This window comes from Sinorhizobium sp. Y406, assembly GCF_058732025.1.
Window position 1 is genome coordinate 1,911,915 of sequence record NZ_CM178974.1, and the last position, 55,973, is coordinate 1,967,887.

Consider the following 55,973-nt stretch of genomic DNA (forward strand, 5'->3'; position numbering starts at 1 on the left):
CATCGCAAAGGATTCCTTGGCCACGAAGGGCACCATCGTGTAGCCTACCGCCGCGCGCGCATCGATCCCCTGGCTCACCCGGATCGGCTGGCCGAATTTCGGGTTGAGCACGGCTTCCGGATTGGCGATCGCGCCTTCCTGGACGATCGGCTGCTGGTTGTTCTGCCAGTAGAGATTGTCCAGCGTCTGGCGCATCAGCACGGTTTTCACCCGCTGGATTTCCGCGAGATCGTCGGTCACCGAGCCGCCCTCGCGCTGGTGCGGCCGCCGCTCGATGATGAGGTCGGCAAAGGGCACCTCGTCCCATTCCTCGTTCGAAAGCAGGTTCTCCTCGCCCGTGCCGCCGGCAAAAACCAGCCGGCGCAGCTCCGCAATCCCGTCGTCGTCGGCGTCGATCGTCACATAGAGCTCGTAATAGTCCACCTCCTCCAGCGCCTTCGGCATCTGGTCGCGCGCATCGAAGGCGTCGCGCCGGCGGGCAAGGCCCTCGTCGTCGCGGCCGCTGTCGCCGGTCGAGGCCGGCAACCGCTCGATCATGTCGCGGTCGTAGCCCATCGCGATCAGGTCGGAGCGGCGCATGCGCATGGCAATGCCGGTGATCGGGCTGTCCTCGATCGAGATCGCATCCGGGTGGATGAGAAATTCCTCGAGCGGCACCGCCGCCAGCCGCGCCGTGCCGCGTTCGGTGCGGCGCCGGATCTTGACGCTGTAGCTCGGCTGCGCCACCGGAGCGGGATGAGGAAAAGTGTCAAGCCCGCCCGCATTCGCCGCGAAAGCCCGTGGCGCTGCCGGCTCGATCCTTTCGATCGTCTGCGATTGTTCCAGCACCTCGACATCGTCGTCGCCGACGAGATGCACCAGCGCCGCCTCGTCGAGGCCCGTATGGGTCGAAACGCAAACCGTCTGCTTCTTCTCGTACCACCAGCGGATCACGCCGTTCCGGAGCTTCAGCGCGTCATGCGCCGCATCCTGCACGGCGTCGTAGCCGTTGCTCTCCGGAAACACGACGTAATTGATGTAATCGGTCGCCTGCTCCGCCGCCGCCTCGTCGCCCTCGCCGACCGGCTGATATTCCACCACCTTGTCATTGCCGAGAATGGTGCGGATCAGCGAAGGCAGCACCTTCTTGATCGCCGCGCGCACGTCGCGCGAAACCACCTTGGAGCGATTGGCGTCCGCCGGCACGTCCCGCATCGTGCCGTCGTAATATTCCATCGCCCTGATGCGCTCGGTCGCGAGCGCGTCGCGATAGCTCTCGCAGTCCTTCACCATCTGGCTGACAAGGGCGCAGAGGCGTTCATCGGTCATTGCGGCCATCAAAGAACCTTTCGGGCGGTGAAATTCCAGTTCGCGTTGCCGTTGTTCGCCCGCGCATAGCGCTTCATCATCAGCGCGTAGCGCGAGGCGGAGATCAGGTCGTCCCGTTCCTTGACGATGCGGCCGTCCTTGCGGTGATAGAGGCGGAATTCCTCGAACCATTCGGTCGAGGTGGAAAATACCTTCCAGCGTCCGGTCTGCATCCGGGTAAGCATGTCGGAGAGCCCCGCCTCCACGCCGTTGGTGCCGTCGTCGAAGGTGGCGCGCTCGGGCAGCAGGGCCAGGCCCTGCGCGCGATATTGCGCCGCAAGCTGGTTGCCGCTGCCCTTGTCGTGCTGCAGGCCGTCATGCGGCCAGGCGAAGGGAAGCCAGCCGCCCCAGGGTTTCAGGGCGGCTGCATGGATGATCGGCGTCGCCTCCCGCTCGCGATAGGTCTTGGTCACGTAGAAGACGTCCGCGTCCCGGTCCCAGGCGCAGCCCGCGGCGGCAAAGGGGTGGTCCCAGCCGAAGTCGAGCCCGCCGATCTGCACCCAGTGTTTCGGGATGTCGAACGGCTCGACGCGAATGCTCTCCTCGGTCACCGGGAAGATGCGGCCCGAGCCGAGCGACGGAATGCCCTTGGTGCGCGCCTCCCGCTCATGCGCGGGATAGCTGGCAATGATCCGCTTCCGCTCCTCGGCCGTGTAGTGGTCCGCGTCCTCGATCGTCATGGTGATGATCTCGCGGTCCGGCGATTTCTCCATGAGGTAGCGCGCCACCACGGCGCTCAAGCCCTTGAGCGGCGTGAAGGTCACGGCGATCGAGCCGCCCGTCGCATTGGTGCGGGTGATGCCCTCGAAATACACGTCCTCCGGCGGTTCCTCGTCGAACCAGACGTAGTCCACCGTGTTCGCCTGCCATTTGCCGCGGCCCTGCTCATAGGCCTTGAAGAGCAGCGTCGAGGTGCCGCCCGTTTCGTGCCGCACGGTCACGCTGTCGAGCGCGCCGGAAGCGCCGGAACGCCGCGTCGTCTGAACGATCGTCGCCTTGGGAATGAAACCGGTGCCCCACTCCTCCTCGCTGAGCGGCGGCCCGACCAGCAGCCGCTGCACGCCGTCGCGGGTCAGCTCGTGGGATTCCGAGCCCGCCAGCATCACGATCGGCTTGTCGAAGCGCCTGCCCTTCCACCAGTCCGGGTAGCGCCCGGTCAGGTGCATGGCCGCTTCGGCCGCCCCGGCCAGCGTCTTGCCGAGCTGGTTGCCGGCCATGAACAGCCGCTCGCGGTAGTCCGCGCCGGCCGCATGAAAGTCGTGCTGCTTGCTATAGGGCCTGTAGCCGGCAATGAGGTTGGTCCGCCGCCGCCGGTCGAGCTCCGCCATCAGCGCGGCCTGTTCTCTCAGCATGGCGGAAAGCTCCGGCGCCACCGCACCGTCGGCCGCCTCCATTCCCTTTGCCATCCGCCGTCCTCGTCTTCATCTGGCCGATGCCGGATGCCCATCCGCCGGCCGCAGGAACATCGCGGTCCCTGGGCCGTTAGTTCCCCGGGAGGATGCGCCATGCCGAAGCTGATAGGATTCATGATCACGCACATGACGGTCGGCTTCCTGATCGGAACCCTCGCCGCGATCGCGCTCGTCCTGCTGCATCCCGCTGAGCCGGAGGGTCTTCAACCGCTCGCGCTCTGGCTCAAGATCTTCGCCCTCGGGGGCCCCTTCGCCCTCGGCAGCCTCGCGACGGCATTGATGCTGGATGCGGAGTCCTGACGCCGCGGCAGCTGCACGTTCCCCATGCAAGCCTTGCACCATCTGTCAGGAAGACCGATTGTGATGAGATGTGTTTACCGGCGCATCGCGCCGAAAAGAGTGGCATGGCGATATAATTGCCCAAAAGTGTGCAGCGGTTTTGGGACAACGACATGCATAAAAATGAAGAACTGAAGCGCGTTGCACGATTACGATGAAGCGCGAAGCGCTTTAGAGCATGATCCGACCGGAGTGAAACGAGGATCGATAAGATCATGCCTCAGAAAGAAAGCGTTAGAGCCGATCTGATCCAGTCAGATCGAAACGCGCTCTAGGGAGCCGGATCATGATCGAAGGTCATTGCCATTGCAGGGCGGTCCACATCACCGTCCCCGTCCGGCCGGAAACGCTCGGCGATTGCAATTGCTCGCTCTGCAGCCGGCTTGGTTCGCTCTGGGGCTATTATGCCGCCGAGGAGGTCACGATCAGCGATCCGCAGAACAAGCTCGTCGGCTATGTTCAGGGCGACAGGACGCTCACCATGCATCACTGCAGCACATGCGGCTGCACGACCCACTGGTCGCCGATCGGGCGCTCGTCCCGCATGGGCGTGAACATGCGCATGTTCGATCGCTCCGTCTGGGAGGACATCCCCCATCGGCTGATCGATGGCGCCACCTGGTGAGCGATAGCGCTCGAAACCGCCGTCCCTCCCTGTACCGGCGGTAACTGCCGGCTCATCCGAAATATCCTTCTATCGGCACGTTCTCAAATACTTGGGAGCATGGTAGTTTTTCCGCGAATTGGTGGGAGGAATATACATGCCGCGTATTGCAAATCTCTATTTCAGGACAGCCATTGTCTTTCTCGTGCTCGGCATTGCGATCGGGCTGCACATGTCGATTTCGGGAGACCACGCCGTCACCGGAGCGCACGCCCACGCCAACCTGCTCGGCTGGGTCACGATGGCGATCTTCGGCGGCTACCACGCGCTCAATCCGCAGAAGGCGGCCCGCCGCCTGGCAGCCATCCAGTATGCCGTCTATACCTTCGGCGTCGCCGTTCTCGTTCCGTCGCTCTATCTCATGCTGTCGGGAAACGCGGCCATGGAGCCGGTCGTCGCCATAGCCTCGCTCATCGCCTTTACCGGCGTCCTCCTGTTCGCCGTCATCATCTTCTCGCGCGAAGAGCCTGCCAGGGCGGCGGTCTCGCCGGCGGGCTGATCGGCCTGCCGTCATCAGGGTCAGGACCTATTAAATTCGTCCATTCTGTTCCGGTCCATGGGATTGCATGGAAGAAAACAAGCGCAAGGCAAGACTTCAGGTCTTGTCGAGCATTGTTTTCGATCAGGCGGCCCATGGACCGGAACCCGTAGGGCGAGGCGGATTTCGCGCCTGACTGCGTCGGAAAGTTTTGAAAATGTAAGGCATTTCCTGCATCTTCCCTCTAGGCAGACACGAAATCCGCCACGCAGAATGGACGAATTTAATAGGTCCTGACCCTACTTGGCCGCTCCCGAGCGAGTGGAACGCGTCCGCCGCACCGAGCGGCGGGCGCCGATTTTCTTTACCTCGAGCAATGGCCGGACCGCCATGTCCAGCACGCGGATCCGCTCGATCAGCTGCTCATCCGAAAGATCCTCCATGCCGCTGGCGGCAGCTCCGAGGTCCTTCGGCAAGATGGAGGCGACGAGCTTCAGATAGCTCTCCGGCTTCTCCTCCCGAATGCGCGCCACCACGGCCGCGCCATACGCCTCGAAATCCGCCTGAACCGCATCCGCGAAGGCGCCGCCGAGCCGGCTACGCCCGCTTGCCCGCTTCGCCCCGGCCTTGGCCGGCGCCGTGTCCGGCAGATCCGCGGTGCAATCCGGGCTTTCCTGATCCGGCATCGGAATGCTCCTCTGTTTCACCTACAGCGCCGCGCGTCTTATTCGAGCATGATCCGACCGGAGTGAAACGGGGATCGATAAGATCATGCCTCAGAAAGAAAGCGTTAGACGCGCAAAGGTCGCTGTAGCACTTAGAATTACTCCGCTTCACCCGGGGGCGGCCGGCGATGCCGCCTGCTCGCGCGCCGCGCCTCTTGGCGCCGCTGCAAGGCGAAGGCGCATCGCCGGCCGCATACGGCGCAGCGGCATCTGACGTGAGACGCGCCGGTTCGCCGTGATGCCAAGTCTCGATTTCGTGAACTGTCGGGAAAGGCGGGAGTCTACAGCGCTGCGCGTCCTATTAGACGCGGAGAGGTCGCTGCGACTTGTTGAGCGATTGCCTTGTTCTTGCACCCCTTCACCTAGCGAGAGGCGCGACTGGCTGCCTATCGATGATTGCCGGGGCCGGGATGAGGATACAATTCCTATCGTTGATTTAAGGAATAACCGAGCCGCGCCAACTGTGCAAGCGCCGCAGGAAGTGCGAGCCGGCGATTTTCTGTTTAGCCACAGCTTTATGCAGGCTCTGCGCGCCTAACCCCAAGCAGGATCGGGTCTCGCGGCTTTGCGTCCGACCAGGCGCGCGGCGCCGCAAATACGGCTGCTGTACAAGTGTATATTATAAAACGCTTGCACGAGAGCCGCCGCCTTGGTTCAATCGGATGGCCGATGCGAAAATGCGCGGCATCGTCCGATGGAAGAGTGCCTCCGACAGTAAGCGCGGCGGAACCATCGGACGAATTGCTGATACTCGACTGCCGTTCGTGCGCGCGCGGCGGTGCTATAATTAAAGTGTTGGCGGCCAGCGAAAAAGCTGGCGGCCTATTTGAACAGATTGTCAAAAGCGCTGCAGATTGCAGCAAATTTCAGAACTGTACCATAAAGCCCGCTTCCGGCGGCGTGCCGGGAACCAGAAACTGCCCTCACGCATTGCCTTCGCGGGAAAAGGAGTTTCGCCATGACCAGCTCTTGGATCTTCATTGCCTTCGGGTTCCTTGCCGGCGCCGCCTTGTTTCTGACGGCAGCCTGGCAGCAAATGCCGCCCACCGAACAGGTAGCCGTGAAGCTCGAGAAGACCGATCGCCTGCAGGGGCCCGCCATTCATGCGTCGTTCCTCACGGAGCGCTTCGGACCCGACCGTTCGGTCGAATAGCAATCTCGAAAAAGGCACGCTCGATCGCTCTTGCCTTTCGGCGAGCGACTTGAGAAAAGCGGAAATGATCTGCGCCGGATCCTGCTGCATGTCTCCTCACCTCGCTTAAGGACCATGATGCAGCGGTCCGGCGCAATTTTTCGAAGGAGCCTGCTTTGAGTGCCGACAACAAGCCCGACGCCACCATCAAGGTCGAAAAGCGATTGAACGGGCGCTGGGCCTTCGTGCTCACCTATCGCGGCGTCACCTATCCGGCCCACGGGCAATTCGGCAGCCAGGTCGAGGCGCAGGCCGCCGCGCTCGCCGCCAGCAAGCTCCTCCGAAAAAACGGCTGATCCGCCCCTCCCCCGCTGCGTGGCTCCGAAGCCTTGCTGGCCGGCCGCTCGACGGGCTGGGAATCAGTTATAGGGTGAGTTGCAGGGACGGCGCGGCCCCTCGAAGGGTTGGAACGTATTGTCGTAAGCCCGGTAGGAAATGTAGCGCTCGCGGCACCAACGCAGATGGGCCTTGGCGAAATCCTCTATCCTGCGCCGTGGCCTTGGCAAGGGACCGCCAACCGTCGCCCCCGGACCTATGCTGATATCGGGAGCCATGCCGCGGTAGCGTGCGCCGTAATTCGGATATCGTTGCTGCAGGAAATCGCGGTACTCCCGTTCGATGAACAGCTCATGACGGTTGTCGATACAGGTGCCGGAGGGGCAGTCCTGTGCCGGCGCAGGACCGGTCCCCGTTCCTGCGATCGCCAATACCAGGCCGATGATTGCCGGCGTCCTCACGAGACCCGCCTTCCTTCCTGCGCATCGGCACCAGATCGGACCCGATTTTCGGATTGCACGCCGGGAATCATATCACAGGCCCAAAACCCAAAACACGGGGACTGCCGAAAGCTGGCCCCACATGGGCTGATGCATGTGGCCTTCCTCGCCGTGCCGCGCCGAAGCGCGGGCCGCTCTTCGAATAGCCACGATGGCGGGAGTTCAGCAGACGAAACCAGCGCGCGTGCCGGCCCCGCGTCGCAGGTGCTGTCGCCCGGCCTGGCCGTCCTCCGCAGCAACTGCGGAGAACCGGCCGAAGGGACTCGCGGCGCCGACTGCCTCCCCGCGTGCGGGGAGCACGCCGCACGCCTTGTCAGACGCGCGAGGTCAGACGCGCGAGGATCCGAAACGATTTCGCGCTGATGCACTCCCAAGCCCGCTCACAGATAGGGCGAGATGCACGCCCTCCGCGGCCCGTTATAGGGCTGGAACGTGTTGTCGTAGGCGCGATACGAGCGATAGCGCGCGTAGCACCAGCGCGTATGCGCACTGCCGCCTCCACCGTAATAGCGCGGCTGCGCCAGCACGCCACCTATGAGAGCGCCGGCCGCCAGGCCGCCGATGACCGCGCCGAAATTGCTGCCGCGGTGGTGATGACGGTGACGGTACCGATCACGGTAGCTGTAGCGGTGGCGGCGATCGCGGTCGTAGCGATGACCCCGGTCGCGATACCAGCGGCGGCAGGAGCCCGGATTGCGGCAACGGTCGTTCGCGTTGTTCTCGCCGCGCTCGTAAGAGAACTGCACGCGCTGAACGTCTGCGGCCTGCGTTTTGGCCGTCGGCACGATTGGAAATGCCATCGCTGGCGGAACGCCGCTCAAGGCGGTTGCCAGCGACAGGGCAAAAATTGCTAACCTCTTCATTGGCTTCACCATTTTCCTTTGCACAGAGTCCCTTCAGACAGGAAAATGGCCGAACGACGAAATTGTGCCCCATAGGGGGAGACGATCACGAGATGTTGATGGCACGTGATCGAAAATCGATTGCGGCCCGCGCCTCATTACAACGCCGCGCGTCTTTTCAGACGCGCTAACGTCGTTGTAACTCTTTGAAGCTGCGCATCGAGCTCGCCGAAAATCGGGCACGATTTTCGGGCCGATGCGCCGGAGGCGCAAAAGTTGCTGTTTTTACCAGGGCTGCGTTGTCCTCGCCCTGGTCCGGGAGAGATGTGTCAGGATAAAATTCCTATTCTTGAATAAACGAATAATCCCTCTCCCCATGTTCGCGCAAGCCCTTGTCGAAGAGAAGGGCGTTCAAACCACGCTTTAGCCACAACAATTGCGGCTCCGGCATCATCCGCAGCCCTTCATAATCCATGACGCAGACATTGAAGACCGTCGTCTTCACCTGCCGCCCCTCCTCGCATCTCAAGAGCACGCCTTCGAGCCGCATCATCGTGTCGGCAGCCTTCCTGGCCTGGCGGTGGCGCGCCTCGCTCGTCTCGCCGGCATGCCCCTTGACGCGGCCGATGACCTGTGCGCGCACGCTCGGAAAGGGTATGCCGGTCAGGTGATAGTAGCGCGTCATCACCGCGGCATAGTCGTCGCCGGCCTGCCGCTGCGTCTCGGTGATCCGCCCGTCGAGAAAGAGCCGGCCGAGCGTATAGCCGGCAAAGGCGCTACCGGTCTCGAGCCCGTGCATGCGCTTGCGCGCCGCAAGCGCCACGGCCATCGCCTCCTTTTCGTTTTCCCGCCGTGACCATTCCGGCTTGATCTTGCCGCAGGCGAAGCGTTCGGCATCGGCCTTGCGCGGACGGCCGAGTTGCGCCTTGCGTTTCGCGCGCAGCTTCTGGGCCTTGCTCATCATCGGACTATCCTTTCAAATTCGGGAGAAAGCTGGGGATGCGCTGCGGCACGGACATGATTCGATTTCTCCGCTGCCGTCCGCAAGCCGCTGAAAGTGGCGGATTAATCAGAGTGACCGGTCGTGGCTTTCACCACGGCAAGCACTGTCGTGTGATCCCGCCGGAAGATGCGGCCGATGCGGGGCAACGACAGGTCCGGGCGGCTTTCGTAGACCGCCCGCATGCAGGCATGCCGGGGCTTCACCAGCCGGCGTTCGCGGCGGACGCTGATGACGTCCTCCCAGCTCACGCCCGGAAAATCCGCGAGCACGTCGGCAACGATCGTGTCGATGGATGGTCTTTCCTCGGTCCGGTCCGAATCGACACCATCCGATTGCCGCCCCCCCAGCAGCGCTTTCGCCTGCGCCAACAGGCGCGCCTCCGCATCGGCAAGATCAGCCTCCAGCGTAGCGATCCGGCGCGCCTTGGTTGCGTTGTCGGCGGTGAGTTCCGAAAGCTCGAACCGAAGTTCCGCCATCGCGGCCGATCGGCCTCCGCCGTCCCCGGCGCGGACCAGCCGTTCGCGCACCGCCCGATAATGCCGCTGCTGCCTTGCACTTTGCGAATTCTCCATGCACTCACTCCTTGTATTTTTAAGCACTCGCCCGCGCCACGAGTCGCAAGACGAAGTCCCGCAAACCGGCAGGCGAACCGCCACGAGGCCTTCAGCGACCTCGCCGCCAGATGACATCGTTGGTGTTGTAATGTCAACATGATTTATGTTATACGTGTTGCTATGTTCCAAGTTATGAGCGAAAAAGCTGACAGGTTGCGCCAGGCGCGCATTAGAGCGGGCTTCCGTTTTGCCTCCGATGCGGCGAACGCCCTCGGCATCGTCGCCTCCACCTATCGGGCCCACGAGAATGGCCAGAACGACTTCGACCTCGATGAAGCCGACTTTTATGGGCGCAAGTTCAACGTCGACCCTTACTGGCTCATGCGCGGGGCTGGCCATACTCAGACGAATGGCGGTTCGGCGCCCTCTGCCCATCCGGTGGAAGTCGAAGAACCGAACGCGACGATTGGCGCCAGCGTGCTCGGCAAAAGCAAGAAAATTCCCGTCTTCGGCCAGGCCGTTGGCGGTGTTGACGGTGAATTCCTGATGAATGGCAGTGTATTGTTCGAAGTCCTGGCGCCGCCGGTTCTCTCCGATATATCCGAGGCTTATGCCGTCTGTGTCTCCGGCGAATCCATGTCTCCGCGCTATGAGGACGGGGAAATCTGCTTCGTCGATCCGGGCCGCCGCGTGAAAAAGGGCGATTACGTCATCGCACAAATTCGCCTCGAGGAAGACGGCGCCCTGCTCGCCTATGTCAAAAAGTTTGTGCGCCACAACAGCTCCGAACTCGTGCTCGAGCAGTTCAACCCCGCCAAGGAACTGCGCTTCGACGCCCGCACCGTCCATTCGGTCCACTACATCGCCCTTGCCGGCAACGCCTGAGGGGCGGTCTGCGCTCGCGAATCGCGAGACGCAACACACGCGATCGGGAACAACACGTTACGTGTTGACACTATACGGGTCGCAATGGCATGCTGTCGACCTAAGATGACAACACGAAGGATGTGGTCGAGCGCAAATGTCCATCCCGCGAATCAAGGCCGATCTCCACGGTCACATAGATGCGCTTTTCAGCGCCGATCTGCCGCAGTCGAGCGACCTGGAAAGTCAGGCGGCGCTCGAAATCTTTCTCGTCTCCACCTATTCGAGCCTCGCATCGCTTGCCTGGCATATGGGCGCCGACGGCAGCGTGCTGCAGCGCGAGGCTGTCCCCGCCGCGCAACTCATCGGCGACGTCTTTTTCGAAAGCAACCGCGAACGGGAATATTCACCGGGCAGCACGGATCCGACGCAGCGCCTCCTCGGCACGCACAACCACCGCCAGCAGTTCGGAGGCTCGTTTCGATGAACGCCGAGACCTACGCCATCGCCAATCTCGCCGCCCTCAATCTGATCGAGGCGGTCAGCGCCGCCTATTACGTCACCGACGCCGAGACTGCCGCGCGGCATGAAGGCCGCGCCCGTGAAATGCTGAAGAAGATCGCGGCCGCCATGGGATACGACATCGCCGTCGTCGATCGCGCGCCGCAGCAATACCCCTCGCCTTCCCCCGTGGCCGGCGCCCGCATCAGGCTCGTTTCCGAGCGTGCCGCGGAATAACAAGGATGCTAATACCAAGTCTCGGTTCCTATCATCGAGCCTTGGTATAACATGGCGGCACGATGAATTGCGCGTTCCCCCTCTCTTGAGGCTCGGTCCATGGGCGGCGAAGTGACAGAGCGGTCCTACGCGGTACTACAGCCCGCGGATCTCGAGAGGATCGCAGCGGTGGCGATGCGGGCATTCGCCGGCATCTTCGAGCGCGCGCCGGTCGCCGGCCTCTACAGGGATCGGCTGCTCCTCATGGCGCTCGCCCAGGGAAGTGCGCTCCACTATTTGAACGGAGCGAATGGCATCAAGGATTTCGACGTATGGGCCTTTTTCGCGGCCGGACCGCCAAAGCCGTTTCCCCATCGTAAACGATGGTGCACGGATTTCGGCGCGTCACGCTTCGGCCGGCATCCGGCCGATCGAAACTATTCCGGCCGCCGCGTCGATCTCATGGGGCGTTCGATCGCGATTGCCAAGGGCGAGTGTCCGCAGGACGCCGTGCGGCGCTGGCTCGCCTCGCCCGCCAAGTCGGCAGTCGCCCTACGACAGAAGCCAATCTACTGCCTGCTCCCTCCGAGCGCCTTCGGCGATCGGATCAACTGACCCGCCGTCCGCGCACCGTATCAGTCGTCGTCGGCAGGGCATGGCCACTGGGACGGCGCCGAGATGCCGGCAGGAAGCTTCGTTGCCGCGTCGCCGCAGGTAAGATCGATCTGGTCCTGCATCAGGCCCGAAGCCTGAGAGAGATCGACGCCCTCTATTCTCGTCTGGAACATGAAGGCGCGGCTGAAGTCGATCGGGCCCTCGAACTGCGAGCCGCTGAGGATCGCGCGCGACAGATTGGCCGTCGCGAATCGCGTCCCCGTCAGCACGGCCTTTTCGAAATTGGCGCGTCCGAGTTCGGCCTTTTCGAAATCGGCACCCGTCAGCCGCGCGCCGGTGAAATCGGCGCGTTGCAGCTCCGAGCTGGCAAAGGAAGCATGTTCAGCGGAGATGCCGGTGAAATTGCCGCGATAAGCCTCCACTCTCGAAAAATTCGCCTTGTCCGCTTTCGCACCGGCCAGCGATGCGCGCATCAGCGTCGCCTTCTCGAGATTGGCCGACGTAAGATCGGAGCCGCTGAGATCGGTGGAGGTGAAATCCGTATTGAAGAGAGTGCTGCCCGCCAGATTGCTCCTGCCCAGCATGATCTGCCGCTTGTTGCAGTCGCTCCAATCCGTTCGCGGCTTAGGCAAACTCTTGCAGTCCGCCGCCGCTGCTCCCGAGGCAAGGATCGAGGCGGCCATCGCAACAAGAAGGCCGACAGTTCCCGCGCCCGGCGAGAGCATGCGCCGGCGTCCCGCTCCGCGTCGAATTCCTCCGCACTCGACCCGTCTTGCCGCCCACGAAACCATGTTGTCCCGCCTCCTGCGTGGAAATCCATTTTATTGCGCACGGCCCCCCAATGAAAGCCATCGTTTCCGAAGCGATGCACACTCCATGCCCTGCCGCAAGTGAGCAGACATCATGAAACCGGTTGAAACCGAGAAACACCGCCGGTTGCGCGGCAGGTATTACGCCTCGACGGCCTGGATCGCGGAAACCTGCCAATCGGCACCGCGCCTGCGCAGGAAGGTCCAGAGTTCCACCGCGTCCGTCGGCCGTTCGGGATCGCCGCTGACGACGCGGCCCGTGGCGCGCTCGCGCATCACGTCGATGCTCTCGTAGCGCATCGCAACCGTCGCATAGTCGGTGCCATTCTCATGCCACGCCTCGGCCACGTCGCCCTCGACGAGATGCACGTCCCGCACGTCGTTCTTGAGGCCCTTCGTGGCGTTTTCGCTGAGTTCCTCGGCAAGGTAGGACATCGCCTCGGGCGTCGTCAGCCGCCGAAGCGCCGCATAGTCCTCGGCAGCATAGGCCGCCTGGAGCTGCTTGAGTATCGCCTCGAATTGATCGAGGTCGCCCTGACCGATACCGATCTCGTCATTGTCCCATGCGCTCTTGGCCGACGGAGAGGGTCGGTTTGCCGAGGCGGCGGCTGGGCCCCCGCCGAGCCCCTCGCCGATCCGCGGAATGCGGAAGGACGGGGCAGCGCTCGCAGCCGCGTAGTTTCGCGCGGCGGCAGAAGGCGCCGAATAGGCCGGCTGGCTGCTGCGGCCGAAGAAGCGCTTCGCAAGCGCAATGGCTGCGACGATCAAGCCGACCTGCAGCAGCAGGCCGAGAAAGCCGATGCCGCCGCCGAGCCCATGGCCAAGCAGCATGCCGATCAAGCCGCCCATCATCAGGCCGCCGAGCATCGATCCGCCGAACCCGCCGAAGAGGCCCGGTCGCGACGCCGTCGTCTGGCCCTGCGCCGCCGGCCGCGTCGCAGCCGAAGGTGCCGGCTGCGGCGTCATCGTCCGCTCGATCGGCGCCGCATTGGTCGGCGCCGTCCGGGTAGTCGGCGGCATGGAAAAGGTCCGGCTGCCGCGTGAGCCGAATCCGCCGCCCGCCCTGCGCGCCTCGGCCACGTCGGCCACCGTCACCATCACCGCAAGACCGATGGCGGCCATCGCCAGGACTCGTTGAACACGCTGCATCATTTCCGATCCCGTTTCTCGCTCACGCCGAAGCCGGCCATTTGCTGCCGATATAGACATCGAAGCCGGACAGTTAAAGTCGCTCGTAAGGATTTTGCCGTCCACAGCCGATCAGGGTGCGTCGACAGGAAAGGAAACGGGCGCGATGAACCCCAACTCGAGCAGCTGCGCCGATCCCGAAAAGCGGATCGAATGCTCGTTGGCGAAATCGAATTCGCCGGACTTCTGCAGGTCGTCCAGCATCGTGCGATAGGCGGCAGCTCCATCGAAATACTGCCCATCGGCGACCGCTTCCTCGATTTCTCCTTGTAGTCGGCGAAGAACTTGAAATGCAGCAGCACCCCGGAAATCGGCAGGAAGTTTCTTTGGAATGGCAACGGCTGATGGATGCTTACGCCCAGGCTGCACTCTCTGTCCCAGAAGATCAGCGGATATTTCATCAGCTCCAGCTCATAGGAGAATTTGCGTTTGCGCGGCCCGCCCGTGACGCTGATCGCCCTCTTCGTATGGGTCAGACCGTAACCGGCCCCATCGAAGTGGTCGGCGATTTCCCAGGGCATGCGATCGTCGCCGTCGAGCGTCGCCGATCCGAGCGAACCGACCGGGTACATGTCGAGCATCGGCGCCGCCAGGCGCTTCTCGCCCCGGCTTTCGAGCGCGCGAATGAGGCTCTCGAGCGGCTGCCGCTCGCAGTCCTGATAGAACAGGAACTCGTCGGAATCGACGTTGAGATACCACCGGTCCGTCCCGTAGCGCTCGAACAGCGTCTCGCGCCATTCGCGCCCGCGGCGGGCATCCCGGTAGCGCAACGGCGATCCCCAGACATCCACATCCGCCTGCGACAGCAGAAACTCGCGCGTGCCGTCGGTCGACACATCATCGACACAGATGAAGCGCGTCACGCCGAGCTTGCGATAATGCGCCAGGAAGGACGGCATCAGCTTGAGGTCGTTATGCGTGTTGAATACCACCGGAACGTCGTCCCGGCCGAGCGGCCGCGGCCCGCCTTTGCCAAGGCAGGTCATCTCGATTTCGCGCCTGCGCCGGCGAACCCGTGCGGTCAGCCGAAAGGTGTCGTAACGCGTGATCAAACGATCGAGAAACGCCCTCCGGGGCGGCCCGTTCCGATTGTCGGAAAGGCGAAATGGGTAGTGATGATCGTTCAATTATGTCGCTCCACTCGAGGCCGCGATAGGAGCGTTTATCGGCATGCCGCCGGGATTTCAACTCTGCGCAAGCCAGGCCCCGCGCATTGCCGGAGCGCAACGCGCGAACGCCGAAAAATTTCCCGACAATTGTGAAAAGGGTGCTGGACAAGCCGAACGAAGGCCATTATACGCCCCTCCATACCGCGGCGACGCGGTCCTGGACGGGTGATTAGCTCAGTTGGTAGAGCATCTGACTTTTAATCAGAGGGTCGACGGTTCGAGCCCGTGATCACCCACCATTCTTTTCAAAGCCTTGGCGAACTTCTTGAGCGAGCGCCTTGAAGCGCGATGCACCGGGCCAACGATTGGCTCATAACCTCGCCTCGCTTAACACCGACACGCGGCGGTGACGTCCCGCAAGCGACTATCGGTAGGGCGCTTTGGTGGGTACCAGTGCCTGCCTGTACTTCGGCGCGTCAAGCGCTGCCTGATCGACAACCAGTATGCTCCCCACGAGTGAGATGAGGACGAGTATCAGCGCCACGAATGCGATGCCTGCTTTATCCATTCCCCATCATGGTCGGGCGAATGCGAGCAAAGCGAGGCGCCTGCGGCGCAGATCTTCACCAAAGCCCGTGATGGTTAATTTTGCCTAAACGAATGTAAGCACGTCAGCCACATCCCGCGGCACGTCAGACCATCATCTCACCCCCGGCGATCTTCACCGCATGTCCGCCGATGCGGGCAGTGGAAATCCGGCCGGCGACGACATCGAGATGCAGGTGGATGAAGGAGGGGCGGCCCATTTCGACGCCCTGCTCGATCAACATCGGATGGTGGCCATCCACCAGTTCGTCGAAGACATTGATCGCACCGGCAAGGGCCGCCGCGGCAGCCCCGGTCGCCGGGTCCTCCGCGATGCCCATCTCGGGCGCGAACATGCGGGCGTGGAAGCGCGCCATGTGGTTGATGCCACCGCGACAATAAAGATAGGCGCCGGCGAGCCGGCCTTCGGCGAGCGGCGCGAGCTGCTCCCAGCGCTGAGGATCGAACTCCACGGCCGCCACCGCCGCGATGTCGTGCAGCGGCACCATGACGAAGGGAACGCCCGCGCTCCAGAACGAGATGACGTGATTTTCAAAACCGATCTGCGTCGCCTTGAGACTCACCGCATCGGCGATCGCCTGTCTTTCGAAACGGGCATCGAGCCGGACCGGCTTGCGCGGCAGATCGAATTCGGCAAAGGTCGCCTGCCCCGGTTTCAGCCGCACCGCCGCGCGCACCGGCCCGACCTTCTCCTCGAGCACCTGCATGAGATCGAGCCCTCTTTCGGGCTCTCCGTACAGGTCCTCCGCGATCGCAACCGCCGCGCCGACCGTCGGGTGCCCGGCAAAGGGCAGCTCCTGCGAGGGAGTGAAGATCCTGAGCCGCGCCGAATGGGCGGTGCTTGCCGGCCGGTGAATGAAAACGGTCTCCGAAAGGTTGAATTCCTGCGCGATCGCCTGCATGGCCGCATCGCTCAGGTCATCGGCATCGAACACCACGGCAAGCGGGTTGCCCTCCAGGCGCCTGCTGGTGAAGACGTCGTAGATCGCGTAGCGCCGTGCCATAGATATCCCCTTGCCTGGCAAGACCTGCGCCGGAACCTTGCAACGCCTTGGCCCGAGCGGCAAGACAAAAAGCATCCGATCCGATACGCCGGGTTGCAAAGGACCGAAGCTTCGAAAGGCCCATATATCGCGATCGCAGCGCTTGGCCTCCGCCTTGAAACCCTTCCCCGTTGGAAAGATAACCGTTATCACCGCGCCGCGTCGCTCCGGCGGAGGCGAGCTTTGCCGAAAGAACCTCGACGGGTGCAAGCATGACGAATCGGACGCAGAATGACGGATGAGACGATTTCGCGTCGGCGCCTGCCCGCCGGTGTCTGGGCACTCGGCTTCGTATCGATGTTCATGGACATCTCGTCCGAGATGATCCACGCGCTCCTGCCCGTCTACATGGTCGCTGTTCTCGGCACCTCCGCCTTCACCGTCGGCGTTATCGAGGGAATTGCCGAAGCGACGGCCTCGATCACCAAGATCTTTTCCGGCGCGATCAGCGACTGGCTGGGACGGCGGAAACTCCTGGCCGCCCTTGGCTACGGTCTGGCGGCGCTCACAAAGCCGATCTTTCCGCTTGCCCCTTCCGTCGAATGGCTCATGTTCGCCCGTTTCGTCGACCGGATCGGCAAGGGCATTCGCGGCGCGCCGCGCGACGCGCTCGTCGCCGATATCGCGCCGCCGGAACTGCGCGGCGCCAGCTTTGGCCTGCGCCAATCGCTCGATACGGTCGGCGCCTTCATCGGCCCGCTGCTTGCCATCGGACTCATGTGGCTGACGGCGGATCATTTCCAGGCGGTCTTCTGGTTCGCGGTGATCCCGGCATTCCTGTCCGTCGGCGTGATCCTCATCACCGTGCGCGAACCGGAACGGCCGAAGGAACTGCGCCGGGTACGGATGCCGTTGCGTCGCGACGAGTTGCGCCGGCTCGGACCATCCTATTGGTGGGTGGTCGCCATTGCCGCCGTCTTCACGCTTGCCCGCTTCAGCGAGGCCTTTCTCATCCTGCGCACCCAATCGATCGGTATTGCCCCGGCGCTCGTCCCGATCGTGCTCGTCGTCATGAGTCTCGCCTACGCGCTGTCGGCCTATCCGGTCGGCGTCCTTTCCGACCGCGTCGATCGCTTCACCCTGCTCTTCCTCGGTCTCGCCCTGCTCCTGGCTGCCGATCTCGTCCTCGCCGTGACCACCGGCATCGCGGCGCTCGGCGCCGGTGTCGTTCTCTGGGGCCTGCATATGGGATTCACCCAGGGCCTGCTCACGACACTCGTCGCCGAAACTGCACCACCGGAACTACGCGGAACCGCCTTCGGCATGTTCAATCTGGTTTCCGGCGTGGCTACTCTCCTTGCAAGCATCATTGCCGGCACGCTCTGGGATTTTGCCGGGCCCGAGGCGACCTTCCTCGCCGGTGCCGGTTTCACGGCGATCGCCATCGTGGGCCTCTTTTCCATTCGCTCCCGCTTGAAGCGCCGCAGTTCCAACGGCTGACCCGGTAGGCCATGGGAGCCACCGCGCGGGGTCGCATCTCACTCGGCTGCTTCGACGGGCAGCCCGGCCGCCTTCCATTCGGGATAGCCGTCCTCGAGCCGGCGGACGAGATAACCGCGGGCCCTCAGCTCCGCGACCGCTTCGAAGGAGAGGACGCAGTAGGGACCACGGCAGTAGGCGATGACCTCGCGGTCGGCGGGAAGTTCGTCGAGCCGGCGTTCCAGCTCGCCGAACGGGATGTTGAGCGCACCGGGAAGATGGCCGAGCGCGAACTCGTCCTCGGGACGGACATCGAGGACGGTAGCAAGACCATCGTGCAGCCTCGATACCAGGTCTTCTCGTGATACTGGCTCCAACGTGTCGCGCGCGCGGAAGTAGTCCGCCATAATGCGGTTGACCTCGGCCACGTTTCGTTCACCGAGGCGTCCGAGCGCATTCATCAACGCGACCACTTCGGTGTCGCCGTCAAGGCGATAGAGCACGTGCTTGCCGCGGCGTTCGGTCTCGACAAGGCGCGCGCGCCGCAGGATCTGAAGGTGACGCGACGTATTGGCGAATGTGAGGCTCGCTCTGGCGGAGAGCTCTTCGACGCTTCGCGCCCCTTGCGCGAGGTGCTCCAAGAGTTCGAGCCGGTGCGCGTGGCCGAGCGCCTGTGCCACCTCTGCGAGACTTTCATAGATCGCCTGTTTCGGTTTGGTACTTGACACGACACCTCCTCAATATATCATTCAGCGGATCAATTGAATGTAATCATACCCTTTCTCAGCGAGAGCGCAAGCTCATGATCCTCCGCCAGTTCCTGCACGCCGGCCCGGTCGCAATTTCCTACCCCTTCGGCTGCGGCGGCAAGGCCACCGTGGCCGTTGTCGATCCGGTCGGCGACATCAATGTCTATCTGCGCGCGGCCGAAGACGCCGGCATGCGCATTCACTTCGTCATCGACACGCATGTCCATGCCGACCATTTGTCGGCTGGCCGCACGCTCGCGGCGGCGGCCGGCGCCGAGTACGTGCTCTCGGCCAATGCGGATGTGTCGTTTCCGTTCAAGGCGGCGCGCGACGGCGACGTCCTGACGCTCGGCAACGTCACCGCCACGATGTTGCACACCCCCGGCCACACCCCCGAGCATCTCTCTCTGCTCGTCACCGACCACACACGCACCGAGGAACCCTGGTTCGTTTTCACCGGCCATACGCTGATGGTCGGCGATCTCGGCCGCACCGAGCTCGCCGTAAGCGCCGAAGAGGGCGCAAGAGGCCTGTTCCAGAGCGTAAGCCGGCTCAAAGCGCTTCCCGACTATGTCGAGATCCTCCCTGGCGCCCATGCCGGCTCGGTCTGCGGCCGGCGGTTGAGCGGTAAGCCATGGTCCACCATCGGCTTCGAGAAGCGTCACAACGAGGCATTCCGTATAGAAGAGGAAGCGGAATTCATTCGCTTCATGCTCGCCGAGATTCCTCCGCCCCCACCTGAGGCCGCAGCGATCAGAGCCGCCAATTCCGCCCTTGAGGCGGCCGCGATATCAGGAAGGCCGGCTCCTCATCAGTCCAGGCAATGACGACTCCAACCGTCAGTTTGGGGCTCAGGGAGAACTGGCGGCAATTCGCACTCCTCGTGCTGATCAACGCCTTTGTAGGCGGCATGGTCGGCATCGAGCGCACCGTCGTTCCGCTCATCGGTTCGGAAGAATTCCATCTCGCCTCCACGACACTCATCGTCTCGTTCATCGTCAGCTTCGGTATGGTGAAGGCCTTTGCCAATCTGGTCTCCGGCCAGTTCGCCGATAGCTGGGGGCGAAAGCGCGTCCTGGTTCTCGGCTGGCTCGTCGGCCTCCCGGTCCCCTTCATGATCATCTGGGCGCCGAGCTGGGAATGGATCATCGCCGCCAATGCCCTTCTCGGCATCAATCAGGGGCTTGCCTGGTCGATGACCGTGATCATGAAGGTCGATCTGGTCGGGCCGAAGTCACGCGGACTGGCGGTGGGGCTGAACGAGTTCGCGGGCTATCTCGCCGTCGGCGTGACGGCGTTCCTCACGGGCGACCTCGCATCGGAATATGGACTGCGTCCGGTGCCGATCTATCTCGGAATCGGGTATGCGGTTCTGGGCAGCGCGCTATCGGTCCTGCTCGTGCGTGACACACGCGACCATGTTCATTTGGAAGCCTCGTCACATGCTCGACAAGCTCTGCCGATCAGCTTCCGTGAAGTCTTCGCGCTCACCTCGTTCAAGGATCGCAACCTGTTCGCCGCCTCGCAGGCCGGTCTCGTCAACAATCTCAACGACGGCATGAGCTGGGGCATGTTTCCCCTGTTCTTCGCCTCCTTCGGTTTGGGCGTCGAGCGCATCGGTATCCTCAAGGCGATCTACCCCGCGACCTGGGGCATTCTGCAGATCGCCACCGGCCCCTTGAGCGACCGCTGGGGGCGCAAGGGCCTGATCGTCGCCGGCATGTGGGTGCAGGCAGCCGGTCTGTTCCTGACCGCGGCGACGGGCCGGTTCGAATGGTGGCTCGTCGGCAGCCTGCTTCTCGGCCTTGGCACGGCCATGGTCTATCCGAGCTTGATCGCCGCCGTGTCGGACGCCTCGCATCCGGCCTGGCGCGCCCGTTCGCTCAGCGTCTACCGCTTCTGGAGGGATCTCGGCTACGCAATCGGTGCGCTCTCCGCAGGTCTCATCGCCGATCGCTTCGGGCTTTCGGCAGCGATTGCATCAATCGCCGCCCTGACCTTCGTCTCTGGTGCCATTGTCGCGGTGCTCATGCGCGAGCATGCGGCGAGCGCTCTTGATCCTGCGCAACGGACCACGCCGGCCAGTGAAGCAGAATGAGATTTGCGAAGGAGGTGCCAATGCGGGAAGTTCGAGGGATACGTCAAAACAAAAAGCCAAGCGGTTGAAGCGTTGTACCAACGAAGTCTGCTTATGGAGTCAGACGGGGATTCCGGCGGAAAGGTTCGCCGTTTTCCACAATCCCGCTCTAACCCCCGTTTCGCGCAAAAATCCACTCAAGGATCGGCGGCATGAATCCCGGATAATCGTGCGCCCCGGGGTCCGACGAGCGGATCGCCACCGCCTCGTCGATCTCCGGATGCGGATCGGCCGCGACATGGGCCGCCACCCGCGCGACGATCTCGTCCGCCGCGGATCGCAGCCGAAACACGCGGAAGACGGTGACGGTGCCCTCCATATGGATGACCTGCCAGCCCGGTTCGGCATCTGCCTCGCGAAGCACGATCCCCGTCTCCTCCCTCACCTCGCGCGCGATGTTGGCGGCCACGTCGCAGCGCCCGCCGACAATATCCTCCGGTTCGAGCGAGCCGCCCGGGCTGTAGACCCGTCCGGCATTGGCCGTGTGCGCGCCCATGCGAATTGCGATGAAGGCCCCGTCGGAAGAGACGAGCACCGGCATGCCGAAGAGATGACAGGCTCCCGGAGCACGCGTCTTCCGCCACCAGAGAAAAGTCGAATAGGGAACGACATGCGCCTCGGCATCGATACGCCCGTCCGAAATACGGATCGACCGCTGCAGCACCATCTCGCCGTCGAAGAGATGCGGATTCGCCGCGATCTCCTGCCGCCAGTTCTCCCGCACCCTCTCAGCCTGCCCGAGGTGGAACGGATGCGGTCCGGCGCCGACCCTCACATCGACCTCGGAGACGGGAAAAACCGTGCCTTCCGCCGGCCAGTGCGGTTGGTTGCTTTCGATGAGAGCCATGTCAGATATCCAGGGTCATGACCACCGGGCAATGGTCGGAGGCCTTAGGCCGGTCCCAGCCGGTGCGCGGATAACGCTCCACCTCCTGGCCCGCAGGAAAGATCGTCCGGAAAGGCTGGCCGGCGCGGATGATTTCCGGGACGTGGGCCGCGTTGCGGCTGGCGAGCGCCGGCGAGAGCCAGATATAGTCGAGCTGGCAGAGATGCCGCTCCGCGGGTCCCCGGCTGTGGAACAGGGTCCAGCGGTCGAGCACCGGCCGCTTGAGCGTCGGATTTTCGACGAATCCGTCCTTGGTGAAGACATCGAGCGCGCTCATCGTCTCCCGCCGCGGCACGAATTCGTAGCCGTTGCGCCGATCGCCGCGGATCTCCACCTTCTCCTGATAATCATTCATGTCGCCGCAGATGGCGAACATCTCGTCCGCCGTCCGGCCGCGGCCGAAGCGACTCTCGACGATGTGGCGCACAGCCGCGGCCTCCGCGATGCGCTGCGCCATTGTCGCCTGCCGCCCGTCCATCCCGTCGCGCGCCGGTCCCATCGACTTGAAGTGCACGACGTAGAGCGTGAGCGGCCTCCCGCCGATGCTCAGCTCCACTTCGAGGCAGTCGCGCCGGAATATCCGGTCGCCCGGCTGGTTCGTCTGCGCCAGTCGATCATTGAAGAGATCGAGATCCTGATAGGTCAGCGCCGCATGGCTTTTCACATCCAGGCACTCGATCTTCTGCCCATCGCGCGTCTCGTCCCGCATCAGCACCGCCACGTCGATGCCGCGCGAATCGTTGCCCTCGATCAGGTATTTCTGGCGATAGCCGTTGTCGACCATTCGGAAGAGATAGCCATACTCGAAGGCCTGCAGCGCCGCCAAACTGTCGGCCTCCTGCAGGCAGAGAATATCGGCGTCGCAGTCGGCAATCGCCAAGGCCGACATCTGCCGCGTGTCGTCCGTATGCGCGATCGTGCGCGCCTCCTCGAGCCTCTGATACTCCGCCTCGCTGCGCACGTCGAAGAGCCTGAGCACCCGATCCTGCTTCAGCTGGTTGCGGAAGCCGGAAAAGTCGAAACGGCTCATGAGGTTTTCGACATTGAAGGTGGCAAGACGAAGCGACATCAGGCAATCCCGCGGTGAGTTGCGCGGGAGATTAATGCATGTCGCCCGGAAGTGGATAGTGATTTTGGGATAGTGACCTGACGCCGTCACGTCACTCACTCAGTCGTCATCCTCGGCCTCGAGCTGCTCAAGGCCGAGGATGACGGCGGGCGGGCAATGTCAGGCGTTTGCCAGGCCACGCACGTATCGAGGCGCGTTCGGCGTGAAACACGGAAGCTCTAAACGAACTCCAAACTCGCCCCTACCGTCTGACCGCGACCACCCGGCCGCGGCTGAAGTAGGAGAACTGGACCCGGCCGGACTGGTTGCCGCCGATGAGTTGCGCCCGTGTTTGCGACATTTTCGCAAGGATGCCGACGTGATAGCCCCGCCCTGCCCTGACGACGACAACGTCGCCCGGGCGGGCGTAGGCGAGCCGTACCGGGGCGCCGAAGCGCAGCCACGAGCGGGCGATGCCGTATCCTTCCGGCGGCGTGCGGCCGGTCAATCGGGCGATCAGCCCCATGAAATGGCCGCACCAGGGCGTGCGTGCGGGATTGACGCCGAGCACGGTGCGCAGTTTGCGGTTGTGCTTGACTTCGTGCAGACCGGCATATTTCTGGGCCTGGTTGAGCATGCCGGCATAGCTGATATCGGGGGACGCAAGCGCGACAAATGCCGCAGTCAGAAACACCATGACCTTCATGATCTGGTCTCCTAGGATGCGCAAACCGGGCGTCATGCCGGCATGCGCCGCTTCGTCTCCGTCCATTGCGACGAAACGCCCTCCGGAGCGCGGCATGTATTGGCACGCACCAAGCCGCCCGCCGTCAGGGGACCTAGTCCTGAAGGCGGATAGTTTGCTCTGGAAGCAAAGGGCTAGAGCGTCCTTGAAATTATCCGCGCGCTGCTCTCAGCGGGCACCGCGCATCCGTGAAAATGCACAACGAAAAACGCTCTAGCACTTTGTGGCTGCACCTGGCTCCCCGGAAAACCGCTTGCCGGTTTCCGGTTCCCTGTTGCAGCCGGCCGCGACCTGCAATGGCCGTGCCCCAACCTGATGGCGTTCGCTACGCGCGACCTGGAAATCCCCTGCCAGCCGTTGATGGCGGCGCGACTTTGCCGGTCGGGTGGAGCGAAATTATGGCAAGGACCGCAACCCGTGCGCCGAAAGCCGCATTTCTTCCCCGAAATGTCTATTCGGGCAGAGAAAAAGCGGACATTCGACGGCAAACGGCCTCGTTCGTCGGATCAACGGAGGGGCCACTACTCGTCGCCAAACTACACAGCTACTGCTGCCTCGCCGGTTGGCGGGATGGCAACGCCCACCCTGCGTCCCCATTCCTGTGCTCCGCACCGCAGACGCGGCGCTGCTCGACCCCCGTGACAAGCACAGGGGTGAGGGCAAAAGAGGATACGCCAAACCCAAACGACGTTGCTGTCATGTACCGTCACCCGCCGCAGGCGTTCCGATGCGCTGAACAGATATTCAATTGCTTGCCCACGATTACCCGCTGGGCTGCTTAGGTTTGCCCGAACCTGCTTAGCGCACGAGCCGGATCGTGCCCGGATAGTTCAGTTGCTTGTCGGCGAGTTCGGCGCTGCAGTCCATCTTGAACGTGGCATTGCCGATCATGGTGATCTCCTGGGCGATCAGCCGGATGCACTCGCCGCTGGTGAGCCCATTGCCGGAATATTGCAGTTCGGCCACATCCGGCAGGTAGACGATGCCGGTCAGCGATGAGTTGCTGTTGCCGTTGATCACCGCCGGCTCGGTATTCCCATGTTCGGCGACAATCGAGAAACCGGCCCAGTCACCGGTGAGCGACGGCGAGATGTTGAAGGTGGCGCCGCCGCGGATCAAGAGCTCGGCCCCGTTCATCAGGAAGAAGGTGACGCCCTTACCGGTCACCACGGACTGGGCGGCGAGTTCGAGGCGACCGCCGTCGATGATGTAGTTTCCGGGCTCCAGATTGACGCTTCTCTTGACGTCGAGCGTGCCGTAGGTGCCGGGCTTCAGCGTCACCACGTAGCCGTCGGTCTTCTTTGGGGTCTTGCCGGTGCCGTTGCAATCGCCGTTGCCGCCGCCGCCGCTGATATAATCCTGGCCGCAACCCGAGAGATCGACCCAGGCGGACGTCTTCGGCATCGCCTTGCTCGCGAAGGGATCGGGCACGCGCGGCGATCCCTCGACCGCATGGTCGCAGGCAAGCGTGATGTCCTGCGGCGAGCCGTAGATGGCCCCCGCCGCATAGAGACATTCCGCTTTCAGCGTGCTCGTACCACCGACATAAATGGACTCACTGTAGTTCGAATTGGAGACGACGGCGCATCCGGTCAAGTCCACGATCGCGCTGCCGCTGACATTGAAGCCCCGCTGGGCCGTATAGTGAAGGGCCAGGATACAGGCTTCTGCGCCCGCGGCTCTCGCCGCCACCGCCTGGCGCCGGATCTGGAACGGCGCCCGCTCGAGGAACAGCGGCGCATATGCCACGGCATATTCCGCCGTGGCCGTGTCTTCGTTGACGTCGCGGGTGAAGCTCACCTTCAACGCCTCCTGCGTCGGGGCGTCCATCGGCGAGGCCAAAGCTTCGGCCACGACATCCTGCGGCAGCGAATAATTGCTCCAGAAGAACTTCGCGCCTTCCTTTGAGGCGGCGTCTTCGGTCGCCCCCTCGCCATAGGCTCTCACGGATCCGAGCGCCGCGGCATCCAGTGCATTCTGGATCTTTTCCGCTTCGAGATAGGCGCCGACGAAATCGAGCGCCAACGCCGCTGCGCCTATGATCGGCACGAAGGCGATGGCGCCCAGTACCGCAAAATTCCCGTCCCTGCTGTCTGCCAGTTTCCCGAATTGCGCACGGAACCGCTTGGCCATCATAGCCTTCCCCCTCCGAAACAGGAAATGCCGGCCACTTAAGCATCATCGAATTCACGTTTCGTTAGGAAAATCGTCAGTATTTTAAGAAATTCTTATATACAAGGGAATAGGTTGCGCTACCGCTGCCACGCGGCTTCATTCTTCTTCTCGTAATCGCCGAACGCCTTTGCGAGCCCGCCCAGAACCTCGGCCGCCGTCTCGAACATCGCCTTGAACTGCGGCTCGTCGACCTTCGTGACGTCGTCGCGCAGATGCGCGATCAGTGCGTTCAGCTCCCGCGTCATCTTCCGCGTGTGGTATATCGGATCGGTCTCAGGCTGGGCCATTGTATCGTCCTTTCGCTCCTGCAAGCGTCTGATAAGACGCGCCGCGTGTCGGGGTGGAGTGTACCGAGGATAACGCCGGCTGCGGGGGGCGGTTCCTCATGCGGCCGGGTCCGGTGCGGCAGCGTATCGCCGCGCAACATTCGATCCGGCTCGGTAACAAAATGCCCTCAAATGTTACTGGACCAACCCTGTCGATCCTGCAAAATAGGCGGGCAAAAGCGTCGAAGGGGTTTTCAGTAGGAATTTAGATCAGAGCTCGCCCGAGCGGTGAGCTCTGATTGTAGAGGGACCCGATCGAGTTTGCGGCGGCTCTCGGGAGTGGATACTGATCGACGACCAAATTAGCGGATGAGCTTGACGCTCTGCGCAAAAGAATTGCGCCCACAGGTTGGAAGCATTGACCGCAGTCTTCGGCCCGCCTCCTTCGGAGGCGGGCTCTTCTTTGCCCCTCTGCAGCGCTTTGTGTCGCCTGGGGCAGCGGCAAATCCATTATGTCATTCTAATGGACACCCGACTCGGTGATTGCTACTCTCCTCCCGCGGGATGGAAGCCTTCGGCATAGCTTGGGGCGCCGTGCGTCTATCAAAGGCAAGTTGAATTGCCGCATGGCGTTGTCCCTGAATCGAGATCGCTTCAAGGAGACGTGCAGGAACTCACTTCTTCGACTTCCGTCACGCTCGCGCTTCGGGTCGGCTCGTTCCGACCAATCGCGATTGTGCAATCAGGAGGTTGCTGCATGAGGCGGCTGGCAGCGATCATGGATGCCGACGTCGTCGGCTACAGCCGATTGATGGGGCGGGACGAAACGGGAACCTTCCAGGCATTGAAGGCGTGCCGCAATGCCTTTATCGCGCCTGCCGTTGCCGAGCATGGCGGACGCGTCGTGAAACAGACGGGTGATGGTACCCTTGCGGAATTCTCGAGCGTCGTCGATTCAGTCGCCTGCGCCATGGCAATCCAGAAACGAATGGCTGAACGCGACGGGCGGGCCGGCGCCGAAGACCTGCAACTGCGTATCGGCATCCATTTGGGCGACGTCATCGTGGAGGACGGCGATATTCACGGCGACGGCGTCACGGTTGCCGCCCGACTGCAGAGCCTCGCTCCCCCGGGCGGCATCTGCGTTTCCCAGCAGGTCCATGACCAGGTCGCATCGAAGCTCGACTTCCCGTTGAGCGATTTCGGCCGGCGGACGCTCCGCGACGGCCATGCGCCGATACGCGTGTGGCGATGGCAGCCGGACGGCACCGACGGCCCCGTGGCCGAGACACCCGCCGACGACCGGCCGCCCCCGGATCAAAAGCGCCCGTCGATGGCCGTCCTGCCCTTCGCCAATCTCTCGAGCGTCGACGGCCAGGAACATTTTTCGGACGGTTTTACCGAAGAGCTCATTGCCACCCTTGCCCGCTGCCGCTGGCTCCGGGTCGTCGCCCGCAACTCCTCCTTCGCCTACAAGGGCGCCGCCATCGATGTCCGCAAGGTCGCCGAGGACCTTGGCGTCAAATATGTGATCGAAGGCAGCATCCGCCGCGCGGGCAACCGCATCCGCATCACCGCGCAATTGCTGAGCGGTGAAACCGGCATGCTGCTCTGGGCGGAACGCTACGACCGGATGCTCGACGACGTGTTCGTGCTGCAGGACGAGATTGCCGGCCAGATCACCGGCACAATCCAGCCGGAGCTCGGCATCATCGAATTCGCCGCGCTGCGCGGCCACACCGCCGCCGACCTTAACGCCTGGAACATCTATCTGAAGGGCCTCTGGCATCTCTATAAATTCAATCTCGACGACCTCAGGATCGCCAAGGAGTTGTTCGAGCGGGCGATCGAGCTCGAACCCGGCTTCGCCCAGGCCCATGCGCGCCTCGCCTATGTCCATATCCAGCTCGGCTGGTACGGCCCGCTTTCCGAACGCGCCGAGCGCATCGGCGACGCCATCGCCCTGGCCGAGCGGGCGATCGTGCTCGACAGCCGTGAACCGGCCGCGCATGTGGCCCTCGGCCGGGCGCTTGCCCTCGGCGGCCAGCCGGAACGCGGCATCAATCATCTTCGCAATGCATTGAGACTGGATGCGAGCTTCGCGCAGGGCCATTTCGCCCTCGGGCAGGCGCTCTGCTATGTCGAGCGGCCGGAGGAAGCCATTGCCGAGATCAGGGAGGCGTTCCGGCTGAGCCCGCGCGATCCGCATCTCTGGACGTTTCACAACATGCTGGCGATCGCGCATTATCAATCGGGCCGCCTCGACGAGGCCGCCGCGGCGGCACGGGCATCGCTCCGCCAGGAAAACGTCACCTTCTGGCCGGCCATGGTGCTGGCAGCGGTCCTCGGCGCCGAGGGACCGACCGCCGAGACCCGCGAAGCCGTCTCGGATCTTCTCCGCCGACGCCCCGACCTGACGACGGCGACGGCGCGGGCCGAATTCTATTTCGGCGACCGCCCGGCCATGTCGGAACAATTCGTCGACCGCTTCGTCGGCGACCTGCGCCGCGCCGGTCTGCCGGAATAGCCTCGAGAATCCTCTGCCGTACTGCCCCTCAACCGCCTGCCGGCACCTTCTTCCGATTTTACGGGGAGAAGGGACTCGCTCCGCCCCCGTGCGCCTACTCGCCTCAAGATACTTGAAGGCGGTTGACAGCCCTGAGCCCAATCCCAAGAAACAAACGCGGCGACCGCCGCCGGGGTGCGGGCAGCTTCGCTGGTTCGCGGCGAGTTTTTGAAATTATCTGCTGAACCGACGCTCTATTTGGCAAAGCCAACTCCTTGATCGACCTATTCTGGGTGACGCCTGACCCAGCCCAGAGGCACATCGCTGGCTCAACCGCGCGGGGCAGCAAAACATCCGGCCCCCGCGCCGGAAAGGAACTCAATCAGCCTCATCGATCCTGCACCGCGAACCGAAGAAAGAACATGGCATGTCACTGTTGATTACTATCGATACCGATCCGGCCTTCGCGCCAAAGGACGCGGTTCCCGCACCGGACCGGCTCATTTCGGGGAGTCCCTTCTTCAAGACCTGGGCACAGGATGCCTCGAAAGGGGAGAAGGTGCTGACCGGGGTCTGGGAGGCGACGCCTGGCGAGCATCATTCGATCAAGGGGACCACCTACGAATTCTGCCACATCATTTCGGGTCTCGTGGAAATTGAGGAGGAGGGCGGCGAGACGAAGACCTATCGCGCTGGTGACAGCTTCGTCATGAAGCCGGGTTTCGTCGGTGTTTGGCGTACGATTGAGACCGTACGCAAGATCTACGTTTGCGTTTACGAGTGAGAGCAAAGCCCAGGTGCGCCGGCTATGGCGCACCCGGGAATTTGGATGAGGCGACGCTGAAACCGGGGCCAAGAACAGGCGCGACGTGTGCCCGGCATCCGGCCGCGCACACCTATTTTGCACATTCACTCGTTCGAGAAGCCGACAATGCCCTTGATCTCGGTAAACTCGTGCAGTCCGAACTTCCCGTATTCCCGGCCGTTGCCTGATTGCTTGTAGCCGCCGAAGGGGGCGGCTGCGTCCCATGCGGAGCTGTTGAGGCGAACGGTGCCCGTCCGCAACCTGCTTGCTATGGCCCGCGCTTCCTGCAGGTCGCCCTGGATGTAGGCGGCGAGGCCATAGGGCGTATCGTTGGCGATCGCGACTGCTTCTTCTTCGCTGTCATAACCGATGATCGACAGCACCGGGCCGAAGATTTCCTCGCGCGCAATCGTCATCTGGTTGGCGACGCGGGCAAACACAGTCGGGCGCACGTAATAGCCGGCATTGAGATGCGACGGGCGGCCAGGGCCACCGGCGACGAGCTCCGCTCCTTCGGCGATGCCGCGTTCGATCAGCGCCTGGATCTTGTCGAACTGGGCGGCGCTGGCGACGGGTCCGAGGTCGGTGCGCGGATCCGAAGGCGGACCGACAACGAGCGCATCCGCTTGCCTCGCGGCGATTGAGCTTGCTTCGTCCATTCGCTCCGCAGGCACCAGCATCCGCGTTGGCGAAGTACAGGTTTGACCGGAATTGCCGAAGCAACGGCGTACGCCGGCGGCGGCCGCGGCTGCGAAGTCGGCGCTGCGCAGGATGATGTTCGGCGACTTGCCGCCGAGCTCCTGATGCACCCGCTTGACCGTCGGTGCCGAGGCCTGCGCCACGGCGATGCCGGCGCGGGTCGACCCGGTGAAGGACACCATGTCGATATCCGGATGGCTGGCAAGCACCGCACCGACCGTCGGCCCGTCGCCCTGAACGAGGTTGAAGACGCCCTTCGGCACGCCGGCCTCATCCATGATCTCGGCGAAGATGACGGCGTTGAAGGGAGCGATCTCCGAGGGTTTCAGCACCATGGTGCACCCCGTGGCGAGCGCCGGAGCCACCTTGCAGGCGATCTGGTTGAGCGGCCAGTTCCACGGCGTGATCATGCCGACGACCCCGACCGGCTCGTGCACGATGCGGGTCGAGCCCTGCATGTATTCGAAGGCAAAGGTCTCAAGAGCCTTGATCGTCTGCTCGAAATGGGCAGCGCCGGTGCCGGCCTGCTCGGCCCGGGCCATGGCGAGCGGTGCGCCCATTTCCCGCGAGATGATGTCGTCGAGCTCGTCATTGCGGCGCTTCAGGATCGTCACGATGCGCTTCAGCAGGTCGATGCGCTCTTTCTTCGACGTCTGCGAGAAGGAGGCAAAGGCCCGCCGCGCGGCCGCGACCGCCTTTTCCGCGTCGGTAGCACTGCCGAGTGCGATCGTTCCTATCGGCTGCTCGGTCGACGGATCGATGACCTCGCGGGCCCTCGACACCGTGGGTCCGACCCATTCACCGCCGATATAGAACTTGTGCGCATGTTTCACTGGTTTCTCCCATGTGTGGCATCCTGCGCCCCATCGTGGGCGCGTTCCACGAATCCGGCGACAGCGATGACGGCTGCCTCCGTGTGCGGCAACGCGGCGAGCTCGCCCAGTGTCACCGGTTTGATAGGCGGGCGTAGCCGGTAGTAACCAGCTTCGCCGGGCGCAACGCCACGGCATTGCGCCAGCAGTTCAACCGCGGTCAGACCGCATAGCCGGCCCTGGCATGGTCCCATTCCGCATCGTGTGAACGCTTTCATTTGGTTGGGGCCCGGCACGCCGAGCGCCGCGACTTCGCGCAGCTTGCCTGCCGTGATTTCCTCACAGCGGCAGACGATGGTTTTGTCGTCCTCGGGCACGCGAAAGGTGTTGCCGGGCCGGAACCCATGCTCGATGAACGTCCTGCCCTTGAGGGCAAGAGCGAGCTTCCGCGCGAATTGGTTCCGGCGCTGTTCGTAGGCACCCTGGCCAATGCGACTTAAGTCGAGCGCCGCAGACAGGCCCGCGAGTTCTCCTTGCCGAGCCGAGGCAACCGCTCCGACAATTCCCGCCGCATCACCGGCGATCGAGACCCCCGGAACCGAACTTGCGCCGCGACCGTCGAGGGCCGGGCGGAAGGCTGCCAGCCGCTCGTCCCAGACGTAGTCGCACCCGGCTGCCAGCGTGAGATTGAGGTTTGGCGCAATCCCCTGGTGCAGAAGGAGCAGGTCGCCTTCAATGCGCAGGGACTTGTTGCCGCGACGAACCAGCAAGGCACTGAATTGTTCGGAACCGACAGCCTCGATCGCTGTCACCCCGCGGATGACACGGGTTCGACGGTGAACCTCCAAAAGGAGCTTCAGGCCCTTGAGGGCGTAGGACGACGCGGAAAAGTCAAGCAGGTGAGGCAGGGCCGAGCGCCAGTTCTCGACCGGCGTGGTATCGATGACCGCTGTCACGGACACGCCGGCCCTGAGGAGTTGGCTTGCCAGCAAGTACAAAAGCGGCCCGGTCCCGGCGAGGATGGTCCGTCCCGAGGGCACGAGGCCTGACGACTTCATCAGGATCTGGGCCGCTCCCGCCGCCATGACACCGGGCATGGTCCAGCCCGGGAATGGGAATGGACGCTCGAGCGCGCCGGTTGCGAGAATGACGCGATGGGCGGCGATCGGCCGAGCAATGCCGCCGAACGAGATTCCGACCTCGAGCGCATGCGTGCCGTCGCCGGTTTCCTCGTCAGCAGGCCCGACGCTCCACACCGTCGCACGGCGGGCATAGCTCAAGTCTGCGCCCCGGAACCGCTCGATGAGCCGCCGACCGGCAGCGTAGTCCGGCCCAATGCGCGTGAGATCGGCATCCGAAGCGCGCTCGACCGACCGATAGATCTGGCCGCCGGGCGATTGATTTTCGTCGGCCAGCAATACGGCGAGGCTGTGGGTCGAGGCTTCGATGGCTGCCGAGAGGCCGGCGGGCCCGGCGCCAACGACGACGAGGTCATAGGCAGGTGCGAGATCGGCGGCAGATTTAAGGTCTTGGATCATTCTTCCTGCCCCGGCATGGCCGCGCCGTCCTGTGTTTCGACCCGCATTCCCTCCACGACAGTGGTCATGCAAGCCTGCCGGTTCGGCCGGCCATCGATCTTGACGAGGCATTCGAAGCAGACACCCATCATGCAGTAAGGACCACGTGCGGCGCCCGACACCGGGGTGCGCCGCGTGCTGCAATGTCCCGCGGCCAGCAGTGCAGCGGCAACGCTATCGCCTTGGCTGGCCATAGTCGGCACGCCGTTGAATGTGAATGAGACCGAACTCTCTTTTCTGTCAGGCAGCCGCCGGAACATGGAACCTCCGGGAATGAAATACGGAAAGATCCTCAGAAAGCGCCCCCGCCGAAATTTGCCGCGGCAGGACCAGCGCATGGTTCGCCGCCAGCGTCACGCCGGAATGGCAGGCGACTGCAAACGCACCTGGAAACCTCTCCGACTGCTCGTAAATGGGGTAGCCGTCGGGCGTCACGACACGGAACGCGGCCCAGGTCCGCACCGCCCTGGCATCCCTGAGCAGCGGGAAGGTGCGTAGCGCACGTTCGGCCAGAACTGCGGTGATTGGTCCTCGCGGTCGTTGATGATCGATCGTCGCCTCCTTGCTCTCGCCGATCAGCACGGAGCCCTCGTCCGTCTGCCGCAGATAGCCGGTGGCATGGCTGAGGAAGGGCCTCAGCCGCTCGGTGACGATGATCTGGCCGCGGCTGGGCGAGAGCGGGACGCTCAGCCCAACCATCGGGGCAAGCGCAGTGTTGCCGATGCCGGCCGCAAGCACGACCTTGCCGGCACCGAGCCTCCATCCTTCTCCAGCCACGTCGAACGCGCCGGCGCGATGGCGTATCGAAGTCGTCTTCCGATGCGGAAAATAGTGAACGCCACGCTGCTTGCGCGCCTTGTGAAAGCCCGCGAACAGCCGCAGCGGGTTTGCGTGTCCATCGAGCGGACTGTAGATCGCGCCTGCCACTGTCTCGCCGACCAGGGGTAAGCGGCGGCGCGTCTCTGCCTGGTCGAGGATTTCATATTCGAGCGGCGGCGTTCCTTCCGCCTCCATTCCGGGTTGGCCGGCGAGCTTCGCCATGGATGCGATCCCGCGTTCCAGCTCCGTTGGCGTGAGCCGAATTGAGAAGCCGCCCGACTGGAGAAAGCCAGTGTCGATGCCGGTTTCGCTTTTGAGTTCGGCTGCCAGCTGGTGCCAGTTCGCGGCCGAGGTTCGCGACCATCGCGAATAGTCGGCGTTTCCGAGGCCCTTGCTTGAGCTCCATACGAGGCCGAAATTCGCCCGGGCGGCCCGGTTTGCCAGATCGCCCTCATCGACGATTGCAACCCTTTGCCCGCACCTCGACAGACCCCAGGCTATCGATACACCTACCAGCCCGCCACCGATGACGATTACATCGAAATCCATTCCGCTAGCTTCCCTCGACGCACCACCCCAACGGCTGTCTCCGGATCTGGTCTCACGATCAGATTGCGCCGACTTTGACTTTCGAACCATCAAGGAGGCGGGACAGACGGAAGGGGGTGGGATCGACACAGGGTGTATCATTGGCAACCAGGTCGGCCGCCAGGCGGCCGATGCCCGGGCCAAGGCCGAAGCCATGGCCGGAACCGCCCGCGGCCAGGTAAAGGCCCCTCACACCATCAGCCGGCGAGATGACCGGAACCGCGTCTGGGGTGAAGTCGACGTAGGCTCCCCAGCTGTCGGCGACTTCGACGCCCGCCAACGCAGGAAACTGCTCCGTGACCCGTTTCAAAATAGCCGCGATGGTGCGGCGGCTCGGCGGCGGGTCAAGAACGCGCATCCGCTCGAACGCCGACGGTTTACTCTTGTTCAAGCTTCCGAATGCTTCCGGACCCTGGAGGAAGGATTTGCCGATGCCGAACTGCACCGCTTTCAGGCGCTTCATAAACATAGGCATGAACCAGCGGGCATAGCGAATGCCTTGTGGGGTGATGTCGAGCATCGCCCTGCCGCTGATCGCAAGCGTGTAGCTGCCGTCCAGCCGGCGGGTCAACGCACATTCCGGCGTATAGATCGCTTCGCCCAAATTCGCTGTCGGCCGCGTACGAAGCGCTGTCTGGCGCACGCTCGCTTGCGGAAACAGAACGCCATGCTGGCGACAAAACATCGAGGTCCAGGCACCGCCGGCGCAGAGGACGGTTTGTGTCCGGATGGTTCCCTTTTCGGTGACCACCCCCGCTACCGCTCCATTGACCAGATCGAGGCCTCGCGCCGCGCACTCCTGGTGGATCGTTGCGCCAAATTTGCGAGCGCCGTTCGCGATCGTCGGCGCGGCAATCGCGGGCTCGCCCTTGCCGTCATCGATCGAATGCACTCCGCCCAGCCACCGGCGGCCGTTCGCCGGGATCGCGGCAGCCGCTTCCTTGGCGCTCAGCATCTTCGTATTGACGTTGAACTGGCGCGCTGTGTCACGCCATGCTTCCCATCCCGCAAGCTGTCGGGGATTATCGGTGGCGTAAAGCAGACCGCATCGGCGGAAGCCGACGTCCTCTCCAATCTTGGACTCGAACTCACCCCATAACCGCAGCGCGACACCCGAGAGCGGCAGCTCGCGCTCGTCCCGGTTCTGTTGGCGGCACCAACCCCAGTTGCGGCTCGACTGCTCGCAGCCGACATGGCCCTTTTCGACCAGAGCTACGGACAGCCCCCGCTCCGCGAGAAAGAAAGCTGCCGTTGCACCAATGATGCCGCCGCCGATGACAACGACATCTGCCTTGGCGGGAAGCTCTTGATCGCTGTGTATGCGTTTGACAATTGGAGACATGGGGGCTGACCTGGAATTATTGGCGGCTGATCTGTACGGCGCTATTTTCTGCCCCTCCGACAGCGCACTCCCTCGCCGATGAAATTCCCGCCGGGCAGGGGAAGACTCTCTCAAAGCTTGTCGTCGCGCGTCCTCGAATTGAGCTCATATGAGGCTACCGGAGGAAAGCGAGCAGCATGCATCGACTGGAGACAGAGGGACGGCCGAAAGTTCCGTTTTCTGCGGCGCGACGGCCAAATCTGCGGCCGTCGCGCGGGTAAGCTACAGAGCATCGTCTGACGACAGTAGTGGTTGTTGAATCGGATTCCGGTCGAGCACGACAGATGCCGCGATCGGGTTCACGTCACCGCTGCTGCCACAGGCTCGAATTAAAGAGCGTGCACAATCTAAAGCAGAGATTTAAGCCATGACTACAGGCCCTCACGAGTCCCCCGCGCTTGCCATGATCCATACGGTCCCCGGGATCATCCCCGCGTTCAACGATCTCGTCGGCCGCCATTTGCCCGGTTGGCGCCCGTTCAACATGTTGGATGAGAGCCTGCTGGGGAACACGATCCGCGAAGGCACGCTGTCACGTCAGACCATGCGCCGGCTTGCGACTCACATCTGGTCGGCGGTGGATGCGGGGGCTTCGGCGGTCCTCGTCACCTGTTCCTCGCTCGGCCCTGCAGTGGATGCGGCAATGCCACTCTGCCCCGTCCACCTCTTCCGTATCGATGACGGGATGGCGATCGAGGCGATCAACCGCGGGAACCGAATTGGCGTCCTTGCGACCCTGGCTACAACAATGGAGCCTACTACCCGGTTGATTGAAGGCCATGCGCAAAGAATGGATCGTAGCGTTTCCGTCACCAGCCGTCTTTGTGAAGGAGCCTTCGATAAATTGCGAAACGGGGACAGGGCGGCGCATGATGCGATGGTACGTGAAGGCCTTGCTTCGCTCGTGGACAGCGTCGACGTGGTTGTTCTCGCTCAAGCATCAATGGCAAATGCCCTGAACAAAATAGGCGAGATATCGGTGCCAGTACTTACTAGCCCTGAACTCGGCGTGCTGCACATGTCCTCCGCACTGAATGTGCGCGCCCGCGTTCAGGAAAATGCGCAAAGGTAGGCCAGCGGTTTGCCCGTTTTCAGCGGTCCAGAGCAGGTTTTCGGGCCAATTAACTTCCTGATCAACAACGCCAACAGCGGCGCTTCATCGACGGTGGCACTCTCCGGGAAGCGGGCATCCACCCGCCGCCTCATTGACTCATTGTCCGCTCTCTGGACCAGCACTGCACATTCCCGTTGGTATCGGTGAATGGCCGCTCAGGGTCGAACTCGTCCCTACCAGGCGCCAATCCGAACGACTTGAAAGTCCGCCCTGCCGACATACGCGGACGATTGGTCAAACTCGGCGGTTATGCCGAAAGTCGACCTCGGCGAGCTACTAGCGCATCGGCCCGAAAATCATACGCGATTTTCGGAAAGTTCGATGCGCAGATTCAAAGAGTTACAGCGACCTTTGCGCGCCTGGAAAGACGCGCGGCGCTGTAGCTATCGTTTGTGAGTACGCGCTCTCTCCTCGGGTTCAACTCGAGGAGAGAGCCATGCGCCAGCGCAACAGAAAGCAAGCGACCTACTGCAGCGGCCGCCCCGGCGCCGCCGCCTGGCCGTTCACGGCGCCGGCCGCCGCCTCGTCCGCACGGATGCTGTCGAGGCCGGTCGCCACGACCGAGACGCGGAACGTGCCGTCGAGGGTGCGGTCGAAGATCGCGCCGACGACGATGTCGGCCTCGTCATAGACTTCCTCGCGGATGCGGGTGGCGGCCTCGTCGACCTCGAACAAGGTCATGTCCATGCCGCCGGAGATCGAGACGAGCACGCCCTTGGCGCCGCGCATGGAGACTTCGTCGAGCAGCGGGTTGGCGATCGCCGCTTCCGCTGCCTTCATCGCCCGGCCCTCGCCCGTCGCCTCGCCGGTGCCCATCATCGCGCGGCCCATGCCCTTCATCACCGTCTTGACGTCGGCGAAGTCGAGATTCATCAGGCCTTCCTTGACGATCAGGTCGGTGATGCAGCTGACGCCCGAATAGAGCACCCGGTCGGCGATCATGAAGGCGTCGGCAAAGGTGGTCTTCGCGTCGGCGATGCGGAAGAGATTCTGGTTGGGGATGACGATCACCGTGTCGGCGCTTTCGCGCAGCCGCTCGATGCCGAGCTCCGCCGTCTGCATCCGCCGCCGGCCCTCGAAGCTGAAGGGCTTGGTGACGACGCCGACGGTCAGGATACCGGCCCGCCGCGCCGCTTCGGCGATGACGGGAGCTGCCCCGGTGCCGGTGCCGCCGCCCATTCCGGCGGTGACGAAGCACATATGCGTGCCGCCGAGATGGTCCATGATCTCGTCGATCGATTCCTGTGCCGCCGCATTGCCGATATCCGGCACCGAGCCGGCGCCGAGGCCCTCGGTGATCGCCGTGCCGAGCTGGATTCGCCGTTCAGCCTTCGACATCGCCAGCGCCTGCGCGTCCGTATTGGCGGCGATGAAGTCCACGCCCTGCAGGTCTTCGGCAATCATGTTATTGATGGCGTTACCGCCGCCGCCGCCCACGCCGATGACGGTGATTTTCGGGCGCATCTCCGTGATGATCGGCTTCTTGAACTCTGTCATGCTCTTCTCCTTGGGCAGATCCCCGGCTGTCAAAGGCTGTCCGTCCCCCGGAACCTGCGATCGAAAGCGGCGCGGGCGCGAATCACGCATTGTCATTGTAGGAATTCAAAAAAGCCACGGAGAAGGCAAGAGCGGCGAAAACAAGGCGCGTCCACAGCTACGTGCAAGAGCAGCTTGGCGAGCCATTATATGACGCCGGAGCGCCTGCGGAGAGGAACAAGGTCCGATTGCCGGCGTTCATGCTGCACATTCACCTAAGGGAGTGGCTGCCATGGGCGTGAGAAATGCACCGACGGAAAAGGGCAAGCAAGCTGCCCGCGGCCTGCGCGACAGCGCCGCGCAAGAAGAGAAGGAGACCGAGGCGAGGAAGGGATCGGACCTCGCCAAAGGTGCAGACCGGTTCGATGAACGCTCCAGGAGCTCCGACGGCAGGAGCGCCGCAGCGAAACAAAAGCCCAAGAAATAGGGCGGAAACACCGCCCTCAGTCTTTCTCCGAGGCGGGCGCGGTGTAGCGGCGGCGCACCGCTTCCGCCAGCCGCTTGCGGCTTTCGGGCGGGGCCAGCGAACGATCCTCCTCGAGGGCCGCGGCTTCGTCGGCGAGTTCCGGATCGCCAATGCGCTCGCCGAACCATTTCGAATAGTCGCCCGCCCGCAGGTGATGGTCCCAGGTCTCGTCGTCGACCCCCTCGGCAATCTGCAGGAACATCATCAGATTGTGAGCTCGCAGGTTCAGCCTGTTCTCCGGGCCGCGGAAATAGAAGCTCGCATCCTCTCCGAGATGTCCCTCGGCATATTTCCGCGTGTGCCGCTTGCGCACCTGCTTCGGCTTTTCGACGCGGATGCGCTGCACCGGCGCGCCGGCCGAGCGCCGCCAGAAGAGGACTTCCTCGTCCGAGTGGCGCCGGTCGAGCCCCTCCGGCAGATCGTCTCCGGTGGCTTCGCAGAAGCTCTCGATCGCCTCCCGCCCCTTGGGCCCGAGCGCCGCGACCGCGGTCACCGCCGAAAGCGCCTTGGGCGAGACCGAATCCGGGTGAACGGTGATCATGATGGTTCCCGAGCGGTCGTCGGACAGCGCCAGCGAAGCGCTGTCGCGCGCCGCCGGCATGAGGTGGTGGGCCTCATCGATGATCAGCCAGTGCGGCCTGCCCGTGCGCGCGCGCATCGCCGAAATGTCCGGCATCAACTCCGCGAAAAACGCCGGCCGTTCCTGAAGCTCGAAGCCGAGCGCGCTGACGACGACGTTGTCCTCGGGATTGGCAAGGAGCTCCAGCACCTGGCGATTCGTCGGCGTGACAGAGCCGCTGCCGACGGTCACGGCACCCTCGAGATCTTCGTAATCGCCCTCCGGATCGAAGACGCAGAATTGAAAGCTCTGTTCGCGCAGCCGCTCCGAAAGCGCCGTCGCCAGTGTCGATTTGCCGATCCCGGAGCTGCCGGTGATGAGCAGCACGTCGGGCGGCGTTATCACAACGGGCCCGGCGTCGTCTTCGCCGATCTGCACCTGATGGCGCGCATTGGTGCAGAACGCGAAATCCTGCGCGATAATCTCGCCGATCAATTCCTCGACGCCTTCGCCGCGTGCGCCCTCAAGCGCGAAATCGGCGGTATCCTTCACCGCAGGCAACGCATTCGCCACGGCGGCGCCGCAGCCGCACATCCGCAACAGGGCGTGGTCGTTTTCCGCATCGCCGACGGCGACGACATTCAGGAAAGAGAGTTGCATCTCCTTGAGCGCCGCCTTGAGCCCGCTCGCCTTGTTCACCCCGCTCGGCAGCACCATGACGGCGCCCTTGTTGAAGATGATTTCCAGCTCGAGGCCGAGCTCGTGGATCGCCTCGAGCACGGCTGTCTGATGCGGCTCCCAGGTAGCGACGATCGTGCGCCCGACCGAGATACTGTCGACGCCCTTCTCTCTGAGAAGATCGACGAACTCCGCCGGCGGCGCCGGCGCCAGCGGCCGCTCCTCTTCGGTCTCCGGCGTATAGAGGAGCGCGCCGTTCTCGGCGACGATCTTGTCGAAGAGATCGGTTTGCGGAAACACCCTTTTCAGATCCGGCAATTCGCGTCCGGTAACGAGCAGCAGCTTGCGGCCCGTCTCCCGCAGTCTTTTCAGCGCTTCGAGGCTTTCGGTCCTGACCGTGCCGTGATCGGCCAGGGTCCCGTCATAATCCGTCGCAAGAGCCATGTAATACATGCGGGCTGCCTTTCCTTGAGCTCGTTCTGCAGGATGGAACGTGAAAGCTCGGGGCTGGTTCCCGCGGCGCTGGCTCGGAGTTCCGCCGGGTCCGTCGGCTTGGGCATGGATCTTCGGGCCAAGCGCCCCAAGCAGGAGCGGCCAGTCACCTTGCCGCTCCGCCCGCTCGGGCAGGCCAAGTCAGAGCTTCGCTTCGAGGACCAGGTTGAATGGCGTCTCGAAGGCGCGGCGGAAGCGGGTGAAGCCCGCCTTGCGGAAGACATCGGCCAGCCGCCCCTCGCCGGCCTGCGCGCCGAGCACCAGGCGGCCGCCGTCGGAGATCGCATGGGCACAGCAGATGGTGGTCGAGGCCGCGTAGTACAATCTTCCCACCGGCGAGATGTTGTCCTCGACGCGGTCATTCGCGAAGGGCTCCACCAGCATGACGACGCCGTCCGGCGCCAGTGCCTTGGCGGCATGGCTCGCTGCCGCTACCGGATCGCCCATGTCGTGCAGCGCGTCGAAGAAGCAGATCAGGTCGTAGTCCTTGCCCGGATAGCCATCGGCGCGCGCCTCGCGGAAGGTTGTCTGATCGGCAATGCCCGCTTTGGCTGCGGCTTTCCGCGCCTCGAACAGCGACTCCTGATGCGTGTCGAAGCCGCAGAACCTCGATGCGGGAAAGGCCTTCGCCATCAGCACCGTCGAATGGCCGTGTCCGCATCCGATGTCGGCAACAAGACCACCCGCCTCGAGCTTGTCGACGACGCCGTCGAGAGCTGGCAACCATTCGGAGACCAGGCTCGCCTTGTAGGCATTGCGATAGAAGGATGCGACCCCGCAGGAGAGCCGCCCGTCGTGGTCGCCCCATGGAATACCTCTACCGGTGCGGAACGCCTCGACGGCCTTGTTCTCGTCCGCCCACATGGATGCGGGGACAGCCCAAGCATTGGGAATGAAGGTGGGGCTGTCCGGATCGGCAAGCACGAGAGCCTGTTCCGGAGTGAGCTCGTAGGTGTTGCTGACACTGTGGTAGGCGACGTAGCCGCCTGCGACTTGCGAATTGAGCCATTCGCAAACATATCGTTCGGCGCAGCCGCTACGCTTGGCCAGTTCACGCGCGCTGAGCGGGCCGGCCCCAGCCATGGCCTTGTACAGGCCGAGCCGGTTGCCGAGGCTGATCATGACGCCGCCATAGCCGGCCGAAAGATCGCCGACCGCTCGTGCGACAAGCGCGTCGAGTTTCGCAGAATCGATTGCGCCGCGGTGGGTGTGTTTCATGTTCGTGTCTCCTCTTGAAGCGCCCCCGGGGAAGTCCCGGGCTGCCTCATCAATCGCAGAGACAGGCCACGAGAGGCAGAGCCATCCTCTCCAGAATCGGGCCGTTCGTGCCACATGGGCATCAGCAGGCCAGGGAACGTGGCGCGACAATCTCGCCGGCGCTATTGTTGAACCCGCATAGAGGGAGTCGACATGCTGCGTGATACAGTTGCGACCAGATCCGAGCCGCTCCACGTGAGCCTCATCGCCATTCCGGAGGCCGTCGTCTCGACTCTCTCCGGCATCTTCGACGTGATGAACGCCTTCGCCATGATGCCGTCCTCCGACAATGCACCGGCACCGGCACCGCCGTTTCGCGTCGAGATCGTCGGGCTCAGACCGGGGTTACTCGAACTCGCCAGCCGCGTCCCGGTCATGGTCCAGCGCGCCTTCGACGAGCTCAAGGCAACCGACATCGTCATCGTCCCATCGATCCTGCTTGGCCCGGAAGGCTGGCAGAAGGGCATGCATCCGGAACTGGTCGGCTGGTGCCGCGCAATGCACAGACGCGGAGCGCTCCTGTGCTCGGCTTGTTCAGGCATTTTCCTGCTTGCCGAAACCGGCCTCTTCGATGGCGAGCAAGCGACGGTGCATTTCGGCTATGCGGCAGCCTTCGCCTCTACCTTTCCGCAGGTGCCGATCCACCCCGAGCGCGTGCTTGTCGTCTCCGGAAAGAGCGACGAGCTGATCACTTCCGGAGCGTCGATGACGTGGCACGATCTGGTGCTGTATCTGATCGCGCGCCACGCCGGAGCAACATCCGCACAGACGGTCGCGCGATCCTTCGCGCTGCAATGGCACCAGGACGGGCTCGCGCCCTATATCGTATTCGAGGGGCGCAAGGACCACGGAGATCACGCGATTCAATCGGCCCAGGACTGGGTTGCCACGCACTTCTCTGTGGCCAGGCCCGTGGAAGAAATGATCCGGCGCACCGGGCTCACCGAGCGTACCTTCAAACGACGGTTCACCAGCGCTACGGGCCTTAGCCCAATCGCCTATGTTCAGCGCCTCCGAATAGAAGACGCCAAGCGCCGCCTGGAGCGGACTGAAGCCTCGGTGGACGAAATCAGCTGGCGCGTCGGCTACGAAGAACCCGCCTTCTTCCGGCGCCTCTTCAAACGCATCACCGGCCTGCCGCCGGGGGTCTATCGGAGGCGTTTCAAGATCCCCGACTATGCCCTTCCACTCTCCCGAGGCGGAGGAGCCTCTCCATAAGTGGCGGTCCCTGTCGGCAGCAGGTATCGACCCGACTTGAGCCACATTCATCGAGTCGCCTAGGCAGTCGCCGCTAAAGGCGCCAGCCATGGCCGATGACGAACGGCACCAAGGCGCCCCCGTCGATCGCCACGCTGCTGTAAGCCTTGAGGCGCTGGCCATCGGAAAGCGCGAGGTCGAGCGCGAAACGCTCCCCTTCGAAAACGCAGGAAACCACCCGCATGGGGATCCCGTCGGTGCCGCGGTGGACATGCTCCGGCCGGATGAGCACATCCGCAACCGGCCCCCTGCCCGAATCTCCGGACCCAGAATCTCCGGGCCCAAGCGCTAACCTGAGGCGTGGCCAGTCGATCTGCCGCCCCGCCCCTTCGGGCAGTCTCAGCCGCAAGATATTGCCGCGGCCGATCAGTCCGCCGACGACCCGGCCCTCGGGGTGCGCATAGATTTCCGCCGGCGGCGCCACCTGCAGGAGCCGGCCTTCCGACATCACCGCGACGTCGGTCGCAAGCGCCATCGCCTCCGCCTGGTCGTGCGTCACATAGATCATGGTCGCGCCGGAGCGCTCGTGAAGGGCGCGGAAGGTTTCCTCCATCGCCTTGCGCAGATGCTGGTCGAGATTGGCGAGCGGCTCGTCGAGCAGGACGACATCCGGTTCGGTGACGAGGCAGCGGGCGAGCGCCACCCGCTGCCGCTGGCCGCCGGAGAGCGCCGCCGGCCGCCGCTCGGCAAAGTCTTCGAGCTTGACGAGCGCCAGCGCCTCGGCGACCCGCCGGCGATAGGCCTCGCCGGAAACGCCGCGCACTTTCAGGGGGTAGCCGACATTCTCCGCCACCGTCATATGCGGCCAGAGCGCATAGGACTGGAACACCATCGCCATATTCCGCCTTTCCGGCGGCAGCGACCGGGCGGCGTCCGATAGCCGCCGCCCGCCGAAGTCGATCGAACCGCCCGTCGGCTGCTCGAAGCCGGCGATCATCCTGAGAAGCGTCGTCTTGCCGCAGCCGGAGGGACCGAGAAGCGCCAGAAATCCCTGGCGGCGGACGGCAAGCGAGACATCCGAGACCGCTGGGCGCTCGCCTCCGAAGGTCTTCATCACGTGATCGAGGATCAATTGCGCCACGGCAGCACGCCCTCCGGCATGTATCTCGCGGAGATTTCCAGCGCCGCCATCAGAGCCGTCACCATGAGGACGACGAGGACCGAGAGCGCCGAGGCAAGATCGGAGGAACCGCTGTCGTCGAGATTGAAGATCGCCACCCCGAGCGTCTGCGTGCCGGCCGACCAGAGCAGCGCCGACACCGTCAGCTCGTTCGCCGCGATCAGGAAGACGAGGATGACGGAGGCGCCGGCCGCGGGCGCGATCACGGGCAGCAGCACGTCGCGCATGCGACGCAGGAGACCGGCCCCCGCGAGCCGCGCCGCCTCTTCGAGCGACGGGTCCATCTGCAGCATGGCGCTCATCACCGGCTTCAGGCTGACAGCAAGAAAGGAAGAGAAATAGGCGGCGAGAATGATCCAGACCGTGCCGTAGAGCGACAGCCCGACGAGCGGCAGCGGCGCCGCGAAGAGAAGGACGAAGGCGACGGCAAGGACGATGCCCGGCAGCGCATAGGGAACCTCGATAAGGATCGCCAAAAAATTGGCAAGCGCACCCTTCCGTCGCGCCAGCAGATAGCCGGCAGGCACGGTGATGACAAGCAGACCGACCGCGGCGGCGGAGGCGAGAAAGAGTGAATTCCGGAACGCCGTGAGCGTCAGGGATTGGCGACAGAGGATTTCGCCATAGGCGCGGAAGGAGACCGTCTCGAGCGTCAGAGGCACGCCATAGGCCGGCACCAGCGAGCTTGCGACGAGCGCCAGCAGCGGCGCCGCGAGGACGAGCGCCAGCACGCCCCAGAGCAGGCCTTCGACGAGGAGCCTGAAGCGGCCGAGCGAAAAGGCGGCACTGCCACCGGAAAGGCCGATCAGGCGATAGTCCCGGCCCTGAAGCATCCGCTGCTGCAGGAGGAGCCCGGCGGCGGAGATGATGGCGATCAGCGTCGACAGTATGGCGATCTCGCCGAAGGTGGAGGTGCCGAAGCTCGCAAGCCGGCTATAGATCAGGGTCGGCAGCGTTTCGATCGAGGCGGGAATGCCGAGGATCGCCGGAATGCCGAAATTGCCGATGCCGGAAACGAAGGCGATCGCCGCCCCGGCGACGAGGCCCGGGCTCCCGAGCGGCAGCAGGATGTCGCGGCAGACCCGCCAGGGCGAAGCGCCGGCAAGCCGCGCCGCCTCGACGCCGTCGCGGGGGGTCGCGGCGAGCCCGGCCTTCACCGCCAGGAAGACGAGCGGCGCATGCTGCACGCCGAGGAGAAGCGCGATGCCGGAAAGCGAGTAGAGCGGCTGCGGTCTACCGAGCGGCGGCGCCAGCCCCAGCGTCTTCAGAAGCGGACTCGACGGGCCCGACATCTCCACCCAGGCAAGCGCCGTCACCTGCGGCGGGATCATCATCGGCAGCATGAAGGCGAAGCTCAAGAAGAGCTTGCCGCGAATGTCGGTGAGCGCCAGGGCGAAGCCGAAGAGCGTGCCGAGCACCAGCGAAACGGCCATGCCGCCTGTGGCGGTCAGCAGGGTGTTGCGGAGCGCGGCGATAGTGGCGGGCTCAAGAAGCAGCTTTGCGCCCTCGCCATCCGTCAAACCGCCAAGGCCGGCCCAGCCGAGACGGATCAGCGGCAGCGCCGAAAGCAGGAACACGAGGCAGAAGACCAGGGGCAACAGCCAGCCGGGCTCGCCGCCGGCGGTCGCCTGCGGGCTGCTGCCGTGCTCCTGCGGCGCCAGCCGCCTCGGCTTGCGTAACCCGTCTTCCGTAGCGTCAGGCGACAACGGGTGGTTCAGTTCCTTCGCGATCCTGCCCGGCACGGCCGGCGACGCCTCCCCTCGCCGTCCGGCGCCTTCCAGCGTTTCGCCGCCAAAGGCAAGCCGCAGCCGGCCGAAACGGCCACCGCGGGCGATCTCGTCCGTTCCGGAGCAGGCACCCGCGGATTTCCCCGCGGGTGCCTGGCCGGATTCCGTCTGCCGCCGGTTCTGAACCGGGAACCGTGACACATTTTTGCGCAACTTGCTCAGCATCAGCCGATCAGTTGGTGCCGAAGACGCCGGAGAAGGTTTTAAGGTCCGCTTCGGCATTCTTCACCGCCGCGGCCGCATCAACCGGCAGAACCTTGATCGTCTCGCGGGCCGGAAAGCCTTGCGGCAGCGCCACGCCGTCGCGGGCCGGGATATAGCCCATCTTCGATGCCAGCTTCTGGCCCTCCACGGAGAGAAGGAAGTCGACGAACTTTTTCGCGGCGTCTGCATTCTTCGCGGTCTTGAGGATCGCCACCGGCTCGGTGACGACGGAAACGCCTTCCGCCGGGAAGACGAACTCCACCGGTGCGCCCTTGGCCTTTTCGCGGATGGCCATGAAATCGACCACCATGCCATAGGCCTTCTCGCCGGTTGCGACTGCCTTCAACACCCCGCCATTGCCGCCGGCGGCCGTCGCGCCGTTTCCGGCAAGCGCCTTGTAGTAGTCCCAGCCGAGGCCGTCGATCGCGGTCAACGTCTGCGCATGGATCAGGGCCGCGCCGGAGGTGAGCGGGCTCGGCATGGTGACGAGGCCCTTTGCCTCCGGCTTCGCCAGGTCCTGCCAGCCCGTGGGCTTCATCGCGGCAGCCGTGTTGTAGATGATCCCGGTGGTGATCATCTTCGTCGAGTAGTAGGCGCCGTCCGCGTCGAAGAGCGCGGCATCGTAAGCCGCCGCTTCCGGAGACTTGTAAGGCATCAGGTGCCCCGCTTCCTTCAGCCGCTGCATCGTCACCGTGTCGGCGATCAAGAGCACATCCGCCGCCGGATTGCCCGCCTCGATCTCGGCCATCAGCTTGGCCATGATCTTCGTCGTGCCCTCACGCACCCACTCGACCTCGACACCGGGATTTGCCGCCTCGAACGCATCCACCGTCGCCTGCGCATCCTCATTCGGCTGGCTGGTGTAGAGGATCAGGCTTTCGGCCTGCGCCGCGGTGGAGAGAAGACCGGCAATGGCTGCTGCGGCAACGGCGGAGATGATCGTTTTCATGGCGTAGCCCTCGGCTTGTGGAATATGGAGCCGAGGGATAGTGGCGGTGTTTTACAGGGGTGTGACAGGGGGGGCGAATGCGGCGCTACTGCATGTCTCCTTTGATTGGTCTAAGGCAAAGACATGCAGCAGTTCAAAGTGTTACGACGCCGTTGCGTGCCTCAGGACGGCGACGCCGCCGGCAAGGCGTTTCCGGCAGTGCCCCGCGCCTCCGTGACTGCGGCCCGGACGAGCGTCCGGCGGCGCAGCATCAAGGCGTAGACTGCCGCGTAGATGCCGATCACGACCACGCCGACCCACTCGATCTTGAACGGCGTGAACTGGTAGGCCATCACCAGGCCCAGCTGAAGAAAGAAGTGCAAAGGATAATATGCCGGGCCGAGCCGTGTCTTCGTCCAGCCAAGATTGAGGCCGTAGAGACGGATCAACGAGTCGAGCGAATTCACGACGAAAACGATCCCGACCGTCACCATGAACCAGTTCAACCAGCCGGGAATTGTGATCTGCCGCTCGAAGTAGATGTAAAGCACCGCGAACCAGACGGCCAAGGGGATGGAAGGCAGAAGGATCATCGCGCCGGCCAGCCGCCATGTCCTGAGCCCTCCGACGAACATGGACACGAACTGGCCGATCATGATGCTCCACGAGAACCACCAGAAAAGATAGAATTCGTGATAGGCGGTGATCGGGCTGACGAAACGGTGCAGATTTGCAAAATAGTCCGACAGCAGGCCGAGATTCGACGCGACACTGCCCGCTCCAGCGCCGCCGGAGTAATAGGCCGCCGCCGGTACGGCGACGACAGCCAGGGTCACGAACATCCATGTCGAACTGACGGCCAGCCATTTCATGAAATTGACGCTACCGCTGGAATAGACCGACACCGCGATGACGCAAAGGACGATCGCCCAGAGCGCGGTCGCCGAAACATCGCCGATATAGCTCGGCAAGGCGGTGAGAAAGAGATAGCAGGTGAAGGCGCAGGTCGCGATCACCGTGAGGTTGTAGACCCATTTGACGATCGCAATCTCGAAAATCTGCAGCCGCGGTTCGAGCACGACGAAGTAGAAGGCCGAGAGAAAGTACATCATCCAGACCAGCGGTCCCCACATGCCGAACTCGATGGCGAGCGGATTGGTGAACCGGTAGGCCTCGTCCGCCGCGTAAACCGGGAATTCGGTAAGCGGCAGCATGACGAGACCCATGTCCAGGCCGGCCGTGAACAGCAGCGCCACGAAGGTGAAGGTGCCGACCGGGGTTTGCCCGCAACAGCGGACATTGCTCCAGCGCAGGATGACGAAGACAGCGCTGATTAATACCGCCAGATAGGCGGTGCTGATGATGTAACTCACTGATGACCTCCCTTGCGGCAGTTCCGCCAGATTGATCGAGAGGGGAAACGCCGCCCGTAGGACGCCACAGGAACGGCAGAGATCTACGTCGGAGAACGACGCGGCGACAACCAAATGCGACGAAAGCGCCTCGCATGTTCGGATGATCCCCTGCGGATGGCCGCCTCTTCCGAGGCGGCCATCCTGCCCGAGTTGCCCGGCTTTCCGCACAGCCTTCACCATAGCCTCGTAGCCAAAGCACCCCCAGCGACCGGGCAATGTGCGCTCCAAGCTGCGTCCGGGCCATGACTATTACCGCAGCAGCGCGGCGTCTTCGCGAGCCCTGTCGAGGACGTAGCCGACATCCTCCGGCAACATGAAGCCATCAGCGACCAGGGCCTCCGCGGCGGTCTTGACCGCCATCAGATAGGCTTCCTCGTCGGGATAGCGCTCGCCGAGGGACTTTCGGTCATCGGCCTCGCTCGGCTCCTTCGGGAAGGGGATGAAAGTGCCGGAGAGGCTGCAGAGCTCGCCCTCCGCAAAGCCCTCCCTGCGAAGGTTCCAACCCGCATAGGTCCCGAGCGGCGCCTCGACACTGGCCATCCGGATGCCTCCCAACGGATTGCCGTCATCATCGAGCGCAGGCACGGACACCGGATAGGACTTTCCCCGCACCGGCGGCTGTGAAGAATGGTTCATCACCCTGAGCTCATTGAAAACAGGCCGCGCCACCTCCCCGCCGATCCGGGGCAGCTTCAGATCTTCAAGGCGCACCAGCGTCGCGTCGGTCAGGCTGGGATAGCGGCTGGCGGGCGGTGCCTTGTCCTCCGATACCCAATTCGCCAGGGCGACATAAAGGGCCCGCATCACGGGTGCCGCACTCAGCGGATTGGTCGGAAAGGCGCACGCAGCCTCCTCTTTGGACTGGGCTGACCAGCCGTTGAAATGCGGCGCTCCGGCAATGAAGTAGAGCCGCACATCGTCGGGCATATCCAGGGGTTCGCCGACGGGCGAGGTGGTGACCAGCGAGGCACGAGCCTGCCAGAACTCAGTAGACGTATCAGTGTGCATGATCTTCGGGCAGGTGGCGGTGGCGCGGCAGGCGGAAAGAATGCTGCCGCTTTCGCCGGTGAGCGGATCGGTGGTCTCCGCATAGGTGAAGGGGAATTGATCGCCCGGATAGTCATGATCCTCGTGCTGGCGCGAATACCGGCCCGGCTGCGCGAAGCGGAAATTGGTAAAGGTCTTTCGCGATCCGGCGATGTGCGGGATGGCTCCGTCGAAAACCCTCTTGCCCGCCTCGTCGGCGTTGAAGCCGTGATAGACCAGGTCGCGCAGGAAGCGTCCCGATTGCGAGACACCGAGGGCGATCGTGTGCTCGACGCCGTCCAGCGGGCTTTGCACCTCATGGCCATGGTTGCCGCGGAGGAAGGAAACCAGGTCGCTCGTCGCGACGAAGGCAAGCCCGGCCGGAACCGCATCCTTGGCCGGATAGATGAATTCGTAGATCGCGCCGGCGTCCATGTCGGCGGGTCGGGTGATCTCGATCTCCGTCGGGCCGAGATATCTGAAACTCAGGCCGGCCTTCTGCTCCGGCTGGTCGGACTCCCTCGCGCGCACCGTGAGCCTTGCCTTTGACGGATCGAGATCGGCGGCGGCATAGGTCAGGACGGCACTGCTGACGGCACCGGGCTCGTCGAAGATGAACTGCTCCCGCGATTCGCCCGTGATCCCGTCGAGAGTGGGCAGCTCCATGTTCAGCAGATTGTCTGGCAGGTGGGTCTGCCATCCGCTCCAGACGATCGTGTCGCCGCGATCCAAGAGAAAGCCATCGCCCGCATCGGCAGCCGTCGCCGGGACGTCGGTCGTACCGCTGCGATTGAGCAGCATGAAACTGAGATTCCTGCCGCGGTTCGGAACCTCGTAGAGAAGAAGCGGCGAACGCCGCGCCGGATCTGCGGGCACCAGCATCGAGACCTCGGCCCTGAACACGACCTCGCCCGATCCATTCACCGGTGCCTTGTCGATGTCGACGATGCCGGCGACACGCGGCGATTTCGGGTCAACCGCGAAACTCGCGATCGCATCGATACGCTTATACGCCCCGACGCTGCCGAAGGTCTTGCCTTCGAAGGCCGGGCCTGTGGCCTTGACCTCGAAGCCGGTGACCCGCGCCAAGCCACTGCTCGACAACAGGGCGCCCGCCAGCGTGGCCGAAATTAAGATCAGGTATTTCAACATGGTCTCCTCTCCTCTGCTGACAACGATGTGCGGAGATTTTCGGGACCTGCCCATGGCCCGCGTCGGGTCCCTCCCTGCTTCAGCCCTGCGTTGAGTCGTATTATGGATCGCTTCTCTTGCGCACAAAGTCAATATTCTTGTATGCAATAAGCACCGGTCTGCATAATCGGAAGGGTGGAGCCGGTATCTTCCGAAAGCCCACTCGGTTCAAGTTCCGGAACCGTTGGCAGCCTGTTCCGTTGGAGCGTCGAGGCATCCAAGAGCGATTTGTCCGGAAAGGTTCAGGTGCGATGGATCTCCTGCGATGGATATCCAGCCATGGCCAGTTGATCTCGGCGCTGACCGGCGTCGGCATGCTGCTGGTCTGGGTCATCTATCTGCAGGTATTCATCAGCAGCTACAGAAGGCAACTGCGCGCGACGCTTCTGATCGCGCGCGGTGTAGGCGACGGCCTGGAGGCCCGCTGCTTCCTGAGCAATATGAGCTCGGGGCCGGTTTACGTGCAGAGCGTGATCATCACGCTCGAAACCACCGATGGAACAGTGGTCAGGCCGGCAACCGACATTCAGGACGGCGAAGGCAGCCCGATCGAGCGGACGCGCCAGGGGCCGCTTCAACCCGGCGATATCCGCGACATCGGCTCCTTCCGCAGCCTGATCTGCCATGCGCTCGAGGCCGCCGATGACGACCCGGAGGTGGTTCGGGCGATGGTCATCGAAATCCTCGGCGTCTACGGCTCCGAGGACCTGCCCGTCGGCGCCCGCCGGCGCTTCATCCTGACGAAGACTCAAGGTCGGATACGCCTGCGAGGAGACACGGTCGAGACGCAGCAGATCAGGAGGAGACGCGAGCGACGAAGGCTGATCTCCGAACTCGGGCGGGACCAGTAACAGACCGCTCAAGAGAGTGTGCAGCGCGGCCGCTTCCAGACTGTGACCGCGCTCATCCCTCGGGGGCTGCGCGCCACGCGCTTACCACCTTACCCGAGGCCTGGGCAGAATTGTCGGTGGCAGGGGCCAAACTCTCTCATTAAACCGATTGCTCGGAAGCGTGGGGCATCAGCACCTGCCGCGTGATCACGGCTCCCAGCAGCGCGATCCCCACAATCGTGGCAGCCAGATCGGGCGCGATGAGCAACAGCGCCGCGACCACGAGCAGCGGCCGCTCTATCAGGTAGAGCGGTCCGCGAAGCCAGTTGGTGATTGCCGCCGACAGAGCGAATATCCCCAACATTGCGCCACCGGCCGCCAGCGCGAAGTCCGTGACCGTGAACTGCGGCGTGACGATCAGCAGCGCGGGCGAGAATACGAAAACGAAGGGCACCAGCGCCTTACCCATGCTCAGTCGGAAGGCAGTGTTCCCGGCCCGGAAGGCGTTCGCTCCCGCTATCCCGGAGGCAGCATAGGCGGCCAGCGCCACCGGCGGCGTCACATCCGCGAGCACGCCGTAATAGAACACGAAGAAATGCGCGACGAGTGGCTCCACGCCCATCAGGCCGAGAATCGGCGCGGCCACCGCCACCATGATGATGTAGTTGGCCGTCGTCGGAATGCCGCAGCCCATCAGCACGCAGACCACCGCCGTAAGCATCAGCGTGAACAGGAGCGTGATCGTCTGCACGCCCATCAGGTCGAACGGCAGGATGGACAACGCCGCATGCGCGGCAGCCGCCCAGCCGCTGGCGAGGCTGGTGACCATGAAGGCGATCTTGAAGCCGACACCGGTCAGGGTGACGACCCCGATGATGATACCGACAAGCGCCGCCGCCGCGGTGACGGACAGTGACTGCCGCGCCCCAAGGACAAATCCCTCCCAGACGCCAATAGCCGCCTTGCGCATCCCTTCTGCGACGCCAAGCGTTTGCACCGACTGAATGACGAGCACGGCGATACAGGCAACGATGGCCCAAAAGGCCGACAGGAACGGCGTGCGCCCACTCATCAGCATCAGGACGAGAAGAATCAGCGGCAGGACCGTCAGCCAGCCTTCGCGGATCACCTTGAGCGCATTCGGCAGTTCCTCCCTGGTCAGGCCCCGCAGGCCGAGCCGTTTCGCTTCCAGGTGCACCTGCAGCAGCACACCGAAGAAATGCATGAAGGCCGGCACGATCGCGGCCAGAAGAATCGTCGTCAGCGGCAGGCCGAGGTATTCGATCATCAGGAAGGCCACCGCCCCCATGACCGGCGGCGTGATCTGGCCGCCGGTCGAAGAGGCCGCCTCGACCGCCGCCGCGAAATGTCGCGGATAGCCAATGCGGATCATTGCCGGGATGGTCAGCGCGCCGGTTGTCACGGTGTTTGCGATCGACGAACCGGAGATCGAACCGAGCATCGCCGAGGACACCACAGATACCTTGGCCGGGCCACCCGCGAAGCGGCCGGTCAGCGCCGTTGCGACGTCGATGAACAATTGCCCAAGCCCGATCCGCGTCGCCATCACGCCGAACAAGACGAAATGGAAGACATAGGTGGCGATTACCCCAAGTGCGGTGCCGTAGATGCCCTGAGAGGTCAGGTAGAGGTGATTGACGATATTTGACCAACTCGCTCCGGGATGCACGAGAATGCCGGGCATCGATTGGCCGAAATAGGCATAGCACATGAACAGGATTGCGATGACCGGCAACGGCCACCCCATCGCGCGGCGCACCGCCTCCAGGAGGACGAAGATGAGCACGCTGCCCATCGCCAGGTCGAGCGGCAAGGGGTTGCCGACGCGGAAGGCAAGCTGGTCGTAGATCCACGGTATGTAAAGCGAGGTGACCGCCGCAGCGATGGCCAGGAGCCAGTCGGCCAACGGCAAGCCGAGCGGCGCGAGCCGCCCCGGTTTCATGTCACGCCGCCCAGAAGCGGAAAAACAGACGAAGACGAGCGACAGCGTTACCGCCATATGCAGGCCGCGATGGGTTGCGGATCGCGGAATTCCGAAACCCGCCGTGTAGAAGTGATAGCAGGACAGCAGAAACAGAACTATCCCAGACAGGATCGTCAGGGCCTGCCCGAGATTGCGGAACCGCAATTCCGGATCGAATTTCTCCTCGAGTGCCTGCAGTTCTTCAGCGGTCAAGGGGGACGCCCCCGCCTCGCCTTCGTGGTGATCTCGCGCGCTCATCTTATCCCCTTGGCGGTTAATACCAAGTCTCGATGATAGGAACCGATAGGACCGGCTCGATCGGGCTGTCTGGCCCACAATCAGCCATAGGCCATCCTATCGGCTCCTATCATCGAGACTTGGTATAAGGGGAGCGAGGCCGCCACTGCCGCCACGCTCCCGCTAGCGCATCGGCCCGTAAATCGTACGCGATTTTCGGAAGGCTCGATGCGCAGATTCAAATGGCGTTTATTTCAGCGCGCCGATTTCCTTGTAGAACCTCTCCGCGCCCGGGTGGAACGGAATGCCCACGCCGGCCGTCGCATTCTCGGTGCGAATCAGCTTGCCCTTTGCATGTCCCGCATCGAACATCTTGCGGGTGTTGTCGTTCCAAAGTGCTTTGGTGATGTTGTAGATCAGCTCTTCCGGCTGGTCCGCGCTGGTCACCCATTGCGCGCCGACCGAGAGCGTCGGCACATCGGCTGCCTGTCCCTCATAGGTACCCGCCGGGACGGTGTCTGCGGCAAAGAAACCGAACTGCGCCCGGATCTTGTCCGCCCCCTCGCCGGTAATCGGGATGATCTTCACCTTGTGCTGGCTCGCCAGTTCGGCAATCGCCCCGGCCGGATAGCCGCCGACGAAGAAGAACGCATCCATTGCGCCGTCACGCATCCGGTCGGCAGCCTGGTCCGGCTTGAGGTATTCCGGCGTGATGTCGGCTTCACTCAAGCCGAAGCCTTCCAGCACGATGCGCGCATCGACCAGCGTGCCCGAGCCCGGCTCGTCGAGCGAGACGCGCTTGCCCTTCAGGTCGGCCACGCTTTCGATACCGGATTCGGCGCTGGCCACCAGATGCAGGCTTTCCGGATAGAGATTGGCGATCACCCGCAGCTTCTCGGCAGGCGCCTGCCCTTCCCACATGCCGGTGCCGGTCTGCGCCCATGTGGCCACATCGGACTGCGAGAATCCGCTTTCCAGCGATCCGCCCATGACGGCATTGATATTGCCAACCGATCCGTTTGAGGCCACGGCGGTCGCAACCAGACCGGGCACACCGCAGGACCCGCCGTCCTCGCAGGCGCGCGAGCCGGGCGGGTTGGAGATGGCATTCGCGATCAGCCCGCCGATCGGATAATAGGTGCCGGCGGTCCCGCCGGTGCCGATGCGGAAAAACTTCATCTCCTGCGCGGTTGCCGCCCCCGCCGTCAAACCTATGGCAACGGCGAGGCAAGTCAGCAATTTGAATCGATTGGACATAGTTTTCTCCTCTGTGATGTTTCATCTCCACCTGACACAAAGACAGGCAGGCGGAGGGAAACTCGTTGACCGCTCCGTTCCGGTGCGGGTGACGTACCGGGCGGTTAGACTAGCTTGCGGATCGCAAAACCACTTTGCCGCCGCCGGATGCAATCTATTGCTCCGCCTTTCTGCCACAGCGCGCATCGCTTGGACAACTGCTCGCCGCGATTGTCTCCGGCATCAGCAACAGAGCGAGCACGAAGCAAACGGCCGGAACTGCAATCAAATAGATCAGCGCGTAGCCAATGCTGCCGGTTGCCGCGAAGGCAGCCGAGGTGACGAATGGCACCGGCCCGCCGCCCCAACCGTTGCCGATGTGATAGGGGACCGATACCGACGTGTAGCGAATCCTGCCCGGAAAGAACTCTGCCAGTAGAATCGGGGTCTCCTAAAGCTGGAGCCGGATGTAAATTGCGATGGCGACCAGCAGGAACGACACGAGGAACGGCACGCGCCATGCCCATGCCTCGAAAACCTCCTTTCCGAAATAGGTGCGTGCCGCGATGATCCCAGCCAGTGACACGACGATCCCAAGAATGGGAGAAGTCTGAAGCCAGGGCGGGACGCCCGCGTCCATCGTTTCAAGCGCAGTCTATGGCAGTGCTGACGAACTGATCGCCGGTCTGCGGGCCGCGTGACATCGCCAAACTGCAACGAACGGAGAAGACCCATGACCGACAGGGCTTTCCCGCAAGAGGCCATAATGGAGAATGCCGCTTTTTGAGTATCCGTCATTGGCTCAACTCCGCTTGTTCAAGACCAGGAGCAAAGATACAGTACCGGAACGCGGCGTCCTCAAACGAGCGCCAGCAACGGCCGAAACCGACACCGATCCTCGGAAGATGTGACGACGACCGCGCGTCGATGCGCCGCCAGCGGTGAACAAAACTCGGCTGAACTTCCTTTATAGGCGTGGAGGTCCGACAGTGACTGAGATTGCCACTTCCATCGTCGATACCATGAGAGAACCCGTTCTCGTGCTGGAGCCCGACCTGACGGTACTTCATGCCAATCGTTCTTTTTACAGGTGCTTTCACGCGTCCGAGGCGGAAACGGTGGGGCTCCAGTTGCGCGAGCTCGGCAACGGCCAATGGAATATCCCCGCCCTGCGGCAACTGCTCGAAGAGATGCTCGACGAAAACGATATTGTGGAAGACTATCGCGTCGAACAGGAGTTCGAGACGATCGGCAAGCGCGTCATGCTGCTCAACGCGCGGCGGCTGCAGGAGTCCCCCGATCGAAAGCGCATCTTTCTGGCAATCTCCGATGTGACCGACCGCGAGCGCATGGAGAACGAGCTCATTGCCAGCAATGAGTTCTCCGAAAAGCTGATCGACAGCATCCGCGAGGGGCTGCTCGTGCTTACGCCCGACCTTGTCGTCGAGAGCGCCAACAAGACCTTCTACGACCTGTTCCAGGTTTCGCCGGAGGAAACCGAAGGCAGGATGATCTACGATATCGGCAACGGCCAGTGGGACATTCCCGCTTTGCGTAGGGCGTTGGAGCATGTGCTGCCGCACGACAGCCGGTTCGACGACTTCGAGGTCAGTCACGAGTTTCCCGCGATCGGACGTCGCACAATGCTCCTCAACGGACGTGCGCTCGTCCACCTGCCGCGAATTCTCCTGGCGATCCGGGACGAGACCGAGAAACGGCGTCACGAGTCGCAACAGAAGGTTTTGGTGGGCGAGCTCCAGC

51 protein-coding genes, 1 tRNA gene and 2 pseudogenes (2 of these 54 cut by a window edge) are annotated in these 55,973 nt (G+C 63.4%); 20 read left to right on the plus strand and 34 right to left on the minus strand.

The features are described from left to right. Together AC4P1R_RS09180 and AC4P1R_RS09185 are read right to left on the minus strand one after the other, a co-directional pair. Positions 1 to 1,317, minus strand: partial view of a portal protein gene (locus AC4P1R_RS09180; RefSeq protein ID WP_492176707.1) — the 5' portion only. Its footprint begins 789 nt before the window's first position; 1,317 of the gene's 2,106 nt are visible here — the first part of the coding sequence; its start codon is at positions 1,315 to 1,317; its stop codon lies beyond the left edge, outside the window. Then, positions 1,317 to 2,753, minus strand: coding sequence for a terminase large subunit domain-containing protein (locus tag AC4P1R_RS09185; protein ID WP_492176708.1), 1,437 nt, complete (start codon positions 2,751 to 2,753; stop codon positions 1,317 to 1,319). Before AC4P1R_RS09185 ends, AC4P1R_RS09180 begins: the two co-directional genes overlap by 1 nt. Positions 2,754 to 2,852: 99 nt before the next feature. On the opposite strand from AC4P1R_RS09185, the gene AC4P1R_RS09190 reads away from it, so the two are divergent. The 3 genes from AC4P1R_RS09190 (at position 2,853) to AC4P1R_RS09200 (ending at position 4,261) form a co-directional block, all read left to right on the plus strand. Next, positions 2,853 to 3,059, plus strand: coding sequence for a hypothetical protein (locus AC4P1R_RS09190; protein WP_069457358.1), 207 nt, complete (start codon positions 2,853 to 2,855; stop codon positions 3,057 to 3,059). A 325-nt stretch (positions 3,060 to 3,384) separates the two neighbouring features. Further along, on the plus strand, positions 3,385 to 3,723 hold the full coding sequence (locus tag AC4P1R_RS09195) for a GFA family protein (RefSeq protein WP_069457357.1): 339 nt from the start codon (positions 3,385 to 3,387) through the stop codon (positions 3,721 to 3,723). A gap of 136 nt (positions 3,724 to 3,859) precedes the next feature. After that, on the plus strand, positions 3,860 to 4,261 hold the full coding sequence (locus AC4P1R_RS09200; RefSeq protein ID WP_069457356.1) for a hypothetical protein: 402 nt from the start codon (positions 3,860 to 3,862) through the stop codon (positions 4,259 to 4,261). A gap of 278 nt (positions 4,262 to 4,539) precedes the next feature. On the opposite strand, the gene AC4P1R_RS09205 is transcribed toward AC4P1R_RS09200, so the two are convergent. Then, a complete protein-coding gene (locus AC4P1R_RS09205) occupies positions 4,540 to 4,926 on the minus strand; it encodes a hypothetical protein (RefSeq protein ID WP_069457355.1) in 387 nt (128 codons plus the stop codon). Between the two features lie 997 nt (positions 4,927 to 5,923). Between AC4P1R_RS09205 and AC4P1R_RS09210 the strand changes: the two genes are divergently transcribed. Further along, entirely contained in the window at positions 5,924 to 6,118 is a 195-nt protein-coding gene (locus AC4P1R_RS09210; RefSeq protein WP_069457354.1) for a hypothetical protein, read from the plus strand. A 155-nt stretch (positions 6,119 to 6,273) separates the two neighbouring features. Beyond that, the gene (locus tag AC4P1R_RS09215) at positions 6,274 to 6,453 is read left to right on the plus strand and encodes a hypothetical protein (protein ID WP_069457353.1); all 180 of its coding nucleotides are present in this window, start codon (positions 6,274 to 6,276) and stop codon (positions 6,451 to 6,453) included. Positions 6,454 to 6,516: 63 nt separating this feature from the next. Here AC4P1R_RS09215 and AC4P1R_RS09220 read toward each other — a convergent pair whose 3' ends face one another. The 4 genes from AC4P1R_RS09220 to AC4P1R_RS09235 form a co-directional block, all read right to left on the minus strand. Beyond that, the gene (locus AC4P1R_RS09220) at positions 6,517 to 6,894 is read right to left on the minus strand and encodes a BA14K family protein (protein WP_083265244.1); all 378 of its coding nucleotides are present in this window, start codon (positions 6,892 to 6,894) and stop codon (positions 6,517 to 6,519) included. A gap of 419 nt (positions 6,895 to 7,313) precedes the next feature. Next, positions 7,314 to 7,796, minus strand: a complete 483-nt coding sequence (locus tag AC4P1R_RS09225; RefSeq protein ID WP_273361513.1) for a BA14K family protein — start codon at positions 7,794 to 7,796, stop codon at positions 7,314 to 7,316. Between the two features lie 322 nt (positions 7,797 to 8,118). Continuing rightward, on the minus strand, positions 8,119 to 8,739 hold the full coding sequence (locus AC4P1R_RS09230; RefSeq protein WP_151611421.1) for a hypothetical protein: 621 nt from the start codon (positions 8,737 to 8,739) through the stop codon (positions 8,119 to 8,121). Between the two features lie 101 nt (positions 8,740 to 8,840). Beyond that, positions 8,841 to 9,350 (minus strand): helix-turn-helix domain-containing protein, encoded by a 510-nt coding sequence (locus AC4P1R_RS09235; RefSeq protein ID WP_069457350.1) that lies wholly within the window; start codon positions 9,348 to 9,350, stop codon positions 8,841 to 8,843. Between the two features lie 174 nt (positions 9,351 to 9,524). On the opposite strand from AC4P1R_RS09235, the gene AC4P1R_RS09240 reads away from it, so the two are divergent. The 4 genes from AC4P1R_RS09240 to AC4P1R_RS09255 all read left to right on the plus strand — a co-directional run bounded on the left by AC4P1R_RS09240 (position 9,525) and on the right by AC4P1R_RS09255 (position 11,528). After that, positions 9,525 to 10,217: a S24 family peptidase gene (locus AC4P1R_RS09240; protein WP_492176710.1), complete on the plus strand. Its 693-nt coding sequence runs from the start codon at positions 9,525 to 9,527 to the stop codon at positions 10,215 to 10,217. 136 nt (positions 10,218 to 10,353) lie between these two features. Further along, positions 10,354 to 10,683 (plus strand): hypothetical protein, encoded by a 330-nt coding sequence (locus AC4P1R_RS09245; RefSeq protein WP_151611423.1) that lies wholly within the window; start codon positions 10,354 to 10,356, stop codon positions 10,681 to 10,683. Continuing rightward, complete coding sequence (locus tag AC4P1R_RS09250; protein WP_069457348.1) at positions 10,680 to 10,934, plus strand: hypothetical protein; 255 nt, start codon at positions 10,680 to 10,682, stop codon at positions 10,932 to 10,934. Before AC4P1R_RS09245 ends, AC4P1R_RS09250 begins: the two co-directional genes overlap by 4 nt. Before the next feature lie 99 nt (positions 10,935 to 11,033). Next, entirely contained in the window at positions 11,034 to 11,528 is a 495-nt protein-coding gene (locus tag AC4P1R_RS09255; protein ID WP_069457347.1) for a hypothetical protein, read from the plus strand. Positions 11,529 to 11,548: 20 nt separating this feature from the next. On the opposite strand, the gene AC4P1R_RS09260 is transcribed toward AC4P1R_RS09255, so the two are convergent. The 3 genes and pseudogenes from AC4P1R_RS09260 to AC4P1R_RS09270 form a co-directional block, all read right to left on the minus strand. Further along, positions 11,549 to 12,253 carry a pentapeptide repeat-containing protein gene (locus AC4P1R_RS09260; protein ID WP_069457346.1) on the minus strand — a complete coding sequence of 235 codons (705 nt, stop codon included), beginning with the start codon at positions 12,251 to 12,253 and terminating at the stop codon, positions 11,549 to 11,551. A 225-nt stretch (positions 12,254 to 12,478) separates the two neighbouring features. Beyond that, positions 12,479 to 13,486 (minus strand): Tim44 domain-containing protein, encoded by a 1,008-nt coding sequence (locus AC4P1R_RS09265; protein ID WP_151611974.1) that lies wholly within the window; start codon positions 13,484 to 13,486, stop codon positions 12,479 to 12,481. Positions 13,487 to 13,597: 111 nt separating this feature from the next. After that, positions 13,598 to 14,577, minus strand: a pseudogene (locus tag AC4P1R_RS09270) (glycosyltransferase family 2 protein). Between the two features lie 280 nt (positions 14,578 to 14,857). On the opposite strand from AC4P1R_RS09270, the gene AC4P1R_RS09275 reads away from it, so the two are divergent. Continuing rightward, positions 14,858 to 14,933 (plus strand) — tRNA-Lys (locus AC4P1R_RS09275). A 125-nt stretch (positions 14,934 to 15,058) separates the two neighbouring features. On the opposite strand, the gene AC4P1R_RS09280 is transcribed toward AC4P1R_RS09275, so the two are convergent. Both AC4P1R_RS09280 and AC4P1R_RS09285 read right to left on the minus strand, forming a co-directional pair. After that, positions 15,059 to 15,202: a hypothetical protein gene (locus AC4P1R_RS09280; RefSeq protein ID WP_165614694.1), complete on the minus strand. Its 144-nt coding sequence runs from the start codon at positions 15,200 to 15,202 to the stop codon at positions 15,059 to 15,061. A gap of 124 nt (positions 15,203 to 15,326) precedes the next feature. Next, on the minus strand, positions 15,327 to 16,244 hold the full coding sequence (locus AC4P1R_RS09285; protein WP_069457343.1) for a PhzF family phenazine biosynthesis protein: 918 nt from the start codon (positions 16,242 to 16,244) through the stop codon (positions 15,327 to 15,329). Positions 16,245 to 16,514: 270 nt separating this feature from the next. Here AC4P1R_RS09285 and AC4P1R_RS09290 point away from each other — a divergent pair, with 270 nt between their 5' ends. Next, the gene (locus tag AC4P1R_RS09290; RefSeq protein ID WP_492176711.1) at positions 16,515 to 17,723 is read left to right on the plus strand and encodes an MFS transporter; all 1,209 of its coding nucleotides are present in this window, start codon (positions 16,515 to 16,517) and stop codon (positions 17,721 to 17,723) included. A 38-nt stretch (positions 17,724 to 17,761) separates the two neighbouring features. On the opposite strand, the gene AC4P1R_RS09295 is transcribed toward AC4P1R_RS09290, so the two are convergent. Then, complete coding sequence (locus tag AC4P1R_RS09295) at positions 17,762 to 18,430, minus strand: ArsR/SmtB family transcription factor (protein WP_492176712.1); 669 nt, start codon at positions 18,428 to 18,430, stop codon at positions 17,762 to 17,764. A gap of 74 nt (positions 18,431 to 18,504) precedes the next feature. Here AC4P1R_RS09295 and AC4P1R_RS09300 point away from each other — a divergent pair, with 74 nt between their 5' ends. Together AC4P1R_RS09300 and AC4P1R_RS09305 are read left to right on the plus strand one after the other, a co-directional pair. Then, complete coding sequence (locus tag AC4P1R_RS09300) at positions 18,505 to 19,278, plus strand: MBL fold metallo-hydrolase (RefSeq protein WP_492176713.1); 774 nt, start codon at positions 18,505 to 18,507, stop codon at positions 19,276 to 19,278. After that, positions 19,275 to 20,549, plus strand: coding sequence for an MFS transporter (locus tag AC4P1R_RS09305; protein ID WP_492176714.1), 1,275 nt, complete (start codon positions 19,275 to 19,277; stop codon positions 20,547 to 20,549). Before AC4P1R_RS09300 ends, AC4P1R_RS09305 begins: the two co-directional genes overlap by 4 nt. A gap of 148 nt (positions 20,550 to 20,697) precedes the next feature. Here AC4P1R_RS09305 and AC4P1R_RS09310 read toward each other — a convergent pair whose 3' ends face one another. From AC4P1R_RS09310 to AC4P1R_RS09330, 5 genes are all read right to left on the minus strand, one after another. Further along, the gene (locus AC4P1R_RS09310) at positions 20,698 to 21,435 is read right to left on the minus strand and encodes an NUDIX hydrolase (protein ID WP_492176715.1); all 738 of its coding nucleotides are present in this window, start codon (positions 21,433 to 21,435) and stop codon (positions 20,698 to 20,700) included. A gap of 1 nt (position 21,436) precedes the next feature. Then, positions 21,437 to 22,543 (minus strand): endonuclease/exonuclease/phosphatase family protein, encoded by a 1,107-nt coding sequence (locus AC4P1R_RS09315; protein WP_492176716.1) that lies wholly within the window; start codon positions 22,541 to 22,543, stop codon positions 21,437 to 21,439. Between the two features lie 241 nt (positions 22,544 to 22,784). After that, positions 22,785 to 23,228 carry a TIGR02594 family protein gene (locus AC4P1R_RS09320; protein ID WP_069457386.1) on the minus strand — a complete coding sequence of 148 codons (444 nt, stop codon included), beginning with the start codon at positions 23,226 to 23,228 and terminating at the stop codon, positions 22,785 to 22,787. 837 nt (positions 23,229 to 24,065) lie between these two features. After that, a complete protein-coding gene (locus tag AC4P1R_RS09325; RefSeq protein WP_492176717.1) occupies positions 24,066 to 25,403 on the minus strand; it encodes a TadE/TadG family type IV pilus assembly protein in 1,338 nt (445 codons plus the stop codon). Positions 25,404 to 25,519: 116 nt separating this feature from the next. Continuing rightward, entirely contained in the window at positions 25,520 to 25,729 is a 210-nt protein-coding gene (locus AC4P1R_RS09330; RefSeq protein WP_069457334.1) for a hypothetical protein, read from the minus strand. Between the two features lie 736 nt (positions 25,730 to 26,465). Between AC4P1R_RS09330 and AC4P1R_RS09335 the strand changes: the two genes are divergently transcribed. Continuing rightward, complete coding sequence (locus tag AC4P1R_RS09335) at positions 26,466 to 28,235, plus strand: adenylate/guanylate cyclase domain-containing protein (protein ID WP_492176718.1); 1,770 nt, start codon at positions 26,466 to 26,468, stop codon at positions 28,233 to 28,235. 406 nt (positions 28,236 to 28,641) lie between these two features. Beyond that, on the plus strand, positions 28,642 to 28,998 hold the full coding sequence (locus tag AC4P1R_RS09340) for a cupin domain-containing protein (protein WP_492176719.1): 357 nt from the start codon (positions 28,642 to 28,644) through the stop codon (positions 28,996 to 28,998). 125 nt (positions 28,999 to 29,123) lie between these two features. Here the strand turns inward: AC4P1R_RS09340 and AC4P1R_RS09345 are convergent, their stop codons facing one another. From AC4P1R_RS09345 to AC4P1R_RS09365, 5 genes are read right to left on the minus strand one after another with little or no spacing between them, the layout of a single operon-like run. Continuing rightward, the gene (locus AC4P1R_RS09345) at positions 29,124 to 30,551 is read right to left on the minus strand and encodes an aldehyde dehydrogenase family protein (RefSeq protein WP_492176721.1); all 1,428 of its coding nucleotides are present in this window, start codon (positions 30,549 to 30,551) and stop codon (positions 29,124 to 29,126) included. Beyond that, a complete protein-coding gene (locus tag AC4P1R_RS09350; RefSeq protein WP_492176722.1) occupies positions 30,548 to 32,068 on the minus strand; it encodes an FAD-dependent oxidoreductase in 1,521 nt (506 codons plus the stop codon). Before AC4P1R_RS09350 ends, AC4P1R_RS09345 begins: the two co-directional genes overlap by 4 nt. After that, positions 32,065 to 32,367, minus strand: a complete 303-nt coding sequence (locus AC4P1R_RS09355; protein WP_492176724.1) for a (2Fe-2S)-binding protein — start codon at positions 32,365 to 32,367, stop codon at positions 32,065 to 32,067. Before AC4P1R_RS09355 ends, AC4P1R_RS09350 begins: the two co-directional genes overlap by 4 nt. After that, on the minus strand, positions 32,348 to 33,475 hold the full coding sequence (locus AC4P1R_RS09360) for an NAD(P)/FAD-dependent oxidoreductase (RefSeq protein WP_492176726.1): 1,128 nt from the start codon (positions 33,473 to 33,475) through the stop codon (positions 32,348 to 32,350). The genes AC4P1R_RS09355 and AC4P1R_RS09360 overlap by 20 nt, the downstream gene beginning before the upstream one ends. 58 nt (positions 33,476 to 33,533) lie before the next feature. Beyond that, the gene (locus AC4P1R_RS09365) at positions 33,534 to 34,856 is read right to left on the minus strand and encodes an NAD(P)/FAD-dependent oxidoreductase (RefSeq protein ID WP_492176727.1); all 1,323 of its coding nucleotides are present in this window, start codon (positions 34,854 to 34,856) and stop codon (positions 33,534 to 33,536) included. Between the two features lie 406 nt (positions 34,857 to 35,262). On the opposite strand from AC4P1R_RS09365, the gene AC4P1R_RS09370 reads away from it, so the two are divergent. Continuing rightward, complete coding sequence (locus AC4P1R_RS09370) at positions 35,263 to 35,967, plus strand: aspartate/glutamate racemase family protein (RefSeq protein ID WP_492176729.1); 705 nt, start codon at positions 35,263 to 35,265, stop codon at positions 35,965 to 35,967. Between the two features lie 507 nt (positions 35,968 to 36,474). Here AC4P1R_RS09370 and ftsZ read toward each other — a convergent pair. After that, positions 36,475 to 37,506, minus strand: a complete 1,032-nt coding sequence (ftsZ, locus tag AC4P1R_RS09375; protein ID WP_069457332.1) for a cell division protein FtsZ — start codon at positions 37,504 to 37,506, stop codon at positions 36,475 to 36,477. Positions 37,507 to 37,777: 271 nt separating this feature from the next. On the opposite strand from ftsZ, the gene AC4P1R_RS09380 reads away from it, so the two are divergent. After that, positions 37,778 to 37,972, plus strand: coding sequence for a hypothetical protein (locus tag AC4P1R_RS09380; RefSeq protein WP_069457331.1), 195 nt, complete (start codon positions 37,778 to 37,780; stop codon positions 37,970 to 37,972). A 16-nt stretch (positions 37,973 to 37,988) separates the two neighbouring features. Here AC4P1R_RS09380 and AC4P1R_RS09385 read toward each other — a convergent pair whose 3' ends face one another. Further along, complete coding sequence (locus AC4P1R_RS09385; RefSeq protein ID WP_492176730.1) at positions 37,989 to 39,701, minus strand: HAD family hydrolase; 1,713 nt, start codon at positions 39,699 to 39,701, stop codon at positions 37,989 to 37,991. Between the two features lie 180 nt (positions 39,702 to 39,881). Further along, positions 39,882 to 40,958, minus strand: a complete 1,077-nt coding sequence (locus tag AC4P1R_RS09390; protein WP_492176731.1) for a class I SAM-dependent methyltransferase — start codon at positions 40,956 to 40,958, stop codon at positions 39,882 to 39,884. 192 nt (positions 40,959 to 41,150) lie between these two features. Between AC4P1R_RS09390 and AC4P1R_RS09395 the strand changes: the two genes are divergently transcribed. Then, entirely contained in the window at positions 41,151 to 42,215 is a 1,065-nt protein-coding gene (locus AC4P1R_RS09395; protein WP_492176732.1) for a GlxA family transcriptional regulator, read from the plus strand. Between the two features lie 73 nt (positions 42,216 to 42,288). Here AC4P1R_RS09395 and AC4P1R_RS09400 read toward each other — a convergent pair whose 3' ends face one another. From AC4P1R_RS09400 to AC4P1R_RS09420, 5 genes are all read right to left on the minus strand, one after another. Then, the gene (locus AC4P1R_RS09400; RefSeq protein WP_492176734.1) at positions 42,289 to 43,335 is read right to left on the minus strand and encodes an ABC transporter ATP-binding protein; all 1,047 of its coding nucleotides are present in this window, start codon (positions 43,333 to 43,335) and stop codon (positions 42,289 to 42,291) included. Further along, positions 43,323 to 45,326 (minus strand): ABC transporter permease, encoded by a 2,004-nt coding sequence (locus tag AC4P1R_RS09405; RefSeq protein WP_492176735.1) that lies wholly within the window; start codon positions 45,324 to 45,326, stop codon positions 43,323 to 43,325. The genes AC4P1R_RS09400 and AC4P1R_RS09405 overlap by 13 nt, the downstream gene beginning before the upstream one ends. 7 nt (positions 45,327 to 45,333) lie before the next feature. Next, positions 45,334 to 46,314: an ABC transporter substrate-binding protein gene (locus AC4P1R_RS09410; protein WP_492176736.1), complete on the minus strand. Its 981-nt coding sequence runs from the start codon at positions 46,312 to 46,314 to the stop codon at positions 45,334 to 45,336. Positions 46,315 to 46,475: 161 nt separating this feature from the next. Next, positions 46,476 to 47,666 (minus strand): BCCT family transporter, encoded by a 1,191-nt coding sequence (locus AC4P1R_RS09415; protein ID WP_492176738.1) that lies wholly within the window; start codon positions 47,664 to 47,666, stop codon positions 46,476 to 46,478. A 291-nt stretch (positions 47,667 to 47,957) separates the two neighbouring features. Further along, complete coding sequence (locus tag AC4P1R_RS09420) at positions 47,958 to 49,886, minus strand: alpha/beta hydrolase domain-containing protein (RefSeq protein ID WP_492176740.1); 1,929 nt, start codon at positions 49,884 to 49,886, stop codon at positions 47,958 to 47,960. A gap of 290 nt (positions 49,887 to 50,176) precedes the next feature. Here AC4P1R_RS09420 and AC4P1R_RS09425 point away from each other — a divergent pair, with 290 nt between their 5' ends. After that, positions 50,177 to 50,776: a hypothetical protein gene (locus AC4P1R_RS09425; RefSeq protein ID WP_492176741.1), complete on the plus strand. Its 600-nt coding sequence runs from the start codon at positions 50,177 to 50,179 to the stop codon at positions 50,774 to 50,776. 139 nt (positions 50,777 to 50,915) lie between these two features. Here the strand turns inward: AC4P1R_RS09425 and AC4P1R_RS09430 are convergent, their stop codons facing one another. The 3 genes and pseudogenes from AC4P1R_RS09430 to AC4P1R_RS09440 all read right to left on the minus strand — a co-directional run. After that, positions 50,916 to 52,997, minus strand: coding sequence for a TRAP transporter permease (locus AC4P1R_RS09430; RefSeq protein ID WP_492176743.1), 2,082 nt, complete (start codon positions 52,995 to 52,997; stop codon positions 50,916 to 50,918). A 228-nt stretch (positions 52,998 to 53,225) separates the two neighbouring features. Next, positions 53,226 to 54,233, minus strand: coding sequence for a TAXI family TRAP transporter solute-binding subunit (locus AC4P1R_RS09435; RefSeq protein WP_069457324.1), 1,008 nt, complete (start codon positions 54,231 to 54,233; stop codon positions 53,226 to 53,228). 154 nt (positions 54,234 to 54,387) lie between these two features. Beyond that, positions 54,388 to 54,831 (minus strand): annotated as a pseudogene (locus AC4P1R_RS09440) (hypothetical protein); the annotation flags it as partial. 370 nt (positions 54,832 to 55,201) lie between these two features. On the opposite strand from AC4P1R_RS09440, the gene AC4P1R_RS09445 reads away from it, so the two are divergent. Next, a protein-coding gene (locus AC4P1R_RS09445) for a sensor histidine kinase (RefSeq protein ID WP_492176745.1) crosses the window boundary here: on the plus strand, positions 55,202 to 55,973 show its 5' portion. The gene runs 560 nt beyond the window's last position; 772 of the gene's 1,332 nt are visible here — the first part of the coding sequence; its start codon is at positions 55,202 to 55,204; its stop codon lies off the right edge, out of view.

Excerpts from the sequence above, each read along its gene's own strand:
- AC4P1R_RS09190 (WP_069457358.1), top strand. The coding sequence starts at position 2,853 with ATGCCGAAGCTGATAGGATTCATGATCACGCACATGACGGTCGGCTTC.
- AC4P1R_RS09200 (WP_069457356.1), top strand. The coding sequence starts at position 3,860 with ATGCCGCGTATTGCAAATCTCTATTTCAGGACAGCCATTGTCTTTCTC.
- AC4P1R_RS09435 (WP_069457324.1), bottom strand. The coding sequence starts at position 54,233 with ATGTCCAATCGATTCAAATTGCTGACTTGCCTCGCCGTTGCCATAGGT.
- AC4P1R_RS09360 (WP_492176726.1), bottom strand. The coding sequence starts at position 33,475 with ATGGATTTCGATGTAATCGTCATCGGTGGCGGGCTGGTAGGTGTATCG.
- AC4P1R_RS09290 (WP_492176711.1), top strand. The coding sequence starts at position 16,515 with ATGACGGATGAGACGATTTCGCGTCGGCGCCTGCCCGCCGGTGTCTGG.
- AC4P1R_RS09260 (WP_069457346.1), bottom strand. The coding sequence starts at position 12,253 with ATGCTCTCGCCGGGCGCGGGAACTGTCGGCCTTCTTGTTGCGATGGCC.
- AC4P1R_RS09320 (WP_069457386.1), bottom strand. The coding sequence starts at position 23,228 with ATGAAGGTCATGGTGTTTCTGACTGCGGCATTTGTCGCGCTTGCGTCC.
- AC4P1R_RS09185 (WP_492176708.1), bottom strand. The coding sequence starts at position 2,753 with ATGGCAAAGGGAATGGAGGCGGCCGACGGTGCGGTGGCGCCGGAGCTT.
- AC4P1R_RS09225 (WP_273361513.1), bottom strand. The coding sequence starts at position 7,796 with ATGAAGAGGTTAGCAATTTTTGCCCTGTCGCTGGCAACCGCCTTGAGC.
- AC4P1R_RS09330 (WP_069457334.1), bottom strand. The coding sequence starts at position 25,729 with ATGGCCCAGCCTGAGACCGATCCGATATACCACACGCGGAAGATGACG.
- AC4P1R_RS09355 (WP_492176724.1), bottom strand. The coding sequence starts at position 32,367 with ATGTTCCGGCGGCTGCCTGACAGAAAAGAGAGTTCGGTCTCATTCACA.
- AC4P1R_RS09280 (WP_165614694.1), bottom strand. The coding sequence starts at position 15,202 with ATGGATAAAGCAGGCATCGCATTCGTGGCGCTGATACTCGTCCTCATC.
- AC4P1R_RS09385 (WP_492176730.1), bottom strand. The coding sequence starts at position 39,701 with ATGTATTACATGGCTCTTGCGACGGATTATGACGGGACCCTGGCCGAT.
- AC4P1R_RS09310 (WP_492176715.1), bottom strand. The coding sequence starts at position 21,435 with ATGGCTCTCATCGAAAGCAACCAACCGCACTGGCCGGCGGAAGGCACG.
- AC4P1R_RS09250 (WP_069457348.1), top strand. The coding sequence starts at position 10,680 with ATGAACGCCGAGACCTACGCCATCGCCAATCTCGCCGCCCTCAATCTG.
- AC4P1R_RS09255 (WP_069457347.1), top strand. The coding sequence starts at position 11,034 with ATGGGCGGCGAAGTGACAGAGCGGTCCTACGCGGTACTACAGCCCGCG.
- AC4P1R_RS09365 (WP_492176727.1), bottom strand. The coding sequence starts at position 34,856 with ATGTCTCCAATTGTCAAACGCATACACAGCGATCAAGAGCTTCCCGCC.
- AC4P1R_RS09210 (WP_069457354.1), top strand. The coding sequence starts at position 5,924 with ATGACCAGCTCTTGGATCTTCATTGCCTTCGGGTTCCTTGCCGGCGCC.
- AC4P1R_RS09395 (WP_492176732.1), top strand. The coding sequence starts at position 41,151 with ATGCTGCGTGATACAGTTGCGACCAGATCCGAGCCGCTCCACGTGAGC.
- AC4P1R_RS09350 (WP_492176722.1), bottom strand. The coding sequence starts at position 32,068 with ATGATCCAAGACCTTAAATCTGCCGCCGATCTCGCACCTGCCTATGAC.
- AC4P1R_RS09240 (WP_492176710.1), top strand. The coding sequence starts at position 9,525 with ATGAGCGAAAAAGCTGACAGGTTGCGCCAGGCGCGCATTAGAGCGGGC.
- AC4P1R_RS09410 (WP_492176736.1), bottom strand. The coding sequence starts at position 46,314 with ATGAAAACGATCATCTCCGCCGTTGCCGCAGCAGCCATTGCCGGTCTT.
- AC4P1R_RS09325 (WP_492176717.1), bottom strand. The coding sequence starts at position 25,403 with ATGATGGCCAAGCGGTTCCGTGCGCAATTCGGGAAACTGGCAGACAGC.
- AC4P1R_RS09390 (WP_492176731.1), bottom strand. The coding sequence starts at position 40,958 with ATGAAACACACCCACCGCGGCGCAATCGATTCTGCGAAACTCGACGCG.
- AC4P1R_RS09300 (WP_492176713.1), top strand. The coding sequence starts at position 18,505 with ATGATCCTCCGCCAGTTCCTGCACGCCGGCCCGGTCGCAATTTCCTAC.
- AC4P1R_RS09430 (WP_492176743.1), bottom strand. The coding sequence starts at position 52,997 with ATGAGCGCGCGAGATCACCACGAAGGCGAGGCGGGGGCGTCCCCCTTG.
- AC4P1R_RS09370 (WP_492176729.1), top strand. The coding sequence starts at position 35,263 with ATGACTACAGGCCCTCACGAGTCCCCCGCGCTTGCCATGATCCATACG.
- AC4P1R_RS09305 (WP_492176714.1), top strand. The coding sequence starts at position 19,275 with ATGACGACTCCAACCGTCAGTTTGGGGCTCAGGGAGAACTGGCGGCAA.
- ftsZ (WP_069457332.1), bottom strand. The coding sequence starts at position 37,506 with ATGACAGAGTTCAAGAAGCCGATCATCACGGAGATGCGCCCGAAAATC.
- AC4P1R_RS09420 (WP_492176740.1), bottom strand. The coding sequence starts at position 49,886 with ATGTTGAAATACCTGATCTTAATTTCGGCCACGCTGGCGGGCGCCCTG.
- AC4P1R_RS09405 (WP_492176735.1), bottom strand. The coding sequence starts at position 45,326 with ATGCTGAGCAAGTTGCGCAAAAATGTGTCACGGTTCCCGGTTCAGAAC.
- AC4P1R_RS09380 (WP_069457331.1), top strand. The coding sequence starts at position 37,778 with ATGGGCGTGAGAAATGCACCGACGGAAAAGGGCAAGCAAGCTGCCCGC.
- AC4P1R_RS09425 (WP_492176741.1), top strand. The coding sequence starts at position 50,177 with ATGGATCTCCTGCGATGGATATCCAGCCATGGCCAGTTGATCTCGGCG.
- AC4P1R_RS09340 (WP_492176719.1), top strand. The coding sequence starts at position 28,642 with ATGTCACTGTTGATTACTATCGATACCGATCCGGCCTTCGCGCCAAAG.
- AC4P1R_RS09335 (WP_492176718.1), top strand. The coding sequence starts at position 26,466 with ATGAGGCGGCTGGCAGCGATCATGGATGCCGACGTCGTCGGCTACAGC.
- AC4P1R_RS09235 (WP_069457350.1), bottom strand. The coding sequence starts at position 9,350 with ATGGAGAATTCGCAAAGTGCAAGGCAGCAGCGGCATTATCGGGCGGTG.
- AC4P1R_RS09265 (WP_151611974.1), bottom strand. The coding sequence starts at position 13,486 with ATGCAGCGTGTTCAACGAGTCCTGGCGATGGCCGCCATCGGTCTTGCG.
- AC4P1R_RS09285 (WP_069457343.1), bottom strand. The coding sequence starts at position 16,244 with ATGGCACGGCGCTACGCGATCTACGACGTCTTCACCAGCAGGCGCCTG.
- AC4P1R_RS09205 (WP_069457355.1), bottom strand. The coding sequence starts at position 4,926 with ATGCCGGATCAGGAAAGCCCGGATTGCACCGCGGATCTGCCGGACACG.
- AC4P1R_RS09245 (WP_151611423.1), top strand. The coding sequence starts at position 10,354 with ATGTCCATCCCGCGAATCAAGGCCGATCTCCACGGTCACATAGATGCG.
- AC4P1R_RS09315 (WP_492176716.1), bottom strand. The coding sequence starts at position 22,543 with ATGTCGCTTCGTCTTGCCACCTTCAATGTCGAAAACCTCATGAGCCGT.
- AC4P1R_RS09230 (WP_151611421.1), bottom strand. The coding sequence starts at position 8,739 with ATGATGAGCAAGGCCCAGAAGCTGCGCGCGAAACGCAAGGCGCAACTC.
- AC4P1R_RS09195 (WP_069457357.1), top strand. The coding sequence starts at position 3,385 with ATGATCGAAGGTCATTGCCATTGCAGGGCGGTCCACATCACCGTCCCC.